This is a genomic window from Pseudomonas sp. F8002, from assembly GCF_013385495.1.
Lineage (GTDB): Bacteria > Pseudomonadota > Gammaproteobacteria > Pseudomonadales > Pseudomonadaceae > Aquipseudomonas.
Window position 1 is genome coordinate 77,733 of record NZ_JACAPW010000024.1, and the last position, 56,324, is coordinate 134,056.

Consider the following 56,324-nt stretch of genomic DNA (forward strand, 5'->3'; position numbering starts at 1 on the left):
AAAAGGCAGCCGCCTTTCGGTAATGCCGGTCACCGCCGAGCAATGGGCCGCCGTACTCGGCCTGCGCTGAAACAGCAGAACCCTGCGGTCACGCCCATGGCGCATGCATCTGCGCGCCAACCGGGTTAGGCTGGCGCTTCATTTGACCCGCATCAAGGGCCTCCGAGCAGGATCGGTCAAACTAGGACGCTAACGCCGCAGGATGCACCCATGTCGACGAACCACCGTACCTCCCATCTTTTCGCCATTCCATTGATTGTCTTGCTGCTGGCCGCCGGCGGCTTCGGCTATTGGCAATCCACCCAGGACCGCCTGCCCGAAGGCTTGAGCATGGGCAATGGCCGGCTGGAATCGACTGAAGTGCAGATCGCCGCCAAGATCCCCGGGCGCCTCGCCGAAGTGCGGGTGGACGAAGGCGACAAGGTGCTCAAGGGCCAACTGCTGGCGCGCATGGACACCCGCACCCTGGAAGCCCAGCGCGCCCAGGCCGAAGCTGAAGTGCTGCGGGCCAGGGAGAATTTCGCTGCTGCCGAAGCCAATGTGCAACTGCGCCGGAGCGAACAGCTGCTGGCCAGCCAGGAACTCAAGCGCACCCAGGAGCTGTACAAGCGCGGCTTCGCCAGCGGCCAGCTGATCGACCAGCAGCAGGCCCGGCAAAACACCGGCAACGCTGCCGTGGTCGCCGCCCAGGCCCAGGTCAATTCGGTAAAGGCCGCCATCGGCGCCGCCCAGGCCCAGGTCGCCCAGCTCACCAGTGAAATCGAAGACAGCAGCCTGCGGGCGCCTATCGACGGCATCATCCAGCTGCGCCTGGCCGAACCCGGCGAAGTGCTCGGCGCGGGTGGCCGCGTGTTACTGCTGATCGACCCCAACGACCAATACATGAACCTGTATCTGCCCGCTTCGGTAACCGGCGCCCTGACCGTCGGCAGTGAGGCGCGGATCGTCCTCGACGCCCTGCCGAAGCAACCGCTGCCGGCGAAAATCAGCTTCGTCGCCGCCAAGTCGCAGTTCACCCCCAAGGAAGTGGAAACCCGCGACGAACGCCAGAAGCTGGTGTTCCGGGTCAAGCTGCGCCTGACCCAACCAAGCGCCGTGCCCCAAGCCAAACCGGGCATGCCCGGCGCCGGCTATGTGCGCACCGCTGACCTGGACTGGCCGGCCAACCTGCAATGAACGGCCTGGCGCTGCACGCCACGGGGATCAACCATCGCTACGGCAAGCAACAGGCGCTGATCGACATCGCCTTCAGCCTGCCCGCCGGCACACGCTGCGGGTTGATCGGCCCGGACGGCGCCGGCAAGTCGAGCCTGCTGGGCTTGATCGCCGGGGTCAAAAAGCTTCAACAGGGCGAGCTGGAAGTACTCGGCGGCTCCATCGAAGACCGCCGCCACCGCAACAGCCTGTACCCGCGTATCGCCTTCATGCCTCAAGGCCTGGGCGGCAACCTTTACCCCGAGCTGTCCATCAGCGAAAACATCCGGTTCTTTGCCACGCTGTTCGGCCTGTCAAAAGCCGATTGCGACCAGCGCATGCACAACCTGCTGCTGGCCACCGACCTCGCACGCTTCGCCGAGCGACCTGCCGGCAAGCTCTCCGGCGGCATGAAGCAGAAACTCGGCCTGTGCTGTGCACTGATCCACGACCCGGACCTGTTGATCCTCGACGAACCCACCACCGGCGTCGACCCGCTGTCCCGTCGACGCTTCTGGGAACTGGTGGAAACCGTACGCAGCGAACGCCCGCAGCTCACACTGCTGGTGGCCACCGCCTACATGGAAGAAGCCGAGCAGTTTGAACACTGCCTGATGCTCGACCGCGGCAAGCTGATCGCCGACGGCCTGAGCAGCGAACTCGCCGCCGCGACGCCCAGCGGCAAACTGGACGAAGCCTTCACCCATTTCCAGGGCGACAGTGCCCATAACAACGAGCCGCTGGTGATTCCGCCCCGGCAAAGCGACAACACCGACATCGCCATCGAAGCCCACGACCTGACCCTGCGCTTCGGCGACTTCACGGCAGTCAACAAGGTCAGCTTCGCCATTGGCCGGGGCGAGATCTTTGGTTTCCTCGGCTCCAACGGCTGCGGCAAGACCACCACCATGAAAGTCCTCACCGGGTTGATGCCCGCCACCGAGGGCACCGCCACACTGCTGGGCAACCCGGTAAACGCCAAGGACCTGGCCACCCGCAAGCGCGTGGGTTTCATGTCGCAAAGCTTCTCGCTGTACGGCGAACTCAGCGTGCGCCAGAACCTGGTGCTGCATGCGCAGTTGTTCGACCTGCCCAAGGCCGAGAGCGGCCAGCGCATCGACGAGTTGATCAAGCGTTTTGACCTGGGCGACGTTGCCGAGCAGCCGTCCGGCGAGTTGCCGCTGGGCCTGCGCCAGCGCTTGTCCCTGGCGGTGGCGGTGCTGCACCGCCCGGAAGTGCTGATCCTCGATGAGCCGACCTCGGGCGTCGACCCGGCCGCGCGGGATGACTTCTGGCGGCTGCTGATCGAACTGTCCCGGGAACAGGGCGTGACGATCTTCCTGTCCACCCACTTCATGAACGAAGCCCAGCGCTGCGACCGCATCTCGCTGATGCACGCGGGCAAGGTGCTGGCCTGCGACACGCCGGACGCGCTGCAACAGCAGTTCCACGGCGAAACCCTGGAAGCGGCGTTCGTCACCTGCCTCGAACAGGCCCAAGGCGCGCCCGAAGCGGCCACCGCGCCCTCCGAAACCGTCAGCGAACCCATGGCCCCACCCGTCAGCAAACACGGGTTCAGCGTCGCCCGCCTGTTGGCCGTGGCCAGCCGCGAAGGCAAGGAACTGCTGCGGGACAAAGTGCGCATGGCCTTCGCCCTGTTGGGGGCGATTTTCATGATGGTGATCTTCGGCTACGGCATTTCCCTGGACGTGGAGAAACTCGCCTTCGCCGTATACGACCAGGATCAGACGCCGCAAAGCCGGGCCTACTTGGAAGCCTTTCGCAGTTCGCGCTATTTCGCCGAACAGTCGCCGATCACTGACTCCAACGAACTGCACAAACGCCTGCAGCGCTCGGAGATCAAACTGGCGCTGGAGATTCCGCCAGGGTTCGGCCGCGATCTCTACGCCGGCCGCCAACCCGCCGTGGCCGCCTGGCTCGATGGCGGCATGCCGTTCCGTGCGGAAACCAGCCGCAATTATGTCGAGGCCGTGCACCAGGCCAACCTCCAACAACTGGCCGAACTGAACAGCACACCACTGAATCAGCAAGCCGCCGCCAAACTGGAAACCCGCTTTCGCTACAACCAGGACGTGGTCAGCGTGAACGCTATCGGTCCCGGCGTGATGGCGCTGATCCTCGCGTTTATCCCGGCGATGCTCACGGCCCTGGGGATCGTGCGCGAGAAGGAACTGGGCTCCATCACCAACTTCTACGCCACACCCCTGACCCGCCTGGAATTCCTGTTGGGCAAACAGGCGCCGTACCTGGCCGTGAGCCTGATCAACCTGGGCCTGCTGGTGGCGATGAACCGCTGGCTGTTCGGCGTGCCGTTCAAGGGCAGCGGCGTGACCCTGGCTTTCGGCGGCCTGCTGTATGTGCTGGCCACCACCAGCATGGGCCTGCTGATTTCCGCGTTCACCCGCACCCAGATCGCAGCGATCCTCGGCACCATGATCATCACCAGCCTGCCGACCATCCAGTTCTCCGGGCTGATCGTGCCGCGCTCGTCCCTGGAAGGCGCCGCCGCGTTGATGGGCATGTTGTTCCCGGCGGGCTACTTCCTCGACATTGCGGTGGGCACCTTTACCAAGGCCCTGGACCTGCGTCAGCTATGGCCACAGTGCCTGGCGCTGTTCGGGTTTTTCCTGGGGTTCACCGGGCTGAGCCTGATCATGCTCAAGAAGCAGGAGGCCTGAGATGCACAAGTTCGCCCATATCCTGCGCCTCGGCATCAAGGAACTGACCAGCCTGCGCCACGACAGCGTGTTGCTGCTGTTCCTGTTCTACGCCTTTACCGTCGCCATCTATATGCCCGCCGCCGGCTCGGTGATCGGCGTGCACAACGCCAGCGTGGCCTTTGTGGATGAAGACCACAGCGCGCTTTCCCGGCAACTGGCCGAAGCACTGCAACCGCCGGAATTCCAGGCGGCGGTGCCGTTGCCGTACGACCAACTGGACAAGGTGATGGACAGCGGCCAGTACACCTTCGTGATCAACGTACCGGCGAATTTCCAGGCCGACCTGTTGGCCGGGCGCCAGCCGGGGGTGCAGGTCAACGTCGATGCCACGGCCATGAGCCAGGCATTCATGGGTGCCGGGTATATCGGGCGGATTTTCCAGCGGGAATTGCTGACCTATGGCGGCCAGGCCGATGCAGCTCAAAAGGCGCCGGCGCTGCTGACCACCCGGGCGCTGTTCAATACCAACCTGGAAGGCGGCTGGTTTCTGGCGGTGATCCAGATCGTCAACAACATCACCATCCTCGCCATTGTGCTGACCGGCACCGCGCTGCTGCGTGAGCGCGAACACGGCACCCTCGACCATTTGCTGGTGCTGCCGCTGACTGCGCTGGAAATCATGCTGGCGAAAATCTGGAGCAACATGCTGGTGGTGGTGCTGTGCACCTGGCTGTCGCTGGAAGTGGTGGTGAAAGGCTTGCTCGGCGTGCCGCTGGCCGGGTCGCTGACTTTGTTTTTGCTGGTGACGGCGCTGTATCTGTTTGCCAGTACTGCACTCGGCATCTTCCTCGCCACCCTCGCCCGCTCGACGCCGCAGTTTGGCCTGCTGGCGATCCCGGTGATTATCCCGATGCTGCTGTTGTCCGGCGGCAGCACGCCGCTGGACAGCATGCCGCAGTGGTTGCAATGGGTGATGCAGGGCTCGCCGTCGACGCACTTTGTGAGCCTGAGTGCGGCGATTCTGTTCCGGGATGCGGGTGTGAATGTGGTGTGGCCGGACTTGCTGGCGCTGGCGGGGATTGGGTTGCTGTTCTTTGCGGTGGCGTTGGCGCGGTTCAGGAAGAGCCTGGCTTCCTGAGGTGTCTGTCAGGGCCTCTTCGCGAGCAAGCCCGCTCCCACACTTGACCGAGTTCTAACATGAGAATGCGGTTAAATGTGGGAGCGGGCTTGCTCGCGAAGGGCGCGAAGCGACCGGCTTACTGGATGATCAGGTTGTTGAACAACAGATCCTCAACCTGCGGCTTGCCGGTTTCGTCGTTCATCACTTGCTGGGTCTGCTTCAGGGCTTCCTGGCGCAGTTTTTCCTTCCCATCAACGCTGCTCATGGTGTCGTTGGTCTGCTGGGTAAACAGCGCCACCAACTGGTTGCGGATCAGCGCGTCGTTGGCTTTCACGGCAGCGGCTGCCTCGGGACCGGTAACCCGCAGGGCGATATCCGCCTTGAACACCCGCAGCTTCGCGGTGCCATCCAGGCCGTAGTTACCGACAAACGGCGGGCTCAGGCTGATATAGCTGACCTTCGGCGCTTCGCCTTCTTTGGCTTCTTCGGCCAGGGCTGCCGTCGGCAGTGTCAGGGCCAGCATCAACAGGATCCACGCTTTCACAGTTCATTCCTCAATTCGGTTGCCCAGTAGCATAACGCTAGCAGCCCTGAGCACAAGCTTATGGCGACTTATCAGGCCGGGGCATGCTCGTTGACCCGTCGCCCTGCCCACCTACACTTATCGGCCAACACGCCAAAAGGAATAGTCCGATGAAAGCTGTGCTGTGCAAAGCCTTCGGCCCCGCCGAAAACCTGGTGCTGGAAGACGTCGAAAGCCCGGCGATCAAGAAGAACGAAATCCTGTTGGACGTGCATGCGGCCGGGGTCAATTTCCCGGACACCCTGATCATCGAGGGCAAGTACCAGTTCAAGCCGCCCTTCCCGTTTTCGCCGGGCGGTGAAGCGGCAGGCGTGATCAGCCAAGTCGGTGAGAACGTCAGCCACCTGAAGGTCGGTGACCGGGTGATGGCCCTGACCGGCTGGGGCAGCTTCGCCGAGCAGGTCGCGGTGCCGGGCTACAACGTGCTGCCGATCCCGCCGAGCATGGACTTCAACACCGCCGCCGCCTTCAGCATGACCTACGGCACGTCGATGCACGCCCTGAAGCAACGGGCCAACCTGCAACCCGGGGAAACCCTGCTGGTGCTCGGTGCCTCCGGCGGCGTCGGCCTGGCTGCGGTGGAAATCGGCAAGGCCATGGGCGCCCGGGTGATCGCCGCGGCCAGCAGCGCCGACAAGCTGGCGGTGGCCAAGGCTGCCGGTGCCGATGAGTTGATCAACTACAGCGAAGCCAGCCTCAAGGACGAGATCAAACGCCTTACCGGCGGCAATGGCGTGGATGTGATCTACGATCCGGTGGGCGGCGACCTGTTTGACCAGGCCATTCGCGGCATCGCCTGGAATGGCCGGCTGCTGGTGGTGGGCTTTGCCAGCGGGCGCATTCCCGAGCTGCCGGTGAACCTGGCGCTGCTCAAGGGTGCAGCGGTGGTCGGGGTGTTCTGGGGGTCGTTCGCCCAGCGCCAGCCGCAGGACAATGCCGCCAACTTCCAGCAACTGTTCGGCTGGTTCGCCGAGGGCAAGTTGAAGCCGCTGGTGTCCCAGGTGTACCCGCTGGAGCAGGCGGCGCAGGCGATCAACGACCTCGGCCAGCGCAAGGCTGTGGGCAAGGTCGTGGTGCAGCTACGCTGACTATTGTTTCATTTTGTCCGCGGAGTGCCTGGGCCCATGATCGGCCGAGGCACTCACTCACTGGCAGGAATGAATAATGGTCACACCGCTGCGCGCGCTGTTTCTGGGGTTGTTGATGATGGTGTCGGCTCACGCCTTTGCCCATAAAGAGGGCAAGGATGTACGCGGGCTGAACAACGTGACGGTGCTGATCGTGCGCCATGCGGAAAAACCCGATGAAGGTCCGTTGCTGAGCCCCAAGGGCGAACAGCGGGCGGCGGCCTACGCCAGCTATTTCGACCCACTGCTGTTGAACGGCATCTCCGTGGTGCCCCAGCGGCTGATCGCTACCAGCGACAGCAAGGAAAGCTCTCGCCCGCGCCTGACCCTGACACCCCTGGCCCAGCGCCTGCAGCTCCCGCTTGAAACCCCCTACTCAGACGATCAAGTCGGCAAGCTGGTGAAGTCCCTGCGCAAGTCCAACCAGGCGCAGACCGTGTTGATCGCCTGGCATCACGGGCATATCGACAAGTTGATCGAGGCCTTCGGCGGTGACGGCGCGGCGCTGACCGGCATGAAGAAATGGCCGGAAAATGTGTATGACTGGCTGATCGTGTTGCGCTTCGACGACCAGGGTCAACTGGTGGAATCCCGCAGCCAGAAGATCCAGGAACACCTGCTTCCAGGTGATATCGCAGCCGCCAACGGCAACTGAACCGAATCACTGCCTGTGGTGAGGGAGCTTGCTCCCTCACCCCAGCTTCTTGGCATCCCCTCCTGAAAACGTCCCTCACTTGCCTCTAAGCGACATGTTCGTAAAAGAACATGCAATTGCACTCAATTCCTATGCCCGCAGATAAGAGGCGGTGCTATTTTCGGTAACGAAACTGTAACATTCGCATCCGCAGTCAAAACAAGAAATCTGGAGCTCTTGAATGTTTGCTTTCTTCCGTCCTGCCGCACATCAGGCGCCCCTGCCTGAAGAAAAAATAGACAGCACGTACCGACGCCTGCGCTGGCAGATCTTCGCCGGTATTTTCTTCGGTTACGCCGGGTACTACCTGCTGCGCAAGAACTTCTCCCTGGCCATGCCGTACCTGATCGACGAGGGTTACACCCGTGGCCAGCTGGGCCTGGCAATGTCGGCGATCGCAATTGCCTACGGCCTGTCCAAGTTCCTCATGGGCCTGGTGTCCGACCGCTCCAACCCGCGCTACTTCCTGCCCTTCGGCCTGTTGGTGTCCGCCGGGGTGATGTTCATTTTCGGTTTCGCACCTTGGGCTACCTCCAGCGTGACCATGATGTTCATTCTGCTGTTCATCAACGGCTGGGCCCAGGGCATGGGCTGGCCGCCAAGTGGGCGGACCATGGTGCACTGGTGGTCGCAGAAGGAACGTGGCGGTGTGGTTTCCGTATGGAACGTGGCGCATAACGTCGGCGGCGGCTTGATCGGCCCGCTGTTCCTGCTGGGCATGGCCTGGTTCAACGACTGGCACGCGGCGTTCTACGTCCCGGCCACCGTGGCCCTGCTGGTGGCGGCGTTTGCCTTCATCACCATGCGCGACACCCCGCAATCGGTGGGCCTGCCGCCCATCGAGCAATACAAGAACGATTACCCGGAAGGCTACGACGCCAGCCACGAGGACGAATTCAGCGCCAAGGAAATCTTCGTCAAGTACGTACTGCGCAACAAAATGCTCTGGTACATCGCCTTCGCCAACGTCTTCGTCTACCTGCTGCGCTACGGCGTGCTGGACTGGGCGCCGACGTACCTCAAGGAAGCCAAGCACTTCGACGTGGATAAAACCTCGTGGGCGTACTTCTTCTACGAGTGGGCGGGCATTCCGGGCACGCTGCTGTGCGGCTGGATGTCAGACAAGATCTTCCGTGGCAACCGTGGCCTGACCGGCATTGTGTTCATGGGCCTGGTCACCGTGGCGACCCTGGTTTACTGGCTTAACCCGCCGGGCAACCCGATGATCGACATGATCGCGCTGTTCTCCATCGGCTTCCTGATCTACGGTCCGGTGATGCTGATCGGCCTGCAGGCGCTGGAACTGGCACCGAAAAAAGCCGCCGGTACCGCAGCGGGCTTTACGGGCTTGTTCGGTTACCTGGGTGGTTCAGTGGCAGCGAGTGCGGCCATGGGCTACACCGTTGACCATTTCGGCTGGGACGGTGGTTTCGTATTGCTGATCGGCGCGTGCCTGCTGGCCATCGCGTTCCTGATCCCCACCTTGTGGCACACCAATAGCGTCAGTGCCGCACGTTAATCGTCGGAACAGCCTTTGGAACACCGCTTGAGCCGCGCCTCCAGATTCTTGTCTGGCATGGCGTGGCTACGCAGGGCGTTGACGGTCTGCTCGACATAATCGCGCGTAGTGCCGTAACGCCCGCAAGCGCTTTGCAATACGTGATTCAGCACGATGTCGGGCAAATTGCCGGCATAACTGGGCAGGTGCCGCTCCAGAACAAATCCCAATGCCTGCACCTGGCTGCCATCTTCCAGACGACAGCTGAGCCAGTGCGGCCGGTACGAGGGATACGGCATCTCGCGCTGCCACAGGGCATACAGCGAGGCCTCCAGTTGATCTTCCGGCAAGCGGTAGGCAAACCCGCTGCACGAGCCGCCGCGATCCAGGCCAAACACCAACCCCGGTATTTCCGGCGTGCCCCGGTGCTCATGGGACCACAGGTACAAGCCCCGGTGATAACCGTGGACCCGCGCCCGCATCCGCTGTGTCGACGAACATTCAGGCCGCCAGATCAGCGAACCGTAAGCGAATAGCCAGACCGGCCCACCCTTGTGCAGCGCCATGGTGGCTTGCATCGAGCTCATCAACTGTTCGTGAGTGAGTTGCGGCCCCAGATCGAGCCGCGGAGGGTAAGCCAATTGCAAAAGATCAGATTCAATGGCGGTCATGGCAGATCGCTTAGGTCTCCTTTGTTGTTACGAGAAGCTGTTACCAGTTGTAAGCAACTTTACCGTAATAGAACGCGCCGCTGTAACCGTACGGCGAAAAAGTGCTATAGGCCAAATTGCCACCACTGCTGGCGTAGGCATTGAGTTTTTCCGGGTATTTGTCGGTGACGTTGTCGCCGCCAACGGTGAAGGTCCAGTTTTTCAGCTTGTAGTCGGCTGACAGGTCCAACAGCCAGGCGGCCTTGAAGCTCTGGTCGTTGGTCGGGTCGGCCTGGTAGCTGGTGAATGAACCATAGCGCACCAAATTACTGTGCAGCGCCCAGTTGCCGAAACTCAGGTCGTTGCCCAGGCTCAGCTTGTGCTGTGGCGTGGTATCGCCCAGCAGGCCGATGCGCTCGCGACGGTCCACCCGAACCAGGCTCGCGCCCAGGCTATCCAGTACGGACGGGTTGGCTTTTACGTCGGTGACCTTGGTGTGGTTGTAGTTGTAGCCCACGGTGCTGTTCCAGCGCACACCGTTGTCCAGTTGGTAGCGATAGTTGGCCACCAGGTCGACGCCATTGGTGGTGGTGTCGGTGGCGTTGGTGAAGTAGCGCACGGTGGTGTAGTTGATGTTGCCCACGCCATTGGCCTGCAGATACGCGAGCGCAGCCGGGTTCTTGCTCAGGTCCAGGTTGGAGGACAGGCTGATGCGGTCGCTGATGTCGATACGGTAGACATCGGCGGTCACGGTCAGGTTGTCGGTCGGCTCCAGCACCAGGCCGAGACTGTAGTTGCGGGATTTCTCGGCTTTCAGGTCTTCAGCGCCGAGCAGGCGCGCCACCTGGCTGTTGGCCGGGAAGGTGCCGGCTTCCTGGATGGTGTTGCCGATCAGTTGCGACGAGGTGTAGGCGAAGTTTTGCTGGGCCAGGGACGGCGCACGGAAACCGTTGGAAACACTGCCGCGCAAGGCCACTTGCGGGGTGAAGTCGTAGCGCGCCGAGAGCGAGCCGCTGACGTTGGAACCAAAATCACTGTAGTCCTCGTGGCGCACGGCGGCGGAGGCACTGAGTTTTTCGGTGAAGTTGGTTTCCAGGTCCAGGTACTGCGCCCAGTTGTGGCGCGTGCTGGTGCCGGCGTCGGAATCACGGAAGCCGCCCAGGCCCGAGCTGCCGGTCTGGTAGTAGGACGCCGGGTCGCCCGCCTTGATCTGGTAACCCTGGTCCAGGTATTCGCCGCCAAACGCCACCGACACCGGATACGGCAACCAGCCCAGGCTGAATTCCCGCGACAGGTCCAGGCTGAGTTGCTTCTGGTCATTGACCAACGTGCCATTGTCGAACTTGCGCGGCGTGGCCAGGCCCAGCGAGGTGTTGATGGTTTCGGTACCGATCTGGTACTGGTTCTTGCCGTAGTTGACCGACACATCGTAGTGCCAGTCATAGGCCAACAAGCCGCGCAGGCCGACCGCCAGGGACGTGTCTTCCACGTCACCGCGAATCAACGGCAGGTAACCGTTGGGGTTGAGCGCAGGAATGTTGTTGCTCGCGTTACTGGCCCGGTAGAACGCCGCCGTCTCGCCGCGGGTCTTGCTGTAGCCGCCAAACGCATAGAACTCGGCCGCATCGCTGAAGGAATATTCCGAGTTGAGAAACAGCTTGCCCTGGTCGGTAGCCGGCTCGCCCTGGCGGAACACCCGCTGGCCGTAGGTCGTCGAACCAACGCTGCCCGGACGCAGGTCCTTGCCGGCGCGGTTGGTGTAATCGTTGTCGGCGCCTTCGGCAGAGATGTTGATAAACCCGTTATCGCCCAGTGCCACACCGGTGTTGCCGCTGAGGTTGCGCTGGATACCGTCGCCCTTCTTGTACTCACCAAACTTGCTGGTGATCGAGCCGCCGTGGTCGTCATGCTTGAGGATCACGTTGATCACCCCGGCAATCGCATCGGAGCCGTAGCGGGCCGATGCGCCGTCACGCAGCACCTCGATATGGTCGACCGCCGACAACGGGATCGCATTCAAATCCGCCGGCGCCGAGCCACGCCCAACCGCACCGCCGAGATTGACGAAGGCACTGGTGTGGCGGCGCTTGCCGTTGACCAGCACCAACACCTGGTCCGGTGACAGGCCACGCAGCTGCGCCGGGCGCACCAGTTCGGCACCGTCTACCAGGCTCGGGCGTGGAAAGTTGATGGAAGGAATCAATCGGGCCAACACCGCGCCCAACTCATCAGAGCCGGTGCTGCGCAAGGTGTCGCCGGAAATCACATCGATAGGTGACAACGAGGCACTGGCGGTGCGCTCTTGGGCGCGGGTGCCGGTGACAATGACGGTATCGAGTTTGGGTACATCGGCAGTGGCCGTTTCGGCGGATGCCACTGGACTGAATCCCACAGCGGTCAGCAAATTAGCCGACAAAATCGCCGTGTACAGCAGGTGCTGCTTGTTGCTCCCCATACCGCTCCCCTTGGAATCAAAAGCCAGAACGTCAATGCTCTGAGCTCGTACGATCGATCCGTGTGGCGGACGGTGGCGGTCATTTATTGGTTATTGGCAGAAAGTCGGTAGTCCGTTGGCATATAGCTTAATGATATTTATGTAACAAATTAAATACCTTTAAAGAATAAGCGAATGCATAAGCCCAGGCCGCTCCGCTCATCAGGATTGGCTGCCTCAATCCCTGTAGTTTCAGCGCAGGTTCAGCCTGGGGGCACGCTGAGCCTTCAAAATAGGCGCCTGTCACGACCCACCTGGCCGCCAACCGAATCGACTACCGAGGTCACTCCATGAAATACCGACTGCCCAGCCTGTTGTTCCTGGCACAGGCCACCACCGCCCTGGCGGCGGAAGTGCCGACCCAGGACGAAAAAGGCTTCTGGTATGCCCAGACGAGCGTCTACACCCGGCATTTTGCGCCGGACAAGGACCACAACAACAACCAGGACCTGATCGGCCTGGAGCGCAATGAAGCGTCAGGCCTGGTGTATGGCGGGGCGACGTTTCGCAACTCGTTCAGCCAGCGTTCGTACTACGCCTATGCCGGCAAACGCTACGACATGCCCGATTACCCGGTGTACTTGAAGCTGACAGGGGGTGTGATCCAGGGCTATCGCGGCAAGTACCGCGACAAGATTCCCCTGAATGGACTGGGGGTGGCGCCGGTGATCATCCCCTCGGTGGGCACCCACTACGGGCCGGTCGCCGCCGAGCTGGTGTTGCTCGGGTTCAATGCGGCGATGGTGACCACGGGCGTTCGTTTCTGATCAAGCCACTGAAGGGCTTCTGTGGCGAGGGAGCTTGCTCCCGCTGGGTCGCGAAGCGGCCCCTGAAGTTCATGCGGTCTTACAGATAGAACCCAGCGACTGTTTCGGGGCCGCTGCGCAGCCCAGCGGGAGCAAGCTCCCTCGCCACACGTTACGGGCGGGGTGCGTAGGCAAATACGTCAGCACGCATCTGGTGCGCATCCATGCCGGCCTCGACCAGCGCATCCAGGGTGCCGTAGATCATCGCCGGTGAACCGCTGGCGTAGACATGCACGGCCTTGAGGTCGCTGATGTCTTCGCACACCGCTTCATGCAACAGCCCGCAGCGCCCTTCCCAGCCACACAGGTCGCTGACCACTTTGTGCAGGAACAGGTTGGGCAGTTGCAGCCATTGGTCCCAGTGCTCGATGTCGTAGAAGTCTTCCGGTCGACGTACACCCCAATACAGATGCACCGGGTGCTTGAAGCCACTGGCGCGACAGTGTTCGATCAGGCTATGCATCTGGGCCATGCCGGTGCCGGCGGCGATCAGCACCAGCGGCCCGTCGGGCAGTTCCGCCAGGTGGGTGTCGCCAAACGGCATTTCGATGCGGGCCATCTGGTTGCGCTGCAACTGCTCCAGCAGGCTGCGGGCGCTGTCTTCCCGGGCCAGCACGTGCAATTCCAGCTCGCGCCCGGCGTGGGGCGCCGAGGCCAGGGAGAATGCCGACTTCTCGCCGTTTTCCCGCTCGATCATCAGGTATTGCCCGGCGTGGTAGCGCACCGCCTTGCCGGCCGGAGCCCGCAGGCGCACGCGCCATACGTCACCGCCCACTTCAACGCATTCACTCAGTTGGCAAGACAGTTTGCGCACCGGCAATTCTCCCGGCGCCAGCACGCCATCCCACAACACAATGCAATCTTCCAGCGGTTCGGCAATGCAGGTATAGAACTCGCCATGGTCACGCACCTCACCGGCTTGCTGCACCCGGCCTTCCACCAGCAGCGCCGCGCACACGTGGCACACGCCATTGCGGCAGGCCTGGGGGCAATCGTAGCCCAGGCGGCGCGCACCCTCGAGGATCCGCTCGCCGGGCGTCAGTTCAAGTACCGCACCGGAAGGCTGCAGGGTTACACGCATCAATCTATTCCTAATTCTTTCCAGAGCGCATCGACACGGGCAGTGACCGCTTCGTCCTTGACGATCACGCGGCCCCATTCGCGGGTGGTTTCACCCGGCCATTTATGGGTGGCGTCCAGGCCCATTTTCGAGCCGAGGCCCGATACCGGGGAAGCAAAGTCGAGGTAGTCGATCGGCGTATTGTCGATCATCACCGTGTCGCGCTTGGGGTCCATGCGCGTGGTGATGGCCCAGATCACGTCGTTCCAGTCCCGGGCGTTGATGTCGTCGTCGGTGACAATAACGAACTTGGTGTACATGAACTGTCGCAAAAACGACCACACACCCAGCATTACCCGCTTGGCGTGGCCGGGGTACGACTTCTTCATCGTCACGATGGCCATGCGGTACGAGCAGCCTTCGGGCGGCAGGTAGAAGTCAGTGATTTCCGGAAACTGCTTTTGCAGGATCGGCACAAACACTTCGTTCAACGCCACGCCGAGGATCGCCGGCTCATCCGGCGGGCGGCCGGTGTAGGTGCTGTGGTAGATCGGCTTGATCCGGTGGGTGATGCGCTCGACGGTGAACACCGGGAAGCTGTCGACTTCGTTGTAGTAGCCGGTGTGGTCGCCGTAGGGGCCTTCATCGGCCATCTCGCCCGGGTGAATCACGCCTTCGAGGATGATTTCGGCGGTGGCCGGCACTTGCAGGTCGTTACCGCGGCATTTCACCAGCTCAGTGCGATTGCCGCGCAACAGGCCGGCGAAAGCGTACTCGGACAGGCTGTCGGGCACCGGCGTGACGGCGCCGAGGATGGTCGCCGGGTCGGCGCCCAGGGCCACGGAAACAGGGAATGGCTGGCCGGGATGCTTTTCGCACCACTCACGGAAATCCAGGGCGCCGCCACGGTGGCTCAACCAGCGCATGATGACCTTGTTGCGGCCAATCACTTGCTGACGGTAGATGCCGAGGTTCTGGCGGTCTTTGTTCGGGCCTTTGGTGACGGTCAGGCCCCAGGTGATCAGCGGGCCGACGTCGCCAGGCCAGCAGGTCTGCACGGGGAGCATGCCGAGGTCGACATCCTCGCCTTCGATCACCACTTCCTGGCAAACCGCGTCTTTCACGACCTTGGGGGCCATGGCGATGATCTTGCGGAAGATGGGCAGCTTCGACCAGGCGTCCTTGAGCCCCTTGGGTGGCTCGGGTTCCTTGAGGAAGGCCAGCAGCTTGCCGATCTCGCGCAGTTCGCTGACCGACTCGGCGCCCATGCCAAACGCCACGCGGTCGGGAGTGCCGAACAGGTTGCCGAGCACCGGGATATCAAAGCCCACCGGGTTTTCGAACAGCAGCGCCGGGCCCTTGTTGCGCAAGGTGCGGTCGCAAATCTCAGTCATCTCCAGGACCGGGGAAATCGGCACCTGGATACGTTTCAACTCTCCGCGCTGCTCAAGTTGCTGCACGAAATCCCGAAGATCCTTGAATTTCATTAACCATGCCACCCGTAAAATAGGCGTACATCCTACCTGCTCTTACGGTCGCTGGCAGCTTATTGAGCAGCATTGCCGACGACACAGACTCAAAGAGCCGATGCCTGGGTTTCATCGCGCAAGGCTTTGAACAAGGGTTCAAGAAACGCCTCGACATACCGCGAACCAACCGCCGAGAGGTGATTGTCGTCGGTGTACAGCGACTGACCGTCCAGTTCCACCCGGCACCAGTCATTCGCACTGCATAACTTGGGCGCCGGATCCATTACCTTTACCCCGGGATCAGCCGCCGCCATGCGCTCGAATACGCTGCTGATATAGGCCTGGCGCTGGAGGTGCTCATCCAGGGGCATGCCTTCTTTATCGGTGGGCCGGCCGAGCATCGCCAGGCGACTCAGGCGGTAAGGCGGACTGAATTCCTGCAGGGGGACTTCCTTGACCAGCCACACCCGATGACCGCTGGCGCGCAATTGCTGCACAAGGGCGCCCAGACTTTCAGCGAAGCGCCGCTCGGCGAAGGCGCGGTCATAGGTTCCGGTCGCCGGGTCCAGCAACGAAGCCTCGGTATCACCATCGCGCTGCCCATAGACATACAGGCTCCAGCGCGCCACCAGCACCACGTCGCTAAAGGTTTCCTTGCCGAGCAGCTGCGTGACCTGCTGGTTAAAGGCCAGGCAGCCCGGAACGCTTTCCTTGCGATTAAACGGCAGGCAACCGGCATAACCTGCCTGGGTGACGCTGACACCGTACTTGCTCGCGCCGTCTTGCAACGCCGGAACCAGCGCCGTGGCATGGCTATCGCCCCAGACCAGCGCGCGTGTCGGCGCGGACTGAGGCCCGAAATGACAAAATCCATGGTGGCGATTTTTCCCACCATCCACCAGGCAGGCCATGAGGTCCGGGCTCCACTCGCGCGCCTGGGCAAATTGCAGCGCCTCGGGCGACAGGCGCCAAGGCAAGCCCTTCGTCAAGACCAGGCCTTTGCCGAGCAGTCCCACCCCAAGCAGCGCGATACCCGCCGCCACCAGGATTTGCTTGCGCCCTGCCAACAGCCGACGCTCACGGAACGGCGCCTCGACAAACCGCCAGGACGCATAACCCAGCACCAGGCTCAACACAAACAGTGCACCAAGCTCCCACGGGCCCAGCCCGTCGACACTGGCGTACTTGCCAAACACGTACACCGGCCAGTGCCACAGGTACCAGGAGTAGGAGATCAGGCCAATCCCCACCAGCAAGCGGCTACCCAGCAGCTTGCTCGTCAGGGTAGTTTGCTGGCCGTTGGCCCAAATCAGGCAGACCACGCCCACCACCGGCAACAGCGCTGCGGCGCCGGGAAACGGCGTGCTCGGGTCATACGCGAAGACCGCCAGCAGGATCAGGCCGAGGCCGGCAAGGCTGACGGCCTGCGCCAACGCCGGGCTGGAGCGGTACTCGCGTACCGGCATTACCGCCAGCATTGCGCCCGCCAACAGCTCCCAGGCACGCATCTGCAGCAGGAAAAAGGCTCTTTCCGGAGCGTGGGCCACCGCCCATGTACTCATGCCGAATGACACCAGCAACAACACGAACAGCGCCGTGCGCCAATATTTGAACCGGCTCGACAGCAGTGTCAGCAGGAGTGGGAAGAGGATGTAGAACTGTTCTTCAACCGACAATGACCAGGTATGCAGCAACGGTTTGATATCGGAGGCCACATCAAAGTAACCGTCCTGGCGCATGAAAAACAGGTTGGAGATAAACACCACCTGGTTATGTATCGAGCGCCCCAACTCGCTGTAATCCTTGGGCGCCAGCAGAAACCAGCCCACCACCAGCGCGCCGAGCATCATCACGAACAGTGCCGGCAGGATACGCCGCGCTCGCCTGGCCCAGAAGCTGACAAAACTGAAACGGCCGGCCTCACGCTCGCGCCAGATGATCGAGGTGATCAAGTAGCCGGAGATCACGAAAAACACGTCGACGCCGACAAAGCCGCCGGTAAAGCCCGGTACACCAAAATGAAACAGCACAACAGCGAGCACAGCTATGGCACGCAGGCCGTCAATGTCCCTGCGATAAGCGAGAATGGTCATAAAATCTTGTAATTTGCCTGATCGGATGGACAGCGAGTGTAGTCACACACGCGAATTTGTTTCTAAACAGACACACACTAAAGCCAAAACTCCTTTTCCAGAAACAAAAAAAATGGCGCCCCATGGGGCGCCATCCTTTTTGACCGAAGCGTCGTGTTACTTGCGCTTCATCGACAGGAAGAACTCGTCGTTGGTCTTGGTGGTTTTCAGCTTGTCGATCAGGAACTCGATGGCCGCAACTTCGTCCATCGGGTGCAGCAGCTTGCGCAGGATCCACATGCGCTGCAGTTCGTCATCGGCGGTCAGCAACTCTTCGCGGCGCGTGCCGGAACGGTTGATGTTGATGGCAGGGAACACACGCTTTTCAGCGATACGGCGGTCCAAAGGCAGTTCCATGTTGCCGGTACCCTTGAACTCTTCGTAGATCACTTCATCCATCTTCGAACCGGTTTCAACCAGTGCGGTGGCGATGATGGTCAGCGAGCCGCCTTCTTCGATGTTCCGCGCAGCGCCGAAGAAACGTTTCGGTTTCTCCAGGGCGTGGGCATCGACACCACCGGTGAGCACCTTGCCGGAGCTTGGGATCACGGTGTTGTAGGCACGGGCCAGACGGGTGATGGAGTCGAGCAGGATCACCACATCTTTCTTGTGTTCGACCAGGCGCTTGGCCTTCTCGATCACCATTTCGGCAACCTGCACGTGGCGGGTTGGCGGCTCATCGAACGTCGAGGCAACCACTTCGCCGCGCACGGTGCGCTGCATTTCGGTTACTTCTTCCGGACGCTCATCGATCAGCAACACGATCAGGTGAACTTCAGGGTTATTACGGGCGATGTTCGCTGCGATGTTCTGCAGCATGATGGTCTTGCCGGCTTTCGGCGGGGCCACGATCAGGCCGCGCTGGCCTTTGCCGATCGGGGCACACAGGTCGATGACACGACCGGTCAAGTCTTCGGTGGAACCGTTGCCGGCTTCCATCTTCATGCGCACGGTCGGGAACAGCGGCGTCAGGTTCTCGAAGAGAATCTTGTTTTTCGCGTTCTCGGGACGATCGTAGTTGATCGTGTCGACCTTGAGCAGGGCGAAATAACGCTCGCCTTCCTTTGGAGGGCGGATCTTGCCAACGATGGTGTCACCGGTGCGCAAGTTGAAGCGACGGATCTGGCTCGGCGAGACGTAGATATCGTCTGGGCCGGCGAGATAGGAAGCGTCTGCAGAGCGGAGGAAGCCGAAGCCGTCCTGGAGAATCTCCAGCACGCCATCACCGGAGATTTCCTCGCCGCTTTTCGCGTGCTTTTTCAGCAGGGAGAAAATCACGTCCTGCTTGCGCGAACGGGCCATATTTTCTATGCCCATCTGTTCGGCCAATTCGAGCAGTTCGGTAATCGGCTTTTGCTTGAGTTCAGTCAGATTCATATAGGAATGACGTAATCATTTATGGAGGGGGGGAAATTAAGCTTTTGGCTTAATGAGGCCGCGCCGCAGAGAAGGCGACAGGATCGCGTACTAATCGAAAAGGAGAGCGTCGGCGACGGCTTGCAGGGGGCAGTGGAGAAACCAGTGCGGGGCCGAATGTACCACCTGAGTTTCAGAGCGTCTAGCCCTGTTTCACGAAAAAGCCCCGCAAATTGCGGGGCTTTTTGAGGACGCTTAGATATTGGCGTCGAGGAAAGCTTGCAGCTGGGACTTCGACAGCGCGCCGACCTTGGTGGCCTCGACGTTGCCGTTCTTGAACAGCATCAGGGTCGGGATACCACGCACGCCGTGCTTGGCCGGAGTTTCCTGGTTGTCATCGATGTTCAGCTTGGCAATGGTCAACTTGCCTTCGTAAGTGGTGGCAATGTCGTCCAGGACCGGAGCGATCATTTTGCAAGGACCGCACCACTCAGCCCAGTAGTCAACCAGCACCGGGCCCTGGGCCTTCAGTACTTCGGCCTCGAAGGTCGCGTCGGTGACGTGCTTGATAAGATCGTTGCTCATGGATGTCTCCGGGTTGTAAGCAAAAAAAACGTTGCCCATCATAGCCGCCCTTCCCGCGTTCAGGAAGCTGCAGCTGATTGACTCTTCCTATGATGGCGCATGAGTTTGGGTATAGCCCAACTCATGGGGTTACGGGAGTGATGAAGGCAATCCCTGTACGCAACGCCGCGTTACGCACATGTTCCTGCATGCTTTTCTGCGCCGCCCCGCTGGCGCGTCGGGCCAGGGCACGGAGGACCTTGCGGTGCTCCTGCCAGGTCTCCATGGCCCGCTCCGGCCGGATGAACGGTAGTTTCTGGCTCTCCAGGAACACCTCGGCACTGGCGCTGAGGATGCTCACCATCGCCTGATTGCCGCTGGCCAGCAGGATGCGCCGGTGGAATTCGAAGTCCAGCCGGGCGGCTGCCTCGAAATCACCGGCCTTCAGCTCCTTGCGCATCGCCTCGACGTTATCTTCCAGGATGTCCAACTCCCCGGTGGTCAGCGTCACCGCCGCCAGCCCCGCCGCAAAACCTTCCAGGGCGTAGCGCAGTTGAAAGATATCCAGCGGCGTCGCCTGTGCCGTAAACGGCCAGGCCAACCCCGGCAGCTCTTCGGCCGCTTGCACGAACACGCCTTTGCCCGGCTGCACACTTACCACGCCCAAGGCACTGAGGGACGACAAGGCTTCACGCAAAGAGGCCCGGCTCACGCCCAATTGCAGCGCCAGGTCGCGCTGGGAGGGCAACGCATCACCCGGCCCGAAGCCCTCGTCAGCGATCAATTTGCGGATGGCCTGTAGCGCCACTTCCGGTACGGCTTGGGCGATGAAATTCATAAGAAACTCAGGTTTCCAGTCAACTGAGCGGCTAGTTGTAAAGCTATTCGCAGCGCCCGGCAAGCCACGCCCCAAAGGGGCTCGCGCGGTTTTGACGGCGCTCGAAAAGGGTGCAGAAAACCCAGTAACTGTTCAGACCAGTAAGACCGCCAAGACTCAACAGCCACCGGCTCTGGCGCGAAATACGGCGGTGCTGGCATGGGCTGTGCACTGACAAAAATCGGAAAATCCTTTCGTCCTTTTCGGAGAGTCGCCATGACCAAGCGTTACAGCGCCCTGCTCACTGCCCTGTTTGCCAGCCTGATGCTGAGCCAGGCGCCCGCCCAGGCCAACGGTCTGGACGATATCGTCGCCCGTGGCACCCTCAAGGTGGCCGTGCCCCAGGATTTCCCGCCGTTCGGCTCGGTCGGCCCGGACATGAAGCCCCGCGGCCTGGACATCGACACCGCAAAGCTTTTGGCCGACCAGCTCAAGGTCAAGCTTGAACTGACCCCGGTCAACAGCACCAACCGCATCCCGTTCCTCACCACCGGCAAGGTCGACCTGGTGATTTCCAGCCTGGGCAAGAACGCCGAGCGCGAGAAGGTCATCGACTTCTCCAAGGCCTACGCGCCCTTCTACCTCGCCGTATTCGGCCCACCCGATGCGCCGATCAGCACCGTTGACGACCTCAAGGGCAAAACCATCAGCGTGACCCGTGGCGCCATCGAAGACATCGAGCTGACCGCCGTGGCGCCTAAAGAGGCGACGATCAAGCGCTTTGAAGACAACAACTCGACCATCGCCGCCTACCTCGCCGGCCAGGTGGACCTGATCGCCAGCGGCAACGTGGTGATGGTGGCCATCAGCGAACGCAACCCCAAGCGCGTGCCGGCACTGAAAGTGAAGCTCAAGGACTCGCCGGTGTACGTGGGCGTGAACAAGAACGAGCCGGCGCTGCTGGACAAGGTGAACCAGATCCTGGTCGCGGCCAAGGCCGACGGCAGCCTGGAAAAGAATGCATTGCAGTGGCTCAAAGAGCCGCTGCCGGCTGATCTCTGAGCGCGGTAACGAGGGTTAGCCTATGGCCTATCAATTCGACTTTGTGCCGGTCCTGGCCAATACCGATCTGTTGCTGCGCGGCGCGCTGTTCACACTTGAACTGACCGCCATCGGCGCCGTGCTGGGTGTGGCGCTGGGAATCGTCGGCGCCGTGGTGCGGGCGTGGAAGATCCAGCCGTTCAGTTGGATCTTCGGCGTGTACGTCGAGTTGATCCGCAACACGCCGTTCCTGGTGCAGTTGTTTTTCATCTTCTTCGGCCTGCCGTCCCTCGGCCTGAAAATCACCGAATGGCAGGCGGCAGTGCTGGCGATGGTGATCAACCTGGGGGCGTACTCCACCGAGATCATCCGCGCCGGGATCCAGGCGATCCCCCGCGGGCAACTGGAAGCGGCGGCCGCGCTGGCGATGACACGTTTCGAGGCGTTCCGCCATGTGGTGTTGCTGCCCGCGCTGGGCAAGGTCTGGCCGGCCCTGAGCAGCCAGATCATCATCGTGATGCTCGGCTCGGCGGTCTGCTCGCAGATCGCCACCGAGGAACTGAGCTTTGCCGCCAACTTTATCCAGTCGCGCAACTTCCGCGCCTTTGAAACCTATGCGCTGACGACCCTGGTCTACCTGTGCATGGCGCTGATGATCCGCCAATTGCTGAACTGGATCGGCCGGCGCTATGTCATGAGGAACGCCCGATGAGTGATTTTTCGTTCTGGGACATCGTGCGCAACCTGCTCACCGGTTTGCAGTGGACCTTGCTGCTGTCGCTGGTGGCGTTCATCGGCGGCGGCGTGATCGGTTTGCTGGTGATGACTATGCGCATCAGCACCAAGGCGTTCCCGCGCAATGTCGCCCGCACCTATATCGAACTGTTCCAGGGCACGCCGCTGTTGATGCAACTGTTCCTGGTGTTCTTCGGCATCGCCTTGCTCGGCGTGGACATTTCGCCCTGGCTGGCGGCGGCGATTGCCTTGACCCTGTTCACCAGCGCCTACCTGGCCGAAATCTGGCGTGGCTGCGTCGACTCCATCGCCCACGGCCAATGGGAGGCGTCCGCGAGCCTGGCCCTGAACCCGCTGGAGCAATTGCGCTACGTGATCCTGCCCCAGGCCCTGCGCATTGCCGTGGCGCCAACCGTGGGTTTCTCGGTGCAAGTGGTCAAGGGCACCGCCGTGACCTCGATCATCGGCTTCACCGAGCTGACCAAGACCGGCGGCATGCTCGCCAACGCTACCTTCGAACCCTTCATGGTCTATGGCCTGGTGGCGCTGGGTTACTTCCTGCTCTGCTACCCCTTGTCCCTCAGTGCGCGCTACCTGGAAAGGAGACTGCATGCCTCTGCTTAGAATTTCCGCCCTGCATAAATATTACGGCGATCACCACGTACTCAAGGGCATTGACCTGAGTGTCGAAGAAGGCCAGGTGGTGGCGATCATCGGTCGCAGCGGCTCGGGCAAATCCACCCTGCTGCGCACCCTCAATGGCCTGGAGTCGATCAACGACGGCGTGATCGAGGTCGACGGCGAATACCTCGACGCCGCCCGCGCCGACCTGCGCACCCTGCGGCAGAAAGTCGGCATGGTGTTCCAGCAGTTCAACCTGTTCCCACACCTGACGGTGGGCGAAAACGTCATGCTTGCGCCGCAAGTGGTGCAGAAAGTGCCGAAAGCCAAGGCCGCACAATTGGCGCGACAAATGCTCGAGCGCGTTGGGCTGGGGGAGAAGTTCGACGCGTTCCCCGATCGTTTGTCCGGCGGCCAGCAGCAGCGGGTAGCAATCGCCCGGGCACTGGCGATGTCGCCCAAAGTGCTGCTGTGCGATGAAATCACCTCGGCCCTGGACCCGGAGCTGGTCAACGAAGTGCTCAGCGTAGTGCGCCAACTGGCCAAGGATGGCATGACACTGATCATGGTCACCCATGAGATGCGTTTTGCCCGGGAAGTGGGTGACAAGCTGGTGTTCATGCACCAGGGCAAGGTGCATGAAGTGGGCGACCCGAAAATCCTGTTTGCCAATCCGCAGACCGCGGAGCTGGCCAACTTCATCGGTTCGGTGGAGCGCACGGACTGAGGCATCAGGCCCCGGGCGCCCACTCAAAACCGCCCAGCCCCTCAAATGTCGTTTCATCCCTGACGGCCAGCAAAGCCGCAGGCAGGAAGGTCTCGACGTTGACCAGGGCGGTGAAGCGGCGCCCATGCACCGGCATACCCGCTACGTGTGCAACAAGCCTATGGCCCGGCAGCAATCGTCCGGTCGCCGGCTCTTCAGACAGGTGCGGCGTTACCAGCTCAACGGATTTTCCATCGACTTGAGCGGACTGCAGGCTCAGGGTGAAATGCCCCTGGTGCCCAAACCGAAAGCCCTCCAGGCCTGCGGGTACGCCCGTAAAGCGCAGCGCCATGGATACAGGCACCTCACAGGCCATGCTCAGGCGAAGCGTGCGCTTGCCCAGCGCGATCTGTGGGTGGCCCCGCTCGGCTTGGCGAACCAGACCGTAATCAACCCGGGGCTGGCTCAAGAACACCTGGCAGTTATCTGCCCGCGCCTCATTGGCCAACACCACGACAAACAGCAGCAGGTAAAGGATAAGCCCATGACGCAGACGTCCACCGTCAAAAGGCCCCATCGGCTCAGAGGGTACGGCAGACCGCCGAACCTGTTTCATAGAATTTGTCGTCATTGGATTCTGGCTCAAGGTTCAGTTGCAACGAGCAGGTGCTTGAATCTGGCAAGGAGATGTTCAGCGCTCGCGACTCATCCAGGCTGTTAAGGAAGACCATGCCCTCGCCCACGACGCTGGTCAGGAAAGCATTGTTGCTGTCGAAAACCGAGGCTCCCTGGGGCAAGGGTTGGCCGTGCGCGTCACGGACCTCAAGCAATACACGGCGCACTTTCACTACTTCGAAATCGATCGTGTTGAAGGAACCGCGTCCGGCCGCAAGGACCTTGGTGCCGTTTTTCAGATCGATGCGCTTGGGCAGGGATTGGGTTTGCACCTCGACATTGCTGCTGCGGTAGGCAGGCAGGCTGGCGATCACCGCCTGCCCGCGGTAGTCAGTCCAGACCGGCCCCTGCGGCGTCGAAACCTTGGCTGCCCCGACATTACCCACCGAGACAATGCCAAAGGTGTCCTGGACGGCATAGGGCGAGAACGTCATGCCCCTATCGTGGACCACCACGCCGCCCTGCAATTGGCCGGTATACCCGGTGCTCAATGAATCATGTCGCACACCCAGCCCTATCTGGGTGTAACGCGGCATGGCATTCACGCGGGCGTGAACAGCCTGTGTACGGCTCGCCTGCTCACGCGCAACCCCCACTTCATAGTTCACATAGTCGTTGACCCGATCGCTGAAGGCGGTCCCAAGATCGAACCTGTCGCCCCGCCGACTGGCATACGAGGTGACGCGGCGATCCCCACCGAACGGCACGGTGACCTGCAACCGAAGCGAAAGCCCCTTATCCGACACATCGCTGCGCTCGTCTCGAACGGTGTTCTTGCCCTTGCGCGGTCGAGAGCCGCCCACCCGGGAATCCGCAATCAAAGCCACCTGGGTGTCATTGAACTGCTGGTTCCATGAGGCAAAGACGTGCTCGGCGGAGCGATCATCAAATTGCGAGCTGCGGGAATAACTGACGGAAAAGCCTCCCAGGGACGGGTCTACCCAACTCAAACCTACCGTGTATTGGTCCTTGAAGCGGGCATCCCGCTGGTCACGCCGCGTCGACTGCCCCACTTCCAGTACTTCGCGATAACCCCGCGTCTGGGTAGTGGCACTCGACGTCATTTCAATGCCGGCGAACAGCGGACTTCCCACGGTGACGGAGCTGCGAGCCCCGGTAACTTCGTCCCGGCCATCGCGAGACAGGTTCTGGCGCACGCCAACCGAAAGGTGCTGGAAAAAAACACTGCTCCACACGCCACCCGCCGCCTGGTATTCGTCGGTACTCAACAGGCCGAATCCCAGTGACGAGTTGCGCCCCAATCCCCAGGTTCCACTGCCCATCGCCACGACCGGAGGCTCCCCGGCACCCGGATTTGCCCCGCGCACCTTGCCCAGGGAGAAGTAATAACCGGGCTCTATCGGTACCGCCCCCGCAAAGGACGCGGCAGGGACGGTGAACCCATGCCTGCCACCGCGAGTGCCAATGACACTGACCTCAAGATCGCTGGTGCCATTGAGTATGGGTAATCCGGTCAACGTGAACGGGCCTTCCGGTACCAGTGTGGTATGGATCAACACCCCGGCCTGGCGCACCTCGACCCGGGATGGGCTCTGGGCCAGACCTTCGACCACCACGCTGCTGCCACCCGGACTGCGCGATTGGCCATCCGGCGAGAGCTGGAAACCCGACAGCTGTAACCCACCGAACACCGGGTTGTTGCTGGAAATCTGCCCGACCTGGAAGGTCGACTTCAGGGGCGCGAAATCGCGTTGGGCGTAGGCATTCACATGCTCGCTGCTGCGCTTGCCGTTATCGGAGACAAAGAATTGGCGGCTTCGGACGATCCAGTTGCCGATATTGAATCCCGCCTCGGTGTAGGCCGAAACCGAGCGGGAAGAGTCGCTGTTGAAGCGCTCTTCGAATCCCTGCACATCGTAATTGAACAAGGCTGCCGTGCCGCCCTGGGAGAAACTGCCGACATCCCATTCGGCCTCGCGCATTGACTGAGTAGGCACCACCAGCGATACCTCATCGCTGCCGGGGCGCAACTTGACGATGGTCGCGGGGTAAGCACCGAGAAAGTCATGACACGCCTGATCGGGCGCGATGCCCGGCCGAATAATCGCGGCGGGCAACCGCAACCCGGCCTTGTCCAGCAGGACCGGGGTAAAACACAACTGCCCCTGGTAGTCGAAGCGTGCCTCCACCAGGCCCAATGAGGTGCCGTTGACCTGCAGCCCCACCACGTGCACGCCCTCGCGGAATCGCGCAGCACTGCGAAAATAATGGGCAACCTTCGGGTCGATCCCGTTCGCCGACAAGACCGCCAGATCAAAACCCGATCCGAGTTCCAGCGCGCAGGCGGGAAGGCTCCACAGCGTTGCCAGGCCGATACAAGTCCGGGAAACCGAGGTTCGAATGGGTCGTACAGAGAGGCTCCAATCGTTTGCATGGGTAGCATTTCTCATAGACCGCTCAACCCGCCTCGACAACAACAGAGGCTTCGTAGGCGGTTGCCGAATACCCGTAGACCGTCGCGGGTTGAATCTCGACACCGCTGACCTGGGCCACCGCCTCTTCGATGCGGGTCGATAACACTTCGCCAGGCAGGATATAGGTGCGCGGCAATATCGCCGGGTGCCTCGACGGCAGCAGGTGCACCTCCAGCCCCATTCGGACCACGTAGGCACTGTCGTTATGAACCGTCAGCCGATTTCCCCGCAGCTTCCACTTCAGCAACTTCCATGGCTCCTGATGCCGCGGCAAGCCCTGGGGATGCAGGATCAGCGGTAAGTCCTGTCGAATGGTCACTCCAATGGTCGAGCGCCCTTCGGCGCGCGCCTGCGGAATACCTTCAAAGGTGACGCGCTTCAATCGCTGAGTCTTGAGCGGCTGCTTCAAGGTACTGATAAACCGCACAAGTTGTGTTTCGCCCGGTTCGACACGGGCGATAGGAGGCGTAACGATCAAGAGTGTCTCCGGATCTTCCGGGACGTTTTGAATGACTGTGTGAAGTAAAGCAGGGCCAGCGTCCGTATTTTTTACGTTGATCGTCGCTTCACCGTTCTCTTCATAAAGAATAACAACGGATGTTTCCGGCTCCATTCCATCCGCTCTTACACTGCCAGAGACTAAAAAATAAAGATTCGCACACCAGAACAGAGCATTAACTGTATTTAAAAGACGACTCATCGAACTCTACCCGCAACCAGATAACGCACCGTTGACAATCACGAAATACCTATACGCATATAAAGAGCCAGCACGAAGCCACGGTGCGCGACCGCCTACTAAATGCTGGCCATGTTTATAGAGTTAGATTCGAGTGACTACCAAAGTAGCAGCTCCATTCAATTGAATATCCCTGCTGAGATCCAGTGCATCGCCGCGATTGATCACAGCCTTGACTACGAGAGTGCCGGTAACGGAAGAGACCGCGGCTGGAGTTGTGTTGTTATTACGGCTCCAGGAGTGCTGGTAAGGAGATTTTTCGACCTTGCCGTCACTGGTGCTCCAGGCACCGCCGGAGCTTGTCCTTCTAAGCGGGTACAGCGTAGCGCCGACAGTGGTCAAGGTGGCGAGCCTGATCGAATAGCCACCGGTATTCCTGGTTCCGACCGCGCCAAGACCAAAGTTGTGGTTGTCGGTGAAGCCGGTTCCCAGGATCCCCCTTACGACACTGTTTGTTTGTGAGTCAGTAACGGACAGTGCCATCTGGGCAGCCGCCGCACCACAGTTGACGTTTAACGGCAGCGACTTTTCCGGCAGAGGATAGAAAGAGGTCAGCGGAATGCTCGATGCATTGATCGTACCGTAATCAACGGTGCCGCCTGTGGCGCCGAGGTTTACCGTGCATGCAGCTGGTTTAATGGTTCCGGTGACTCTCAGGTTCCCGGCACCACTTGTATTTGCTTGAGTACCCATGCTTACCGCCAGGCCAACGACCACTATTGCCAAACCAAATGTTCTGTTCATGTTCATCCTGTCACTGAAGTTCTCAGGTGCATGTGGTTCGCCGGGCTATTCCATGCCCAACTGCTATCAACCTTGATAGGCAAACTACAAATAGTTAACACCACGGCCTAATTGCCGAGTGACAGTCTCTCTCGTAAACACCCGAAGAAAGAATGAGACGACGCCTGAACTAGTGTCAGAGCGGTAAAAAAACAATGTCCCCTTAGGTCATACTTGAAGTAGTCCTGACTTAATTATCGACTGGAACAAATAACCCAGACATGTAGGCATATTCAGGAAGCCTATTAACGCTGGAGATTTCCGTTATTCCACTTGCCCTACGGAACAATCGCCAGGTGCATCAAGAATCACCCTACATATCTCGCAGATTTTCCTCCAAGACACCGATGAGCGAATTCCGGAAGCACTACGCGTTGGCGTCAGCGGTTGATCGTGGCACGATGGCGAGGTTATCGACCGAGACCCCTTAACCATGCCGCAATCCCAAGCCAAGAATCTGTCCCTGATCGCCGCCATCGACCTGGGCTCCAACAGCTTTCACATGGTCGTGGCCAAGGCCCAGAACGGCGAAATCCGCATCCTTGAGCGGCTCGGCGAGAAAGTGCAGCTGGCTGCCGGGATCGACGACGAGCGTCAGCTCAATGAAGAATCCATGCAGCGCGGGCTCGATTGCCTGAAGCGCTTTGCCCAACTGATCAACGGCATGCCCCCGGGCGCCGTGCGGATCGTCGGCACCAACGCCCTGCGCGAAGCCCGCAACCGGGGCGAGTTCATCCGCCGCGCCGAGGAGATCCTCGGGCACCCGGTAGAGGTCATCTCCGGCCGCGAGGAAGCGCGCCTGATCTACCTCGGCGTGTCCCACACCCTGGCCGACACTCCGGGCAAGCGCCTGGTGGCCGACATCGGCGGTGGCAGTACCGAATTCATCATTGGCCAGCGCTTCGAGCCGCTGCTGCGCGAAAGCCTGCAAATGGGCTGCGTCAGCTACACCCAGCGCTATTTCAAGGACGGCAAGATCACCCCGGCCCGCTACGCCCAGGCTTATACGGCGGCGCGGCTGGAGATCATGAGCATCGAGCACGCCCTGCACCGCCTGACCTGGGATGAGGCCATCGGTTCGTCCGGCACCATCCGCGCCATCGGCCTGGCCCTCAAGGCCGGCGGCCATGGCACTGGCGAGGTCAACGCCGAAGGCCTGGCCTGGCTCAAGCGCAAGCTGTTCAAGCTGGGGGATGCCGAGAAGATCGACTTCGAAGGCATCAAGCCTGATCGCCGCACCATTTTCCCGGCGGGCCTGGCGATTCTCGAAGCGATTTTCGACGCCCTTGAACTGCAACGCATGGACCACTGCGATGGCGCCCTGCGTGAAGGGGTGCTCTACGACCTGCTGGGCCGTCATCATCATGAAGACGTCCGTGAGCGCACCCTCAGCTCGTTGATGGAGCGTTACCACGTCGACCTGGAACAGGCGGCGCGGGTTGAACGCAAGGCGCTGCATGCTTTCGACCAGGTCGCAGCGGATTGGGACCTGGAAGACGGCGTGTGGCGTGAACTGCTGGGCTGGGCGGCCAAGGTCCATGAAGTGGGGCTGGACATCGCCCACTACCATTACCACAAGCACGGCGCCTACCTGATCGAGCACTCGGACCTGGCGGGTTTCTCCCGTGAAGACCAGCAGATGCTCGCGCTGCTGGTACGCGGCCACCGCCGCAACATCCCCCGGGACAAGTTTGCCGAGTTCGGTGCCGAGGGCATCAAGCTGATTCGCCTGTGCGCGCTGCTGCGGTTTGCGATCCTGTTCCACCACATCCGTGGTACCCAGGAAATGCCGCAAGTGGTCCTGCGGGCCAATGCCGACAGCCTGGACGTGGTATTTCCGAAGAACTGGCTGGATGAAAACCAGCTGACCCAGGCGGATTTCGCCCAGGAAGCCGAGTGGCTGACGCGGGTTGGGTTCACGCTGAACGTGCGCTGATATGAGTGAGTGACGCGGAGCGTCACAGGATGTATTCCCACGCAGAGCGTGGGAACAATCCAACGCCACAAAACAAATGTGGGAGCGGGCTTGCTCGCGAAGGCGGAGTGTCAGTCAACAGATTCATCGACTGATCCACCGCTTTCGCGAGCAAGCCCGCTCCCACATTTTTGACCGCGTCGGTTTTTAGTTCACCGTCAGAATCGGGCTGCCCAGCTTCTCCAGCAATGTCGCCTGGGCGCTGCGCGGGTTCTGGTTGCCGGTCGGGGTGTTGCGCACGTAGCGCCCGTCCGACTGCAGGCTCCAGCTGTGGGTGTTATCGGTGAGATAACTTTCCAGCTCCTTCTTGACCCGCATGATCAGTTTCTTGCCTTCCACCGGGAAGCAGGTCTCCACGCGTTTGTCGAGGTTGCGCTCCATCCAGTCGGCACTGGAGAGGAACATCTGCTCCTCGCCGCCATTGAGGAAGTAGAACACCCGCGTGTGCTCCAGGAAGCGCCCGATGATCGAACGCACGTGGATGTTATGGGATACCCCGGCGATGCCCGGCCGCAGGCAGCACATGCCTCGCACCACCAAATCGATACGCACACCCGACTGGCTGGCCTTGTACAACGCGCGGATGATCTTCGGATCGGTCAGCGAGTTGAACTTGGCGATGATGTGCGCCGGCTTGCCTTCGAGGGCGAACTGGGTCTCGCGGGCAATCATGTCGAGCATGCCCTTCTTCAGGGTGAACGGCGCGTGCAGCAGTTTCTTCATGCGCAGGGTCTTGCCCATGCCGATCAACTGGCTGAACAGCTTGCCGACGTCTTCACACAACGCGTCGTCGGAGGTCAGGAGGCTGTAGTCGGTGTAGAGCTTGGCGTTGCCGGCGTGGTAGTTGCCGGTGCCCAAGTGGGCGTAGCGCACGATCTCACCGGCTTCGCGGCGCAGGATCAGCATCATCTTGGCGTGGGTCTTGAAGCCGACCACGCCGTAGATCACCACCGCACCGGCCGCTTGCAGGCGGCTGGCCAGTTGCAGGTTGGACTCTTCGTCGAACCGCGCCCGCAGTTCAATCACCGCCGTCACTTCCTTGCCGTTACGCGCGGCATCCACCAGCGCATCGACGATTTCCGAGTTGGCGCCGGAGCGGTACAGGGTTTGGCGCACAGCCAGCACATGCGGGTCCTTGGCGGCCTGACGCAGCAGGTCGACCACCGGGGTGAAGGACTCGAATGGGTGCAGCAGCAGAATGTCCTGCTTGCTCACCACACTGAAGATGTTCTCGCTGTTTTGCAGCAGTTTCGGGATCTGCGGGGTGAACGGCGTGTATTGCAGCTCCGGGTGGCTGTCCAGGCCAGTAATGCTGAACAGACGCGTCAGGTTCACCGGGCCATTGACCTGGTACAGCTCGGTCTCGCTCAGGTTGAACTGCTTGAGCAGGTAGTCGGACAGGTGTTTCGGGCAGGTGTCCGCCACTTCCAGGCGCACCGCATCACCGTAGCGACGGGAGAACAGCTCGCCGCGCAGGGCGCGGGCCAAGTCTTCGACGTCTTCGGAGTCCAGCGCCAGGTCGGCGTTACGGGTCAGGCGGAACTGGTAGCAGCCCTTGACCTTCATGCCCTGGAACAGGTCATCGGCGTGGGCGTGGATCATCGACGAAAGGAATACATAGTTATCGCCAGCGCCCCCCACCTCTTCCGGTACCTTGATGATCCGTGGCAACAGGCGCGGTGCCGGAATGATCGCAAGGCCCGAGTCGCGACCGAAGGCATCGATACCTTCCAGCTCGACGATGAAGTTCAGGCTCTTGTTCACCAGCAGCGGGAACGGGTGCGTCGGGTCGAGGCCGATGGGGGTGATGATCGGCGAGATTTCGTCGCGGAAGTAGCGGCGCACCCAGGTCTTGATCTTGGTGGTCCAGTGCCGGCGCCGGATGAAGCGCACGTGATGCTTTTCCAGTTCCGGCAGCAGGATGTCATTGAGGATCGCGTATTGGCGGTCCACGTGGCCGTGTACCAGCTCGCTGATGCGGGCCAGGGCCTGATGCGGTTGCAGGCCGTCGGCACCGGCTTGTTCACGGGCGAACGTGATCTGCTTCTTCAGGCCGGCGACACGGATCTCGAAGAACTCGTCCAGGTTGCTGGAGAAGATCAGCAGGAATTTCAGCCGCTCCAGCAACGGATAGGACTCATCCAGTGCCTGTTCCAGCACGCGGATGTTGAATTGCAGTTGTGACAGCTCGCGATGGATGTACAGGCTGCTGTCATCCAGGTTGGTAACCGCAACCACCGGTACCGGCGCGGCAGCGGGCGCTTCGGCCACCACGGCAGGCGGGGCCGGCTCCAGCTCCGGCGGGGTCTCGGTAGCTTGTTCGACCACCGGGTGAGCGTCTTTTACGGCAACTTCTGTGAGTCCTTCGGTATTCATCGAGTGTTCCTGTGAGGGCTAGTGTTGCTCTCTAAGCAATTGGGCAGCGCGGGCGGCGAAGTAAGTCAGGATGCCATCGGCACCCGCGCGTTTAAAGGCAGTCAGGGATTCAAGGATCACCCCTTCACTCAACCAACCATTCTGGATCGCGGCCATGTGCATGGCGTATTCACCGCTGACCTGATAGACAAAGGTCGGCACCTTGAATTCCTCTTTGACCCGATAAAGGATGTCGAGGTACGGCATCCCGGGCTTGACCATCACCATGTCGGCGCCTTCGGCCAGGTCCGCGGCCACTTCGTGCAGGGCTTCGTGGCTGTTGGCCGGGTCCATCTGGTACGAGGCCTTGTTGGCCTTGCCCAGGTTCAGCGCCGAGCCCACCGCATCGCGGAACGGGCCGTAATAGGCGCTGGCGTACTTGGCCGAGTAGGCCATGATGCGCACGTTGACGTGTCCGGCCAGTTCCAGGGCTTCGCGAATCGCCTGGATGCGACCGTCCATCATGTCCGAGGGGGCCACCACCTGGGCGCCCGCTGCGGCGTGGGACAAGGCCTGTTTTACCAGCGCATCAACGGTGATGTCGTTCTGAACATAGCCTTCTTCGTCGAGAATGCCATCCTGCCCGTGGGTGGTGAACGGGTCCAGCGCCACATCGGTAATCACCCCCAGCTCCGGAAAGCGTTCGCGCAAGGCGCGGGTGGCGCGCTGGGCGATGCCGTCGGGGTTCCAGGCTTCGGCGGCGTCCAGGGACTTGAGCCCGGACGGCGTGACCGGGAACAGCGCCAGCGCCGGAATCCCCAGTTCAACCCAGCTCGCGGCCTCTTCGAGCAGCAAATCAATGGTCAAGCGCTCCACGCCCGGCATCGACGCCACCGCTTCCCGACGATTTTCACCGTCCAGCACAAACACCGGCAGGATCAGATCATTCACCGTCAGCACGTTTTCACGCACCAGGCGCCGGGAAAAATCATCACGACGGTTGCGACGCAGACGAGTGGCGGGAAACAGGCGGTTGGCGGGGGTAAAGCTCACGGCAGACTCCTGAGCCCGGCTTGACGGGCGAGCGTGACAGTTATAAGCGGCCATTATGACGAAGGAATTACAGTTGTGGTTAGCTCATGCGCCGTAAGGCAACCGGCGTGCGACCTGTAGTCGCATTCGTCGTTTATGTAGGAATTGTTCACTTCGTGACACATCTCGATACTTTCATGAATGTTCACGAAGGCGTAGGCTGCGCGTTCATTTCGCCAGCACCCAGACCATGCTTCAACAATTTCTGCATGACTTCGGCTACTTTGCGCTGTTCCTAGGCACCTTCTTCGAAGGCGAAACCATCCTGGTTCTCGCAGGCTTCCTGGCGTTCCGTGGATACATGGATATCAACCTGGTGGTGGTCGTTGCCTTTTTCGGCAGCTACGCCGGCGACCAGTTGTGGTACTTCCTGGGACGCAAGCACGGCCGCAAACTGTTGGCGCGCAAGCCGCGCTGGCAACTGCTGGGCGACAAGGCCCTGGAGCATATTCGCAAGCACCCGGACATCTGGGTGCTGAGCTTCCGGTTTGTCTACGGTTTGCGCACGGTGATGCCGGTGGCCATTGGTTTGTCGGGCTACCCGCCGGGCCGCTACCTGTTGCTCAACGGGATTGGCGCCGCCGTGTGGGCCGCTGCGCTGGGCGCTGCGGCTTACCATTTCGGCGCGGTACTGGAAGGCATGCTGGGCAGCGTCAAGAAATACGAGCTGTGGGTGCTGGGCGCACTGCTGGTGCTGGGCCTGGGCTTGTGGATTCGCCGGCGCGTCAAGAACGCCCGCCTGACCCGCGAAGCCTGTGCCGCCGAGAAGGTTCGCCTGGCGGCCGGCGAACCTGAAAAAGCCGAAAAGCCTACGACGCCAGTCGAGTAAGCCGGTCTCTGCAACAGTAGAGGCCGATGCCGCTGAGCAAGCTGTAACTGACCAGGCCCAGCCAGCCCAACGCGCTGGCCGGCCACAGCCCCACCAGCGGCGCCAGCCACACCAAAGGCACATTCAGTGCCAGGCGCAGCAGTTCAGCCTTCAACGCCCACGGGCGGTTCTCCAGCGCCACCCCCAGGGTAAACAACCCCAATGCCATCGCGCTCCAGCCCAACACCAGGGCAGCGGTCGGCAAGCCCTCGCCGAAATTCATCAGGTAGCTGCCAAAACCCACGTACGCGGCAAACTGCAGCGCGATGTAAATCTGTTGGCGCCCATCCAGCGGCACCTCGAACTTGCGGAACTGGCTCAAGTCCGGCTTGGCCATCGGGTACTTTGCCGCCACATCCGCCGGGCGCCAACCGGTGCGCATGAACCAGATCCGCAGCTTGTCCCACCCACTTTCGGTGCGCCGTGCATCACTCCACAGCTGCGCATAAAACTGCAGGTTGGCCCACAGCGGGTTCCAACTGGCCAAGGGCGTGGTCACGCCAAAGATTACCGGCTCGTTATCGTCTTCTTCCTGGAAGGAGCCAAACAGGCGGTCCCAAATAATGAACACCCCGCCGTAGTTGCGATCCATGTAGAGAGCGTTCTGTGCATGGTGGGCCCGATGATTGGACGGCGTGACGAAAAACCACTCGTACCAGCCGAGCTTCGGCACATGCCGCGTGTGCACCCAGAATTGATACAGCAGGTTGAGGGACGCCACGCTGATAAACACCACCAGCGGCACGCCCAACACGGCCAGCGGCAAGTAGAAGATCCAGCTCAGCAGGAAGCCGGTGCTGGTCTGGCGCAAGGCGGTGCTGAGGTTGTAGTCCTCGCTCTGGTGGTGCACGGAATGCGCGGCCCAGAGGATGTTGCGCTCATGGCCCATGCGATGCAGCCAGTAGTAGCAGAAGTCATAGAACACAAAGGCGAACACCCAGGTCCAGACGCTCTGGGCCGACAGCTCCATGATCGCCAGGTGCTTGAGGGCGAAGGCATAGGTGAGGATGCCCACCCCTTTGGTCAGCAGCCCTGTGGTGGTGGACAGCACGCCGGTGCTGAGGCTGTTGATGGCGTCGGCCACCCGGTAGTTGCGTTGGCCGCGCCGGTAGTCGGCCAGCAGCTCGACCACGATCAAGGCAATGAAAAACGGTACCGCGTAAGGGACGAAGTCCATGGGCAAGTCCGGTCAATTATTGTTACATCTAGAGTAGGTGTAGCGGCTGGATATCCCATTGGCAATGAGTGACAAATGAGTAGACATTTAACGCCATGAATCAGGAGAAATGCCCATGAGCAAAAAGATTGCAGTGATCCTTTCCGGCTGTGGCGTGTACGACGGTGCCGAGGTTCATGAAAGCGTGATCACCCTGCTGCGCCTGGACCAGCGCGGCGCCGAGGTGCAGTGTTTTGCGCCGAACATTGCCCAGTTGCATGTGATCAACCACCTGACGGGCGAGGAGATGCCCGAGTCGCGCAATGTGCTGGTGGAGTCGGCGCGCATTGCCCGTGGCGAGGTGAAGGACATTCGTGAGGCCAACGCCGAGGATTTCGACGCACTGATCGTGCCCGGGGGGTTTGGCGCGGCGAAGAACCTGTCGAACTTTGCCGTGGAAGGCGCCGGGTGCAGCGTCAACCCGCAGGTGCTGGAACTGGCCGAGGCGTTTGCCGAAGCGGGCAAGCCCGTCGGGCTGATCTGCATCTCGCCGGCGCTGGCAGCGAAGATCTATGGCCCAGGCGTGACCTGCACCATCGGCAATGACGCCGACACCGCAGCCGCCATGGACAAGATGGGCGCCACCCACCAGGAATGCGCGGTCGACGACATCGTCGAAGACAAGGCGCGCAAGCTGGTGAGTACCCCGGCCTACATGCTGGGCAAACGCATCAGCGAAGTGGCGTCAGGCATCAACAAGCTGGTGGACCGGGTGCTGGAACTCACCCACGAGAACGATTAGGCCTTCATCAGCCGGGTCAGAATCCGATCCAGCGAATTGGCAAACGCCTGCTTATCCTTGTCCCCATGGGGCGGCGGGCCACCGCCCATCTGCCCCTGCTCCCGCAGATCGGTGAACAGGTTACGCACCGCCAGCCGCTCGCTCATGTTCTGCGGGCTGAACTCCTTGCCTCGTGGGTCGAGCGCAGCCACGCCATTCTTCACCAAGCGGTCGGCCAATGGCACATCGCTGCAGATCACCAGGTCACCGGGCACGGCGTGCTCCACCAGGTAGTCATCGGCCGCGTCCGGGCCGCTGGGCACCACGATCAACTTCACGCACGAAAAGCTCGGCTTGATCTGGCTCTGCCCGGCCACCAGCACCACTTCGAACTGGCGCTTGAGGGCGAACTTCACCACCTGATCCTTGGCTGCCCGGGGGCAGGCGTCTGCATCGATCCACACGCGCATGGTTAAGCCACCACCCGGCGCTTTTCAGCCAGCCGGCTGCGACCGTACAGCACCACAATCGCCAGGATCGCCACAGCCTGGGCGCTCAGGGAATAGGCATCGGCGTGAATGCCCAGCCAGTCGAAGTCAAAGAACGCCACCGGCCGGGTGCCGAAGATCCCGGCTTCCTGCAACGCCTTGACGCCATGCCCGGCGAATACCACCGACAACGCGCACAGCAACGCCGCGTTGATGCCGAAGAACAGCGCCAGCGGCAGTTTCGCCGAGCCCCGCAGAATCACCCAGGCCAGGCCCACCAACAGCACCAGCGCCGTGGCGCCACCGGCCAATACCGCGTTGTGCCCGGCAGGGCCGGCCTGCAACCACAGGGTTTCGTAGAACAGGATCACTTCGAACAGCTCGCGGTACACCGAGAAGAACGCCAGCATCGCAAAACCGAAGCGCCCGCCACCGCCTACCAGGCTGCTCTTGATGTAGTCCTGCCAGGCGGCCGCGTGACGGCGGTCGTGCATCCACACCCCGAGCCACAGCACCATCACGCTGGCAAACAGCGCCGTGCAGCCTTCCAGCAACTCGCGCTGGGCGCCGCTGACGTCGATCACATAAGCCGCCAACGCCCACGTCGCCAAGCCGGCCAACAGCGCCAGGCCCCAGCCGACGTTGACGCTGCGCACCGCCGATTGCTGGCCGGTGTTACGCAGGAACGCGAGAATCGCCGCCAACACCAGGATCGCTTCCAGGCCTTCGCGCAGCAGGATCAGCAAACCGGAGATGTAGCTCAGGGACCAGCTCAAGCCATCGCTGCCCAGCAGGCCGGCGGACTCGGTGAGCTTGCCCTTGGCCACATCCAGGCGCTGCTGCACTTGCTCGATCGGCAAGCCGTCCTGCAATGACTGCCGGTAGGCCATCAGGGCCTTTTCGGTGTCCTTGCGCACGTTGGCATCAACGTTATCGAGGGAGCTTTCAACCAGCTCGAAACCTTCCAGGTAGGCGGCTACCGACAGGTCGTAGGCCTGCTCGTGCTCGCCATTGCGGAACGCGGCGAGGCTTTTGTCGAGGGTGGCCGCGGTGTAATCAAGCAACTGCGCCGGGCCACGCTTGACCTGCGGCGGTTGGGCGCGCTGGGCGCGGAAGGTGGCAACTGCGCCGGGACCTTCGGCAGCCAGCACTTCGTTGGGGGTCTGGCGCGCGAGGTCGGCGAGATTGAAGGACTTTTCACTTTTCGCGGCAGCCGGGTCGGCGGTGAAGCCGGCGATATAGGTCGCCAGGTCCCAGCGCTGGCGGTCGTCCAGTTGATCGGCAAACGACGGCATGTCGGTGCCTTCCACGCCCAGATCCAGGGTGTTGTAGATCGCGTAGAGGCTCAAGCGATCGAGGCGTGCAGCGTCCCGCAGGTTGGCGGGCGGCGGCGTCATGCCCACGCTTGCGGGGCCATCGCCGGCGCCTGTGGCGCCGTGGCACACCGAGCAGTTCTGCGCGTACAGCGGCGCACCGCGCGTCGGGTCGGGGGTAATGGCCGGAGCCTGGCTGACTTCATAGGCCACTGCCAGCTTGGCGCCCAATTGTCGGGCCTGGTGCGCAACCACCGCGCCGTCCTGATGGGCCGTTACGGCGGCCAGCAGTTCATCCACGCCTTTGATCAGTTCGGCGCGCTCGGGCTTTTCCGGCAGATCGGCCACCAGCCCCTGCAACACCCCGAGAAACTCTACCTGTTCACGGTATTCGGAATCATCGATAACCTTGCCCGCCTCCACCGTCGGCGGGTAGTCCGCACCGATGTGATCCAGTAAATGCAGGGCCTGCGGGGCGCCCTCGGCAGTCGCAGCCAGCAGGTTGAAGCTGCACGACATCAACGCCGGCAGCACCAGCCAGGCAAGAAAACGGAAGGGGGCAATCATGAATGAATCTCAAAGGGAAATACGAAGTAACACATTGTCAAACCTTAAGGGGTTTGACTCAAGGCGTTAGTGATTCGGGGATAGGGATAACGACACTGAGGTAGTGGCATCCGAGCTAAAAAACGGATCCAAAAGGCCATTGTTTTGCCAGTAATGCAGCTTATAATGCCGCGCCTTCGTTATTTCGAAATGGCATTTCAGCTCCTCTTTTTATGAGGAATTGGCCGGATCGCAATGCGTTCCTGCCATTGGTGATTCGGCCCGACCAGCACATTCGGCCGATTACGTTCAGGGAAGAAGTTCTTCGATGGCATCTCGCGCCTTTACCTCGCTCGCGCTCGCGGCAGTGACCTTGCTGTCCGGTTGTTCGATGTTTCGCAGCTACGACACCGAGCTGCAAGCCACCAATCAGCAGTTGGCCACCGGCAACGTCGACGCCGCGCTGACCCTGCTTGAGAAGAACAACACCGGCGACGACAAGGACCTTCTCTACTACTTCGAAAAGGGTGAGTTGCTGCGCGCCAAGGGCGACCTGACCGGCAGCCAGGTCGCCTGGCGCAGCGCCGACCTGCAAGTCTACAAGTGGGAAGAGTCGGTCAAGTTCGACACCGACAAGTACCTCGCGCAGTTCGGCGCCTTCCTGGTCAATGACAAGGTCCGCCGCTACGAAGGCTACGACTACGAAAAGGTCATGCTGACCACCCAGATGGCCCTCAACCTGCTGGCGCTGAATGACTTCGACGGTGCCCGCACCGAGATCAAGAAGACCCACGAACGCGAAGCGGTGATTGCCGACCTGCGGGACAAGGAATACCTCAAGAGCGAAAACGAGGCCGAGCGCCAGGGCATCGCGACCCAGTTCAAGGACCTGCGCGGCTACCCGGTGGAAAGCCTCAACGCCCCTGAAGTGGTAAGCCTGAAGAACAGCTACCAGAGCGCGTTCAGCCACTACCTGGCCGGCTTCGTCTACGAAGCCCTGGGCGAAAAAGACCTGGCCGCACCGGGTTATCGCAAGGCCGCCGAACTGCGCCCCAACACACCGCTGCTGGAACAGGCCCTGCTCGACCTGGACAAATCCAAGGTCGGTGCGGACGAGACTGACGTGCTGATCGTGGTGCAAAGCGGCCTGGCGCCGGCCCGCGACTCGATTCGCCTGCCGTTGCCGATCCCCATCGACGGCCACCTGGTGATCACGCCACTGTCGTTCCCGGTGATCAAGCCCGACACCTCGACCGCGCCCTTCGCCCAGATCGGTGTCGACGGCCGGCAACAGAACCTCACTGCCCTCAACAGCACCACCGCCATGTCCCGCCGCGCCCTGCGGGATGACATGCCGGGGATCATCCTGCGCACCACCGTGCGCGCCGTCACTCGCGGCATCACCCAGAACAACCTGAACAAGACCAACCCGATGGCGGGCCTGGTACTCGGTATTGCCTCGGCCGTCACCGAAGGCGCCGACACCCGCACCTGGCGCACCCTGCCGGACATGACCCAGGTGACACGCCTGCGCCTCAAGCACGGCGAGCACCAGGTCAGCCTGCCCAACGCCCTGGGCGGCACGCTGGTGACGGTCAAGGCCGATCAGCGCTACCAGGTGATCACCCTGCGCGTGGTCGGCAACCAGGTCTTCGCCGGCGGTCTTGCAGCCCACGTGGTGCAGAACAATCCGCCCCAGGCCGTCGCCACTCTCAAACAACCTTAAGGAGCACGCTATGCGTCATTTCATCCTCGGCGCCCTGGCGCTGATCCTGCTGGCCGGTTGCGCCACCCCGCCACCGCCGGAACCCGGAAGCGCCGCGAGCAAGATCGTGGTGATGGGCAAATTCAAGGGCATCGCCGTCGGCGCCATCCGGGTCGCCCGGGAAAACGGCTTCCTGACCGCCAAGGTGCAGTTGAGCAACATCACCAGCAGCAACCAGATGATGTATTACCGCTTCGCCTGGCTGGGTGCCGACGGTTTCCCGGTGGGTGATGAAGAGACCTGGAAGGTGCTGAACCTCTACGCAAACCAGGCGACCTTCCTGCCGGCCATCGCCAACCTGCCCCAGGCTGCCGACTTCCGCCTTGAAGTGAAGACGCCTTGATCCACCCACTCATTCAGTTTCAGAGAGACATCCCCATGTTTGCACGCTTCTCGTTCCTCGCCGTGGTGGCCGTCCTGGCCAGCGGCTGCGCCAACACCTCGCCAGTCCTGGGCGGTAAAAACATCAGCTACGGCGACAGCAAGGCCGTGGAACTGGTGACCAACGAGTTCGGCTCCACCGACCTGCAGATGATCGCCGAAAGCATGACCCGCTCCCTGGCCCAGTCCGGCATCCTGCAAGGCCGCCCGGTGGTGCAGGTGTATGACGTGAAGAACAAGACCAGCGAGTACATCGATACCCGCGAGATCACCACGTCGATCAAGACCCAGCTGATGAAGACCGGCACCGCCCGCTTCGCCAGCGACAACACTGACATGCAAAGCCAGGTCGACCAGCTGAAGCTGCAGAACCAGAGCGGCCTGTACAAGAAGTCGACCGTCAGCAAGACCGGCAACATGGTCGCCGCCAAGTACCGCCTGGAAGGCTCCATCAGCTCCATCGTCAAGCGCAGCTCGGACTACAAGGACGTGTTCTACAAGTTCAGCCTGCAACTGGTCGACGTCGAAAGCGGCCTGGCCGAATGGATGGACGAAAAAGAAATCCGCAAGACCACGGAGCGCTAAGCAATGCGTGCATGGATCGGCATGATCGGCCTGCTGTGCGCCTTTGGCGCCTCGGCCGCACCGAAGATCGCGGTAACCGACCTGGCCTACGAGGCTCGCGTGGAGGAGTACATCCACCAGGTCGCGGCCAGTAATAATTTCCAGGCCAGCGCCTACAACGCCAGCGGCGGCTCGAGCTACAGCGAGTACGAAAGCCGTACCAGCTACATCGAGCAGACCGAGCTGCGCAAGTTCAGCGGCGACATCAAGGGGGAAATCCTCAAGTCGCGGCAGTTCCAGCTGGTGCAGGGCACGCCTTACACCGCGGACGCCAAGGGCGATGTGTATGACGTGATCAAGCGGATCAAGGCCGGTAATTTCAAGGGTGCGGACTACGTGCTGTTCGGCACCTTGTCGGACATCGACTTCACCCAGGACATCAACGCGCTCGACCACACCAACAGCTACTCGGCGGTGCTGGGCCTGACGCTGGTGGCGGATTTCAGCCTGATCAACACCCGCACCTTTGAGATCACCTCGGCGTTTACCGCCATGGGCGAAGGCCAGGACACCAAGCTGGTGAACAACCGTGACGTGCGCGTGAGCCTGAACCGGCCTCGCGTGGTGCGGGAAGTGTCGAAGGCGTTGGGCGAGGATGTGGCGCGGCAGTTGGCCGAACAACTCGGCGGTGGTTATCAGGAAGCACCTGGACAGCCTGCATTGCGCAATAACCTGCCACGGGATGAAGCGCCGAAGATCCTGCGCTGAACGAAAATCCCGCTACCGACATAAAACCAATGTGGGAGCGGGCTTGCTCGCGAATGCGGTGGATCAGTCAATACATCTGGTGACTGACACTGCGCATTCGCGAGCAAGCCCGCTCCCACATTTTTGATCCGGTTTCGTCAGTTAAGCCGTTGCGCGATGCAAGCTGGCCAGGAACCCCGCCGCCCCAACGAACAAGCCAGCAAACGTACGGTTCATGCGTTTCTGCTGCTTCGGTGTGCGCAACAGGCGCAACACTTTCGACGCCAGCCCGGTGTAGCCGGCCATCACGATCATGTCCACGCAGATCATTGTCGCGCCCAGGATCAGGTATTGGTTCAGCAGCGGCGCCTGCGGGTTCACGAACTGCGGCAGCACCGCCAGCATGAACACCAGGGCCTTGGGGTTGCTGGCGTTGACCAGGAACCCGCGGAACATCATCGCCATCGGCTTGCCGATCGGGCGAATCGCCGCGTCATCGCTCAGGTCGGTTGGCAGCGCACGCCATTGCTTGATGGCCAGGTACACCAGGTACGCTACGCCAAACCATTTGATCGCATAGAACGCGGTGGAGGATGCGGCGAGAATCGCCCCCAGGCCACCGGCGACCACGGCAATCTGCATCGCCAGGCCCAACTGCAGGCCCAGGGCGTTCCAGTAACCGCGCAGGAAACCGTATTGCAGGCCGCTGGACATCGACGCAATGGCACCGGCGCCAGGGGAAAGACTGATGATCCAACTGGCCAGGAAAAAGGCCAGCCATGTGTCGAGCGCCATTACACACCTCAGAGCTTAGTTTGCTGAATGTTTCTAAACTAACGCTGCCGGCCGAGAAATGGCTAGAAAAATTTTGGGGTGCGCCTTTGTGGCGAGGGGGCTTGCTGTGGCGAGGGAGCTTGCTCCCGCTGGAGTGCGTAGCGCTCCCGGCTTTTTTTGGGGCTGCTACGCAGCCCAGCGGGAGCAAGCTCCCTCGCCACAGGTTAAGGCAGCACGTCGCTGCCGCGCCAACGGCGCACCGAGCGCTGGAAGAACAGGCTGTTGGGCACTTGCACCATGACACTGCCGGTACCGGCCTCTTCCACTTCGATCAGCGTGGTGTAGAGCAGGTTGATCGCCACCACCCGGCCTTTGACGCCGGGCTTGTCGACGGTGTCCACCAACTCGACCACATCGCCCAGGCGGAACGGCCCGACGGTGAAGATCAGGATGGCGCACAGCAGGTTGGACAACACCGACCACATGGCGAAGAACGCCACCGCGGCCACCGCCACAAAACCCGACAACGCTGTCCACAACACCGTGGCAGAGACGCCCAGGCGCTCCAGCACGAAGATCAGCGCGCTGCCCATGATTAGCCAGCGCAGGCCGCCGCGCAGCGGCATCAGCAACTGCGGCGGGAACGGATAACGTTCCCCCAGGCGGTTCAGGCATTTGGCGACGAAACGCTGGGCGAGATAGCCGGCCAGCAGGATCAGCAGAATCTGTACGGCCACCCAGATCGGCGCGATCCATTGGGCCGGCAGTTGCAGCGCTTCCATCAGGACAGCGCCTCCAGCTCCGCTTGCAAGGATTCCAGCAGTTCGAGGGCTTCCATCCAGGTCTCCTCCAACTGCGCTTCACGTACCTTGAGCTTGGCCTGTTCGGCCAGCAGGTCGCGCAATTCATCCTTGCGGGCCGGCTCGTAGACGGCGCTGTCACCCAGGCTGGTTTCGATCTTCGCCAGCTTCTCGTGGATCTTGCCCAATTCGGCTTCCAGCTTGTCCGCTTCACGCTTGTGCGGGGCCAGTTGCTGACGCAATGCAGCCGCGGCCTGGCGCTGAGCCTTCTTGTCGGTCTTGTCCGGGTTGACCGGCGTGTTGCTGACCGGCGCGTTGCGCAGGCGGTAGTCCGACAGCCAACGGGCATAGTCTTCCAGGTCGCCGTCGAATTCCTCGACCTTGCCATCAGCCACCAGCAGGAAGTTATCCGTGGTGCTCTTGAGCAGGTGGCGATCGTGAGACACCACCAGTACCGCGCCGCTGAATTCCTGTAGGGCCATGGTCAACGCCAGGCGCATTTCCAGGTCGAGGTGGTTGGTCGGTTCGTCGAGCAGCAACAGGTTTGGCCGGTCCCAGGCGATCAGGGCCAGGGCCAGGCGGGCCTTTTCGCCACCGGAGAAATTCAGCACCGGCTCGTCGATGCGTGCACCACGGAAGTCGAAACCACCGAGGAAGTCCCGCAGGGTCTGTTCGCGTTCGGTCGGCGCCAGGCGTTGCAGGTGCAGCAGCGGGCTGGCCTTGGCGTCGAGGGAGTCCAGCTGGTGCTGGGCGAAGTAGCCCACCACCAGGTTCTCACCGCGCACCAGGCGACCGGCCAGGGGCTGCAATTCGCCCGAGAGGTTTTTGATCAAGGTCGACTTGCCCGCGCCGTTGGGGCCGAGCAGGCCGATCCGCGCGCCAGGGGTGAGCTGCAACTTGACCTTCTCGAGGATGGTCTTGTCGCCATAGCCCAGGCGGGCATCGGAAAGGTCCAGCAGCGGGCTGGAGATTTTCACCGATTCGCGGAACACAAAGTCGAACGGTGAATCGACGTGGGCCGCCGACAGTTCTTCCATGCGCTCCAGGGCCTTGATCCGGCTCTGGGCCTGACGGGCCTTGGTGGCCTGGGCCTTGAACCGGGCGATGTAGCTTTCCATGTGCGCGCGCTGCGCCTGCTGCTTCTCGTAGGCCTGCTGTTGCTGGGCCAGGCGTTCGGCACGGGCGCGTTCGAAGGCGCTGTAGCCGCCGCGGTACAGGGTGATTTTCTTCTGGTCGACGTGGGCAATGTTGTCCACCACGGCGTCGAGGAAATCCCGGTCGTGGGAAATCAGCAACAAGGTGCCCGGGTAGCTTTTCAGGAAGTCTTCCAGCCACAGGATCGCATCGAGGTCCAGGTGGTTGGTCGGTTCATCGAGCAGCAACAGGTCCGAGGGGCACATCAGTGCCTGGGCCAGGTTCAGGCGCATGCGCCAGCCACCGGAGAAGTCGGCGACCGGGCGGTCCATCTGTTCGTTGGTAAAGCCAAGGCCGGCAAGCATCTTGCGCGCACGCGCGTCGGCGGTGTAGCCGTCGGCGCTGTCCAGTTCCGAGTGCAGGCGGGCCTGTGCGGCGCCGTCCTGGGCTTTCTCGGCCTCGGCGAGGTCGTGTTGCACCTGGCGCAGGCGCAGGTCGCCATCGAGCACGTAGTCGATCGCAATGCGTTCGAGGGTGTCGATCTCCTGGCGCATATGGGCGATGCGCCAGTCGGCCGGCAGCAGACAATCCCCGGAGTCGGGAGTCAGCTCACCCAGCAGCAAGGCGAACAACGTGGATTTGCCGGCGCCGTTGGCACCGATCAGGCCGGCTTTGTGACCGGCGTGCAGGGTCAGCTCGGCGTCTTCGAGAAGACGTTGCGGGCCACGCTGTAATGTTAGGCTTTGAAGTCGGATCATAATGGCGGCGGAGTCTACCAGCTTCGTTGGCCGCTGGCTTGGGTGTGAATATGTGCGCTGACCTGTGGAGCTTTGCCCTCTCGACCTACGCCCGCTCGGGCGTCGAGGACGCGTGCCTGCGCTTGCAGGCGCAAGGGGCTGATGTGTGCCTGGTGTTGTGCGGGTTGTGGCTGGAGCAGCGGGGTGTGGCGCCGGAAACGTCGCGCTTGCAGGCACTGCGGCAAATCGCCGGGCCGTGGCAGGCGGAGGTGGTTGAGCCGCTGCGGCAAGTACGCACGCAATGGCGGGCCATGGCGCAGCAGGATGCTGAGCTGGGAGCGTTACGGGAGCGGGTCAAGGCTTTGGAATTGGATGCAGAACGGCTGCTGCTATCACGCCTGGAAGGTGTGGCGCAGCGTTGGCCGATGGCCGAGGTGAATCATCAAGCATGGGTTGAAGGACTGGCGGCCGAAGCCGCCAACCTTGACCACGACGCGCTGCATCAGCTGCGCGCCGCGGTTACCGGCACTTAGGAAGCGCTGGTTGGGGTGACGCTTGGCGCTGCCGGTGCAGGCGTGCTGCTGGCCGGAGCGGTTGGCGCTGTGGTGCTGGCAGCAGGTGCAGCCGGGGTCGCAGGCTTCGCAGCTGGAGTAGCTGGTTTGGCTGGTGCTGGCTTGGGGGCGGCAGGTTTAGCGGCTGGTTTGGCAGCAGCAGGTTTGGCGGCCGGCTTGGCAGCTGGTTTCGCAGCAGCAGGTTTAGCGGCCGGCTTCGCGGCTGGTTTTGCAGCAGCAGGTTTAGCGGCTGGCTTCGCAGCTGGTTTTGCAGCAGCAGTTTTAGCGGCTGGCTTGGCAGCTGGTTTTGCAGCAGCAGGTTTAGCGGCTGGCTTCGCAGCTGGTTTTGCAGCAGCAGTTTTAGCAGATGGCTTCGCGGCAGGTTTTGCAGCAGCGGGTTTAGCGGCTGGCTTCGCAGCTGGTTTCGCAGCAGCGGTTTTAGCAGTTGGCTTCGCGGCTGGTTTCGCAGCAGCGGTTTTAGCAGCTGGCTTGGCAGCTGGTTTTGCAGCAGCGGTTTTAGCAGCTGGCTTGGCGGCTGGTTTTGCAGCAGCGGTTTTAGCGGCTGGCTTGGCAGCTGGTTTTGCAGCAGCGGTTTTAGCGGCTGGTTTGGCAGCTGGTTTTGCAGCAGCGGTTTTAGCAGCTGGCTTGGCAGCTGGTTTTGCAGCAGCAGTTTTAGCCGCTGGTTTGGCAGCCGATTTAGCCGGTGCTTTTGCCGCAGGCTTGGCCGCAGCTTTTGCAGGTGCCTTGGCAGCGACTGCCTTGCTGGCTGGTTTTTTCGCCGCGCTGGCTGCAACGGCCTTAGCCGGAGCACGGGTGCTCAGCACTTTGCCTACAGCTTCCTTCACACGACCAACACCCTGGGCCAATTTCAGGCTCTCGGAAGCATCACGCTTGAGTTGGGAAATGTAGGTGCGGGTTTCGGATTGACGATCCTTGAGGGCGTCGAGCAAGTCCTCAAGTTCTTTGACGGCGTCCTTGGCCTTGGCTTGTGCCTTGGCTTTGCCAGCGGTCGCTGCGCCTTGCAGTTTGGTGCGGGATTTGTGCAGTTTTTCCTGAGCTTTGCCGCGTTGTTTTTCAAGCTTGGCGAGCAACTTCTCAGCATCAGCCAAGGCTTGTGAACAGGCGCTTTCCAAATGTTCGAGCAGGCTGCCCGAAAGTTGTTGGAGCAAATGCAACGGGGTATTTACAGGCTTCTGTTTGGCCGACATGGTTTACCTCCTGGCTGACGTGGGTGCGGCTCATACTAGCCCTCTGCTCTTACCGCCGCTAGGGCATGTTGACAGTATCGATTGGCTTGCGTTGCACCGCACGAAAATTCTTATTGATATAACGAAAATCCACGCCACTTTTTAAGCATTCACACTGGCATAATCCATCGCACTTTCGGCTGGAGAACGCCCATGTCGCGTTACCTTTTTTTAGTGTTGAGCGTGGTGCTTTGCGTGGCCAACGCAAGCGAGAAATCCCCCTCCAAAGATGACCACGACCTGGCCTACAGCCTGGGCGCGAGCCTGGGTGAGCGCCTGCGCCAGGAGATGCCTGGGTTGCAGGTAGAGGCGCTGATCGACGGACTCAAACAGGCCTATCAAGGTAAGCCACTGGCCCTGGACGACACACGCATCGAACAGATCCTTGCCCAGCACGAAGCACAAAACGCGCCGGACAATCGAGCACCACAAAGTGAAAAGGCACTCGCTGCCGAGCAACAATTTTTAGCCAGTGAAAAATCCAAAAGTGGTGTGCGTGAATTGGCAGACGGCATCCTGCTGACCGAACTGACCCCTGGCAGCGGGAAGAAACCGGCGGCCGATGATCGCGTGCAAGTGAATTATGTTGGGCGGTTACCCGACGGGACCGTCTTCGACAAGAGCACACAACCTCAGTGGTTTCGCCTGGACAGTGTGATCAATGGCTGGCGCAGTGCGTTGCAACAGATGCCGGTGGGCGCGAAATGGCGCCTGGTGATTCCATCCGACCAAGCCTATGGCGCTGATGGCGCAGGCGAGCTGATCCCGCCTTATACGCCGCTGGTATTCGAGATCGAGTTGCTCAACGCGGGCGCCTGAGCCCAAACGAAAAACGGTGCGCAATGCGCACCGTTTTCTTGTGTCGGGGGGAGTCAGGCCTTAGCCGTCAACTCTTCCTTGTGAGCGTTGTGCAGTACTTCGATCAGGCAATCTTCCAGCTCGAAACGCTCGTGAAGCAAACCACCCAGCTCTTTGAATTTTTCTGCAACGCACTGGCCGGCATCACACAGGTCGTTGAACGCCAGCAGCTTCTCGGTGATGACATCGATGCGCGGGTAAATCGTCTCCGCCAAATCGAGGCCACGTTGATCGTCGAAAGCCTCGGCCTCTTTGGTCAACTGCTCGTAGACACCGAAGTGCCCCGCCGATACGTAGTCCACCAATACGCCGCAGAATTCCTGCAATGGCTTGCGGTTCTCGCTGAGTGCTTCGGGCTTGGCACCGAGAGCATCAAAGGCCCGAACCAGTTCGTGACGCGCTTTCAACCAACCATCGATCAGTTTGTGCACCCCACCCCAGCGTTCCTGAGCATTCTGACAACTTTCCAGCATGATGATCTCTCTTCCCTATAGGGGCGCCGCACGCTGCCCGCGCAACACTTCAAAGTTAAAGCGGCAACCGGGCAAAGGTGCATCGAACAGTCTGTTTCAATAACGCGTGCGGGCCAGATTATGCCCGCACGACTATGTCATCAAGGTACGCAGGAGAGAAAGTTCATACAAGTGTTTAATCCCTTCCTACAACCTGCGGTTACCTTTCAGTGCCGTGCAAGGCCAAAACGCTGGCTCAGCAGCAACCGCGAGAACTGCGCGATGCCAAGGATCAGCATCGCCACGAAAAACAGCAGGCTCCACTCGGGAATACTCAAGTCGAACAGCGTCCAGTTGATTTCCACGCAGTCGACGGTGCCCTTGAAGATCAAGGCCAACGTCTCTCTCAGCGACAGGTTCTCGATCATGGATTGAAGGCCGGGCCAACAGGCAGGGAGCTGTTCCGGCGGCGTGTTTTGCAGCAGCACCTGCCGTACGGCGGTAATGGCGCCCAGCACTGCACACCCCATGCTCGCCGCCCAATACAGGTAGATCCCGGACCGCTTCGGCCCATGAATCGCCGCCACGAGATTGATCAGCGTGAAGGCAGCCACAAGAATTCGTTGCACCTGGCACAGGAAACAAGGCCGCAAAAGCGCGGCGTATTCCAGGTAAAAGGACGCGCCCAGCGTCAGCGCACCAGCCAGGAACGCCAGGAGGAACAGGGAGCGTGAGGGGGCCAAAGACATTGTTTATCCGCAACGCAAGAGATAGGTAGTTACGGTAGAGGAAAGACCTTACCCCTTTCAATACGCGCCAGAGCAGACGATTCCGCGAGAGCGTAGGGATATCCCGTCAGAAGGCGAGCGATTAAACGCGCGTCTACGTAGGAGTTTACTACAAGCCGTATTGACTACAGCTATTGCCGTTATTGAAGGGTTGGCCACCAGACAATTCTGAGGCAACCCTTACTCTGTTTCCTACTTCAAACCCGTGCCGGCACCGGCAGCGGTGACGCCAGCAAACGCTTGTCCAGCAAGCCCAGGCCTTCCTGGAACAACTGGTTGCTGCGCTCGGTGTCGCCCAACTGCGCCAGCAGGCGTGCCAGCTCGGCGCAGGCCTCAGGGTTGCGCTGCACCTGCAGGCTGCTTTCAAGGTAGTCCCGCGCCTTGCCCCACAAGCTGTTTTGCAGGCACAGGCGCCCCAGGGTCAGCAGCAGGCTGGCATCGCCTGGATGGTCCTTGAGCCAGCCTTCGGCGAACTTCAACTGCTTCGCCGGATCGCTGCCACGCAGCAGCCCGTAGAGCCGGATCAGATGACTGTCGTACTCGCGCTTGAGGGCACCGCGCAGCACTTCTTCGGCCTTGGCGTCCGCGCCCAACTGGCGCAGTTGTTCGGCGTACGCCAGCACCAGTTGCGGCTCCTGGCGCTGGGCCGAAGTCAGTTGTTGCCAGGCCAGCTCCAGGGATTGCTGCCCGGCCTCGCCCTGCTCTTCGCGCTGGGCAGCCAGGGTCAGGTTCTCGCCCCAGGCGCGTCGCTCCAGGTCGGCCAACTCGGCAGGCGGCAACACCTTGTCCTTGCGCAACTCCGGCAACATCCGGATTACCGAAGACCAATCGCCACGCTGTTGATACAGCCGCTGCAGTTGGCGCAATACCTGGACGTTATGCGGATGACGCTCATGCATGGCCTGCAGGGTGATCAGGGCGCCATCGGTGTCACCGCGGTCCATCTGCAACTGCGCATGACTCAAGGCTACCGCCAGTTCGGCCTGGGGCTGGCGCTCAAGCGCGCGTTCCAGCAGGCCATCCGCTTCCTCATAACGGCCCTGTTCGTTGGCCGCACGGGCGGCGCCGAGGTAGTAGAGCAATGGCTGGCGTTCGGCCTCGGCCGCACGGTGCAAGTGACGCTCGGCACTGGCCCAGCGCCCTTCGGCGAGGTCCATCTGGCCCTGCTCGATGGCAACCTGGACCCGACGGCTGCGGTTGCGCCGCGACCACGGATTGACCACGCCACCCGAGGTCAGCACCAGGCCCAGCAGTACCCTGGCCAAATAGATCACCAGGCCGATGGCAAACAACGCCACCAGCGTCGACCACAGCCCGGACTCGTAATGCAGCACATGGGGATAGGTAATCAGCACGTAGCCGGTATGTTTCGAAATGCCCACGGCCAGTGCCAGGGCGATCGCAATCGCCAGCACCAGGATCACATAGAAGCGCTTCATCGGCTTTACTCCTGGGTCGCCGGCTTGCCAGCGGAAGCCTTGGCTTCCTCGGCAGACAGGTGGCGACGGTCAAGGTAAGCCTGCACGGCAGCCAGGCTCGCGGCCAGGTCCGGCGTGACCACCGAGACGGCCTTGGGCTCAAGCTCGGCAATACGGGCCAGCATGGCTTTGCTTTGCGGGTTGTCTTGATTGAAGTTGTCCTGCAACACGCTGCGGGCCTCGCCCAGGGATCGGCTGTACACCGCCGGCTCGCCGTTGAGCGCCGCCCATTGCGCCTGCTCCAGCGCAAGGCTCAGGGCCAGGCGCACCTGGTTCAGGCCTTGCCCTGCCAGGAGCGGGCGAATGTTGTCATCAGGATTGAAGTCGATGCGGAAATACCGCGAGATCTGCGCCCACCACTGACTCCAACGGCTGTCCGTGTCGGTGGTCGGACGCCCATCATTGGCCGCTTCAGGGAGTTGGTATTCCGGCGCGATGGCCGCCAACTGCACGACCTGATCGCGCAATGCCGCCAGTTGCAGGTACAGCCCGGTACGGTCCGGCTGTTCGATATTGCGCAACGCGGCGAGGCTCTTGGCCAACTGCTCACGGGCGGCGTAGGAGCCAGGGTCACTTTGTTCGCGGAGGATTTCGTCAGCACCCTGGACCAATGCCTGGGCACTGTTGATGTCCTGCAAGGCGGAAAGACGCAGGCTGGCCAGGCGGATCAAGTGCTCGGCCTCGGCCAGGCGCCAGTCCTGGCGGCTGGCCCCCAGCACGGTTTCCAGGCGCTGGCTCAGGCGTTGTTGATCACCCTGCAATTGCGCCACCAGCCGGCGACGCTCTTCCAGCTCATCGGCGCCGGGCAGTTGCCCCAGACGGGCCGACAGCTGCTGCTGGCTCTGCTTGAGGCTCTGGGATTGGTCGTCCAGGGTTTGCACTTGGCCCAGCTGTTGCTGGCTGCTCGCCTGCAGTGCGCGGACCTGCCAGATCCCCCAGCCACCGGCGGCAACGCCGGCGGCGCCGAGCAACAAGGCCACGATGGCCAGGCCGTTGCCACGGCGCGGGGCGGTGGTGACCGGTGTCTCAACAGGCGCATCAAGCGCGGGCTGAGCTTCATCTTTAGGCAAGGCTGTTTCGCTCACGTATCCATCCTTTGCGTATTAGAGAGTGGGAACGGAAACACTCCGTAACGCCACTAACAAAGCCGCGGCACTGGCGCCACGACAATCCACAACTTCTTTCGCGCCAGCGGCACGCGCCATCTCGGCGACTCGCGGGCTGGGCACGAACAACGGCAGCTGTGCCACCTGGGGCCAATCTGTACCGGCCAGCGCTTGCAGGTGTAAAAAACCCTGCCCACTGCTGACCACCACGCCGTTCAAGCGTTCCACGTTTATGCGCTGGGTCAGCGTTGCACGGTCGTAGTCCGGCAGGAAACGGCGATACAACTCCAGATAGTCGACACTAGCACCTTGCTCGCGTAAACGCTCAGCCAGCAGCTCTCGCCCGCCCTCGCCCCGCAGGATCAGCACCCGGGCGCAGGGCTTCGAGATAGCCTCGCGCAAGGCGACCAGTTCAAGCAAGGCTTCACTGTCGTCGCCGTCGTGGGGATAACTGACATCAAGGCCATGCTCGGCCAACACCTGCGCCGTAGCAGCGCCGACACTGAACCACGGTAACGCCGGCGGTTGCGGCCAGTGTTGAGCCAACAACTGCAAGCCCAGGCGCGCGGCCGGCTTGCTCACCACGATCACCGCGCAATAGCGGTCCAGCTCGCGAAAAACAGTCTGTTGTTCAGGCGTGACAGGCAGCGCTTCAATCTCCAGCAACGGCAGGCTGCTGCTAAAAACACCTTCTTCGGATAACGTTGCCGCCAGGGCCGCCGACTCCTCGGCAGGCCGCGTCAGCAGCACACGCCATTGCATCACTGCGGCCCGGCCTCGCCGTACACCGCTTGCAGAATGGCACCGGCGCCTTTTTCCAGCAGTTCCTCGGCGACCTTGATACCCAGGCTGGTGGCCTCGCTTTGCGGCCCGCGAATCTCTGCGGTGAGCAACAACCCACCACTCGGGTCGCCCACCAGGCCACGCAGCCAGAGGTTCTCGCCCTCAAGCACGGCGTAACAGGCGATCGGTACCTGGCAGCCACCGTTGAGGTGCTTGTTCAGGGCACGTTCGGCGGTGACGCGAATTTCGGTGTCCTGGTGATCCAGCGGCTTGAGCAGCGCATGAATTTCGCTGTCGGCGGTGCGGCATTCAATGCCCACAGCGCCCTGCCCGCCGGCCGGCAAGCTGTCTTCGACGCTGATGGCCGAGGTGATGCGGTCTTCAAAGCCCAAGCGGATCAAGCCGGCTGCCGCGAGAATGATCGCGTCATATTCACCGGCGTCGAGCTTGGCCAGGCGAGTATTGACGTTGCCCCGCAGGAAGCGGATTTGCAGGTCCGGGCGGCGGGTCAGCAACTGCGCCTGGCGACGCAGGCTGGAGGTGCCGACGACGCTGCCCAGCGGCAGTTCATCCAGGGAGGCGTAGGTATTGGAAACGAAGGCATCGCGGGGGTCTTCGCGCTCGCAGATGCAAAAAAGGCCCAGGCCTTCGGGGAAGTCCATGGGCACATCTTTCATAGAATGCACGGCGATGTCGGCTTCGTTCTCCAGCAGAGCGGTTTCCAGTTCCTTGACGAACAGGCCCTTGCCGCCGATTTTCGACAATGGCGAATCAAGCAGCTTGTCGCCGCGACTGACCATGGGCACCAGGGACACCTTCAGGCCAGGATGAGCCTGCTCAAGGCGTGCTTTGACGTATTCGGCCTGCCATAAGGCCAGGGCGCTTTTACGGGTGGCGATGCGGATTTCGCGAGAGGACATGGATCAATCCGTACTGAATAGATACGGCAGATAATAACAGCTCAGGCAAATGCGCTTTGATTTGAATCAGCAAGTGCGGGGCCTCCCTGGCCGCGTCGCACCGGGATATGGGCAGTGAAGCTCGCGTCAGCCCTCGGGCTAAAGCTGCTGCATCATCTTGCGCACACCGGCGACATGGCGCCGGCTGACGATCAAGGCGTCGCCATTGAGGCCCTTCAGGAACAGCTGAAAGTGCCCAAGCGGCGTGCGCTGCAGACGCTCGATTCGCTCGCGGGCCACCAGCGCATTGCGGTGGATGCGCACAAAGCGGTCGCCAAATTCATCTTCCAGCGCCTTGAGTGGCTCATCGAGCAGCACTTCACCGGCCTCGTGACGCAAGGTCACGTACTTGTGATCGGCGATGAAGTAGACCACCTGGTCCAGGGGAATCAACTCGATGCCCTTGCGGGTACGGGCGCTGATATGGCTGCGTGGCCCATTGCCGCCCTGGGCTGCGGGCTGGGTCAAGGCTGCCAGTTGGACACGATTGGGACGCTCGGCCTTTTTCAAGGCGCGAAGCAACGCATCGGCATTGATCGGCTTGACCAGGAAACTGGCGCCGCTGGCATCCAGGGCCTCGGAAGAGAACTCATCCTGGGAGGCGCACAGCACCACCGAAGGCGGCGACTCTCGCTCGCTCAGGCGGGCAGCCACCTGCAAGCCATCAAGGCCCGGCATGCGGATGTCGAGCAACACGACGTCCGGCTTGAGGCTGTCAATAAGGGCCAAGGCTTCCTCACCACTGGTGGCGCTCGGCTCAAGGACATTGTAACCCTCGAGTTCACTGACCAAACGGCTCAGTCGCTCGCGGGCTTGGGGTTCGTCATCAACGATCAGGACATTCATATTGCGCTGGATTCCTGCGTGAGTCTCGCACAAGGATAGCGTAGACAGGTGCGGTGACTTCCGTCACGGCGATCCACGCTAAGACTAGCGCGAGCGGCAAAAAGTGCCCCGAGAGTGGCACCAATATTTACCCGGACCTGTTCAATCGCGCCCAAAGCCTGCTGCCTTCGGGCATCGTCGTAGGGTTTGCTGATACACAATACGAACACCCCCTCTCTAATGGATAGCCTGGAGTTCGACCTCATCGCCCGGCATTGGTGCAGTGCACCTTCCGTCAGCGCGAAGCTCTATCAGTGCAACTGTAGACGCTGGCGAAGACGATATTGCTCAATCGTCAAATATCGTTTCAATAAACACGCTTTGTTTGACCAAGGACCGCAAGTTTCCCCCCCCGATCGGTCCTGGCTCCAGTCTCGTCCTGCGCGAGTCCGGGGGCAAGGCACTTAGCCATCTTGGAAACAAATAAAAATGCCCCGCCCCGGCATCGTCGCCTCCGGGGGCAACCCTGTTATTATCGGCGCCACACTTTCATGCCCTCTTTCCAGCAGATCACGAGCGAATCCATGAGCACCGACAAGACCAACCAGTCCTGGGGCGGCCGCTTCAGTGAACCCGTCGACGCCTTCGTCGCGCGCTTCACCGCCTCCGTCACTTTCGACCAGCGCCTCTACCGCCACGACATCATGGGCTCGATCGCCCACGCCACGATGCTGGCCAAGGTCGGCGTGCTGACCGACGCCGAGCGCGACAGCATCATCGACGGCCTGACCACCATCCGTGGCGAGATCGAAGCCGGCACCTTCGACTGGCGCGTCGACCTGGAAGACGTGCACATGAACATCGAGGCCCGCCTCACCGACCGCATCGGTGTGACCGGCAAGAAACTGCACACCGGTCGCAGCCGTAACGACCAGGTGGCTACCGATATACGCCTGTGGCTGCGGGACGAGATCGACCTGATCCTGGCAGAAATCACCCGCCTGCAAAAAGGCCTGCTGGAGCAGGCAGAGCGTGAGTCCGGCACCATCATGCCCGGCTTCACCCACCTGCAGACCGCACAGCCTGTGACCTTCGGCCACCATCTGCTGGCCTGGTTCGAAATGCTCAGCCGCGACTACGAGCGCCTGGTGGACTGCCGCAAGCGCGCCAACCGCATGCCTCTGGGCAGCGCTGCACTGGCTGGCACCACCTACCCGATCGACCGCGAATACACCGCGCAGCTGCTGGGTTTCGACGCCGTGGGCGGCAACTCCCTGGACGGCGTGTCGGACCGTGACTTCGCCATCGAATTCTGCGCCGCGGCCAGCATTGCGATGATGCACTTGTCGCGCTTCTCCGAAGAGCTGGTGCTGTGGACCAGCGCGCAATTCCAGTTCATTGACCTGCCGGACCGCTTCTGCACCGGCAGCTCGATCATGCCGCAAAAGAAAAACCCCGACGTGCCGGAGCTGGTACGCGGCAAGAGCGGCCGTGTATTCGGTGCGCTGATGGGCCTGTTGACCCTGATGAAAGGCCAGCCGCTGGCCTACAACAAGGACAACCAGGAAGACAAGGAACCGCTGTTCGACGCCGCCGATACCCTGCGCGACTCGTTGCGTGCCTTTGCCGACATGATCCCGGCGATCAAGCCCAAGCACGCCATCATGCGTGAAGCGGCCCTGCGCGGTTTCTCCACCGCCACAGACCTGGCGGATTACCTGGTACGCCGTGGCCTGCCGTTCCGCGACTGCCACGAGATCGTCGGGCATGCCGTGAAGTACGGCGTGGACACCGGCAAGGACCTGGCGGAAATGAGCCTGG

At 61.5% G+C, this 56,324-nt stretch carries 51 protein-coding genes (2 of these 51 cut by a window edge); 22 read left to right on the forward strand and 29 right to left on the reverse strand.

What is annotated here, in order from left to right; translation table 11 throughout:
- The 4 genes from HX811_RS18270 to HX811_RS18285 form a co-directional block, all read left to right on the forward strand.
- Positions 1 to 70, forward strand: partial view of an EVE domain-containing protein gene (locus HX811_RS18270; RefSeq protein WP_003213961.1) — the end only. It extends 380 nt beyond the left edge of the window; the window shows 70 of its 450 coding nt (coding positions 381–450); the start codon falls outside the window, past its left edge; its stop codon occupies positions 68 to 70.
- A 140-nt stretch (positions 71 to 210) separates the two neighbouring features.
- The gene (locus tag HX811_RS18275; RefSeq protein WP_003213963.1) at positions 211 to 1,176 is read left to right on the forward strand and encodes an HlyD family secretion protein; all 966 of its coding nucleotides are present in this window, start codon (positions 211 to 213) and stop codon (positions 1,174 to 1,176) included.
- Positions 1,173 to 3,893, forward strand: a complete 2,721-nt coding sequence (gene rbbA, locus HX811_RS18280) for a ribosome-associated ATPase/putative transporter RbbA (protein ID WP_177046794.1) — start codon at positions 1,173 to 1,175, stop codon at positions 3,891 to 3,893. Before HX811_RS18275 ends, rbbA begins: the two co-directional genes overlap by 4 nt.
- Position 3,894: 1 nt before the next feature.
- Positions 3,895 to 5,013 (forward strand): ABC transporter permease, encoded by a 1,119-nt coding sequence (locus HX811_RS18285; protein WP_177046796.1) that lies wholly within the window; start codon positions 3,895 to 3,897, stop codon positions 5,011 to 5,013.
- A gap of 118 nt (positions 5,014 to 5,131) precedes the next feature.
- Here the strand turns inward: HX811_RS18285 and HX811_RS18290 are convergent, their stop codons facing one another.
- Positions 5,132 to 5,539, reverse strand: a complete 408-nt coding sequence (locus HX811_RS18290) for a flagellar basal body-associated protein FliL (RefSeq protein WP_003213967.1) — start codon at positions 5,537 to 5,539, stop codon at positions 5,132 to 5,134.
- Positions 5,540 to 5,688: 149 nt separating this feature from the next.
- Here HX811_RS18290 and HX811_RS18295 point away from each other — a divergent pair, with 149 nt between their 5' ends.
- The 3 genes from HX811_RS18295 (at position 5,689) to glpT (ending at position 8,918) form a co-directional block, all read left to right on the forward strand.
- Positions 5,689 to 6,666 carry an NADPH:quinone oxidoreductase family protein gene (locus HX811_RS18295; protein WP_003213968.1) on the forward strand — a complete coding sequence of 326 codons (978 nt, stop codon included), beginning with the start codon at positions 5,689 to 5,691 and terminating at the stop codon, positions 6,664 to 6,666.
- Between the two features lie 76 nt (positions 6,667 to 6,742).
- The gene (locus HX811_RS18300) at positions 6,743 to 7,360 is read left to right on the forward strand and encodes a flagellar basal body-associated protein FliL (protein ID WP_008438881.1); all 618 of its coding nucleotides are present in this window, start codon (positions 6,743 to 6,745) and stop codon (positions 7,358 to 7,360) included.
- 220 nt (positions 7,361 to 7,580) lie between these two features.
- Positions 7,581 to 8,918, forward strand: coding sequence for a glycerol-3-phosphate transporter (gene glpT / locus HX811_RS18305; RefSeq protein WP_003213972.1), 1,338 nt, complete (start codon positions 7,581 to 7,583; stop codon positions 8,916 to 8,918).
- Here glpT and HX811_RS18310 read toward each other — a convergent pair.
- Entirely contained in the window at positions 8,915 to 9,568 is a 654-nt protein-coding gene (locus HX811_RS18310) for a gamma-glutamylcyclotransferase (RefSeq protein ID WP_003213974.1), read from the reverse strand. The two genes, glpT and HX811_RS18310, sit on opposite strands and share 4 nt — an antisense overlap.
- A 40-nt stretch (positions 9,569 to 9,608) precedes the next feature.
- The gene (locus tag HX811_RS18315) at positions 9,609 to 12,002 is read right to left on the reverse strand and encodes a TonB-dependent siderophore receptor (RefSeq protein WP_008438880.1); all 2,394 of its coding nucleotides are present in this window, start codon (positions 12,000 to 12,002) and stop codon (positions 9,609 to 9,611) included.
- Between the two features lie 329 nt (positions 12,003 to 12,331).
- On the opposite strand from HX811_RS18315, the gene HX811_RS18320 reads away from it, so the two are divergent.
- Positions 12,332 to 12,808, forward strand: a complete 477-nt coding sequence (locus HX811_RS18320; RefSeq protein WP_003213979.1) for a hypothetical protein — start codon at positions 12,332 to 12,334, stop codon at positions 12,806 to 12,808.
- Positions 12,809 to 12,959: 151 nt separating this feature from the next.
- Here the strand turns inward: HX811_RS18320 and HX811_RS18325 are convergent, their stop codons facing one another.
- The 6 genes from HX811_RS18325 to HX811_RS18350 all read right to left on the reverse strand — a co-directional run bounded on the left by HX811_RS18325 (position 12,960) and on the right by HX811_RS18350 (position 20,266).
- Positions 12,960 to 13,928, reverse strand: coding sequence for a CDP-6-deoxy-delta-3,4-glucoseen reductase (locus HX811_RS18325; RefSeq protein ID WP_003213981.1), 969 nt, complete (start codon positions 13,926 to 13,928; stop codon positions 12,960 to 12,962).
- Positions 13,928 to 15,394 carry a 4-hydroxy-3-polyprenylbenzoate decarboxylase gene (gene ubiD / locus HX811_RS18330; RefSeq protein WP_008438879.1) on the reverse strand — a complete coding sequence of 489 codons (1,467 nt, stop codon included), beginning with the start codon at positions 15,392 to 15,394 and terminating at the stop codon, positions 13,928 to 13,930. The genes HX811_RS18325 and ubiD overlap by 1 nt, the downstream gene beginning before the upstream one ends.
- A gap of 89 nt (positions 15,395 to 15,483) precedes the next feature.
- On the reverse strand, positions 15,484 to 17,469 hold the full coding sequence (locus tag HX811_RS18335) for an acyltransferase family protein (RefSeq protein WP_177046798.1): 1,986 nt from the start codon (positions 17,467 to 17,469) through the stop codon (positions 15,484 to 15,486).
- A gap of 156 nt (positions 17,470 to 17,625) precedes the next feature.
- Positions 17,626 to 18,885, reverse strand: a complete 1,260-nt coding sequence (gene rho, locus HX811_RS18340; RefSeq protein WP_008438874.1) for a transcription termination factor Rho — start codon at positions 18,883 to 18,885, stop codon at positions 17,626 to 17,628.
- 234 nt (positions 18,886 to 19,119) lie between these two features.
- Positions 19,120 to 19,449 carry a thioredoxin TrxA gene (gene trxA, locus HX811_RS18345; protein ID WP_003213989.1) on the reverse strand — a complete coding sequence of 110 codons (330 nt, stop codon included), beginning with the start codon at positions 19,447 to 19,449 and terminating at the stop codon, positions 19,120 to 19,122.
- A 121-nt stretch (positions 19,450 to 19,570) separates the two neighbouring features.
- Complete coding sequence (locus HX811_RS18350; RefSeq protein ID WP_177046800.1) at positions 19,571 to 20,266, reverse strand: FadR/GntR family transcriptional regulator; 696 nt, start codon at positions 20,264 to 20,266, stop codon at positions 19,571 to 19,573.
- 255 nt (positions 20,267 to 20,521) lie between these two features.
- Here HX811_RS18350 and HX811_RS18355 point away from each other — a divergent pair, with 255 nt between their 5' ends.
- From HX811_RS18355 to HX811_RS18370, 4 genes are read left to right on the forward strand one after another with little or no spacing between them, the layout of a single operon-like run.
- Entirely contained in the window at positions 20,522 to 21,307 is a 786-nt protein-coding gene (locus HX811_RS18355; RefSeq protein ID WP_177046802.1) for a transporter substrate-binding domain-containing protein, read from the forward strand.
- A 22-nt stretch (positions 21,308 to 21,329) separates the two neighbouring features.
- Positions 21,330 to 21,998 (forward strand): amino acid ABC transporter permease, encoded by a 669-nt coding sequence (locus HX811_RS18360; RefSeq protein WP_003213995.1) that lies wholly within the window; start codon positions 21,330 to 21,332, stop codon positions 21,996 to 21,998.
- Entirely contained in the window at positions 21,995 to 22,645 is a 651-nt protein-coding gene (locus HX811_RS18365; protein WP_003213996.1) for an amino acid ABC transporter permease, read from the forward strand. The genes HX811_RS18360 and HX811_RS18365 overlap by 4 nt, the downstream gene beginning before the upstream one ends.
- Entirely contained in the window at positions 22,632 to 23,369 is a 738-nt protein-coding gene (locus HX811_RS18370; RefSeq protein WP_003213999.1) for an amino acid ABC transporter ATP-binding protein, read from the forward strand. Before HX811_RS18365 ends, HX811_RS18370 begins: the two co-directional genes overlap by 14 nt.
- A 4-nt stretch (positions 23,370 to 23,373) precedes the next feature.
- On the opposite strand, the gene HX811_RS18375 is transcribed toward HX811_RS18370, so the two are convergent.
- From HX811_RS18375 to HX811_RS18390, 4 genes are all read right to left on the reverse strand, one after another.
- Positions 23,374 to 23,964 carry a hypothetical protein gene (locus HX811_RS18375; RefSeq protein ID WP_177046804.1) on the reverse strand — a complete coding sequence of 197 codons (591 nt, stop codon included), beginning with the start codon at positions 23,962 to 23,964 and terminating at the stop codon, positions 23,374 to 23,376.
- On the reverse strand, positions 23,930 to 26,434 hold the full coding sequence (locus HX811_RS18380) for a fimbria/pilus outer membrane usher protein (RefSeq protein WP_256344442.1): 2,505 nt from the start codon (positions 26,432 to 26,434) through the stop codon (positions 23,930 to 23,932). The genes HX811_RS18375 and HX811_RS18380 overlap by 35 nt, the downstream gene beginning before the upstream one ends.
- A gap of 7 nt (positions 26,435 to 26,441) precedes the next feature.
- Complete coding sequence (locus HX811_RS18385; RefSeq protein WP_207241471.1) at positions 26,442 to 27,158, reverse strand: fimbria/pilus chaperone family protein; 717 nt, start codon at positions 27,156 to 27,158, stop codon at positions 26,442 to 26,444.
- A gap of 123 nt (positions 27,159 to 27,281) precedes the next feature.
- Positions 27,282 to 27,941, reverse strand: coding sequence for a DUF1120 domain-containing protein (locus HX811_RS18390; protein WP_008438866.1), 660 nt, complete (start codon positions 27,939 to 27,941; stop codon positions 27,282 to 27,284).
- Positions 27,942 to 28,413: 472 nt separating this feature from the next.
- Between HX811_RS18390 and ppx the strand changes: the two genes are divergently transcribed.
- Positions 28,414 to 29,916, forward strand: a complete 1,503-nt coding sequence (gene ppx / locus HX811_RS18395) for an exopolyphosphatase (protein ID WP_003214007.1) — start codon at positions 28,414 to 28,416, stop codon at positions 29,914 to 29,916.
- A 186-nt stretch (positions 29,917 to 30,102) separates the two neighbouring features.
- On the opposite strand, the gene ppk1 is transcribed toward ppx, so the two are convergent.
- Together ppk1 and hemB are read right to left on the reverse strand one after the other, a co-directional pair.
- Entirely contained in the window at positions 30,103 to 32,331 is a 2,229-nt protein-coding gene (gene ppk1, locus HX811_RS18400; protein WP_003214009.1) for a polyphosphate kinase 1, read from the reverse strand.
- A gap of 18 nt (positions 32,332 to 32,349) precedes the next feature.
- Positions 32,350 to 33,363: a porphobilinogen synthase gene (hemB, locus tag HX811_RS18405; protein ID WP_003214011.1), complete on the reverse strand. Its 1,014-nt coding sequence runs from the start codon at positions 33,361 to 33,363 to the stop codon at positions 32,350 to 32,352.
- A gap of 229 nt (positions 33,364 to 33,592) precedes the next feature.
- Between hemB and HX811_RS18410 the strand changes: the two genes are divergently transcribed.
- Positions 33,593 to 34,231, forward strand: a complete 639-nt coding sequence (locus HX811_RS18410; RefSeq protein WP_003214015.1) for a DedA family protein — start codon at positions 33,593 to 33,595, stop codon at positions 34,229 to 34,231.
- On the opposite strand, the gene HX811_RS18415 is transcribed toward HX811_RS18410, so the two are convergent.
- Positions 34,212 to 35,447, reverse strand: a complete 1,236-nt coding sequence (locus tag HX811_RS18415) for a sterol desaturase family protein (RefSeq protein WP_177046808.1) — start codon at positions 35,445 to 35,447, stop codon at positions 34,212 to 34,214. The two genes, HX811_RS18410 and HX811_RS18415, sit on opposite strands and share 20 nt — an antisense overlap.
- A gap of 115 nt (positions 35,448 to 35,562) precedes the next feature.
- Here HX811_RS18415 and elbB point away from each other — a divergent pair, with 115 nt between their 5' ends.
- The gene (gene elbB / locus HX811_RS18420; RefSeq protein WP_003214018.1) at positions 35,563 to 36,228 is read left to right on the forward strand and encodes an isoprenoid biosynthesis glyoxalase ElbB; all 666 of its coding nucleotides are present in this window, start codon (positions 35,563 to 35,565) and stop codon (positions 36,226 to 36,228) included.
- Here elbB and HX811_RS18425 read toward each other — a convergent pair.
- Positions 36,225 to 36,677, reverse strand: a complete 453-nt coding sequence (locus tag HX811_RS18425; protein WP_003214020.1) for a YaiI/YqxD family protein — start codon at positions 36,675 to 36,677, stop codon at positions 36,225 to 36,227. The two genes, elbB and HX811_RS18425, sit on opposite strands and share 4 nt — an antisense overlap.
- Before the next feature lie 2 nt (positions 36,678 to 36,679).
- The gene (locus HX811_RS18430) at positions 36,680 to 38,575 is read right to left on the reverse strand and encodes an FTR1 family protein (RefSeq protein WP_177046810.1); all 1,896 of its coding nucleotides are present in this window, start codon (positions 38,573 to 38,575) and stop codon (positions 36,680 to 36,682) included.
- Between the two features lie 307 nt (positions 38,576 to 38,882).
- Here HX811_RS18430 and HX811_RS18435 point away from each other — a divergent pair, with 307 nt between their 5' ends.
- Genes HX811_RS18435 through HX811_RS18450 form a run of 4 tightly spaced genes read left to right on the forward strand, consistent with a single transcriptional unit; the run spans position 38,883 to position 42,032 of the window.
- Complete coding sequence (locus tag HX811_RS18435) at positions 38,883 to 40,280, forward strand: COG3014 family protein (protein ID WP_177046813.1); 1,398 nt, start codon at positions 38,883 to 38,885, stop codon at positions 40,278 to 40,280.
- 10 nt (positions 40,281 to 40,290) lie between these two features.
- A complete protein-coding gene (locus HX811_RS18440; protein WP_003214024.1) occupies positions 40,291 to 40,662 on the forward strand; it encodes a YcfL family protein in 372 nt (123 codons plus the stop codon).
- Positions 40,663 to 40,697: 35 nt separating this feature from the next.
- Positions 40,698 to 41,285, forward strand: a complete 588-nt coding sequence (lpoB, locus tag HX811_RS18445; RefSeq protein WP_003214026.1) for a penicillin-binding protein activator LpoB — start codon at positions 40,698 to 40,700, stop codon at positions 41,283 to 41,285.
- Between the two features lie 3 nt (positions 41,286 to 41,288).
- Positions 41,289 to 42,032, forward strand: a complete 744-nt coding sequence (locus HX811_RS18450; RefSeq protein WP_008439305.1) for a hypothetical protein — start codon at positions 41,289 to 41,291, stop codon at positions 42,030 to 42,032.
- Positions 42,033 to 42,173: 141 nt separating this feature from the next.
- Here HX811_RS18450 and HX811_RS18455 read toward each other — a convergent pair whose 3' ends face one another.
- The 3 genes from HX811_RS18455 to HX811_RS18465 all read right to left on the reverse strand — a co-directional run bounded on the left by HX811_RS18455 (position 42,174) and on the right by HX811_RS18465 (position 45,477).
- A complete protein-coding gene (locus HX811_RS18455; RefSeq protein WP_003208844.1) occupies positions 42,174 to 42,806 on the reverse strand; it encodes a LysE family transporter in 633 nt (210 codons plus the stop codon).
- 203 nt (positions 42,807 to 43,009) lie between these two features.
- Complete coding sequence (locus tag HX811_RS18460; RefSeq protein WP_102370147.1) at positions 43,010 to 43,567, reverse strand: mechanosensitive ion channel family protein; 558 nt, start codon at positions 43,565 to 43,567, stop codon at positions 43,010 to 43,012.
- Positions 43,567 to 45,477, reverse strand: coding sequence for an ATP-binding cassette domain-containing protein (locus HX811_RS18465; RefSeq protein WP_177046815.1), 1,911 nt, complete (start codon positions 45,475 to 45,477; stop codon positions 43,567 to 43,569). The genes HX811_RS18460 and HX811_RS18465 overlap by 1 nt, the downstream gene beginning before the upstream one ends.
- Before the next feature lie 50 nt (positions 45,478 to 45,527).
- On the opposite strand from HX811_RS18465, the gene HX811_RS18470 reads away from it, so the two are divergent.
- Complete coding sequence (locus HX811_RS18470) at positions 45,528 to 45,989, forward strand: TIGR02444 family protein (RefSeq protein WP_087694898.1); 462 nt, start codon at positions 45,528 to 45,530, stop codon at positions 45,987 to 45,989.
- Here HX811_RS18470 and HX811_RS18475 read toward each other — a convergent pair.
- Positions 45,986 to 47,215, reverse strand: coding sequence for an AlgP family protein (locus HX811_RS18475; RefSeq protein ID WP_177046817.1), 1,230 nt, complete (start codon positions 47,213 to 47,215; stop codon positions 45,986 to 45,988). The two genes, HX811_RS18470 and HX811_RS18475, sit on opposite strands and share 4 nt — an antisense overlap.
- 192 nt (positions 47,216 to 47,407) lie before the next feature.
- Between HX811_RS18475 and HX811_RS18480 the strand changes: the two genes are divergently transcribed.
- Positions 47,408 to 48,073 (forward strand): FKBP-type peptidyl-prolyl cis-trans isomerase, encoded by a 666-nt coding sequence (locus HX811_RS18480; protein ID WP_177046819.1) that lies wholly within the window; start codon positions 47,408 to 47,410, stop codon positions 48,071 to 48,073.
- A gap of 53 nt (positions 48,074 to 48,126) precedes the next feature.
- On the opposite strand, the gene rsd is transcribed toward HX811_RS18480, so the two are convergent.
- The 7 genes from rsd to HX811_RS18510 all read right to left on the reverse strand — a co-directional run bounded on the left by rsd (position 48,127) and on the right by HX811_RS18510 (position 54,524).
- Positions 48,127 to 48,585, reverse strand: a complete 459-nt coding sequence (rsd, locus tag HX811_RS18485; protein WP_102604072.1) for a sigma D regulator — start codon at positions 48,583 to 48,585, stop codon at positions 48,127 to 48,129.
- A 206-nt stretch (positions 48,586 to 48,791) separates the two neighbouring features.
- Positions 48,792 to 49,313: a disulfide bond formation protein B gene (locus HX811_RS18490; protein ID WP_003208831.1), complete on the reverse strand. Its 522-nt coding sequence runs from the start codon at positions 49,311 to 49,313 to the stop codon at positions 48,792 to 48,794.
- A gap of 236 nt (positions 49,314 to 49,549) precedes the next feature.
- Positions 49,550 to 50,791, reverse strand: coding sequence for a heme biosynthesis protein HemY (locus tag HX811_RS18495; RefSeq protein ID WP_177046821.1), 1,242 nt, complete (start codon positions 50,789 to 50,791; stop codon positions 49,550 to 49,552).
- A 5-nt stretch (positions 50,792 to 50,796) separates the two neighbouring features.
- On the reverse strand, positions 50,797 to 51,915 hold the full coding sequence (locus HX811_RS32020) for a uroporphyrinogen-III C-methyltransferase (RefSeq protein WP_003208826.1): 1,119 nt from the start codon (positions 51,913 to 51,915) through the stop codon (positions 50,797 to 50,799).
- Between the two features lie 18 nt (positions 51,916 to 51,933).
- Positions 51,934 to 52,701, reverse strand: a complete 768-nt coding sequence (locus tag HX811_RS32025; RefSeq protein WP_371132450.1) for a uroporphyrinogen-III synthase — start codon at positions 52,699 to 52,701, stop codon at positions 51,934 to 51,936.
- A complete protein-coding gene (hemC, locus tag HX811_RS18505; RefSeq protein WP_008439333.1) occupies positions 52,698 to 53,639 on the reverse strand; it encodes a hydroxymethylbilane synthase in 942 nt (313 codons plus the stop codon). The genes HX811_RS32025 and hemC overlap by 4 nt, the downstream gene beginning before the upstream one ends.
- Positions 53,640 to 53,777: 138 nt before the next feature.
- Positions 53,778 to 54,524, reverse strand: a complete 747-nt coding sequence (locus tag HX811_RS18510) for a LytTR family DNA-binding domain-containing protein (RefSeq protein WP_003208820.1) — start codon at positions 54,522 to 54,524, stop codon at positions 53,778 to 53,780.
- Between the two features lie 563 nt (positions 54,525 to 55,087).
- Between HX811_RS18510 and argH the strand changes: the two genes are divergently transcribed.
- Positions 55,088 to 56,324, forward strand: partial view of an argininosuccinate lyase gene (gene argH, locus HX811_RS18515; protein ID WP_003208818.1) — the 5' portion only. Its footprint extends 158 nt past the window's final position; only the first 1,237 of its 1,395 coding nucleotides appear in the window; its start codon is at positions 55,088 to 55,090; its stop codon lies beyond the right edge, outside the window.

What these genes read in the sequence shown, in the direction of transcription:
- HX811_RS18385 (WP_207241471.1), bottom strand. Translation starts at nt 27,158, where the DNA reads ATGAGTCGTCTTTTAAATACAGTTAATGCTCTGTTCTGGTGTGCGAAT.
- HX811_RS18335 (WP_177046798.1), bottom strand. Translation starts at nt 17,469, where the DNA reads ATGACCATTCTCGCTTATCGCAGGGACATTGACGGCCTGCGTGCCATA.
- HX811_RS18410 (WP_003214015.1), top strand. Translation starts at nt 33,593, where the DNA reads ATGCTTCAACAATTTCTGCATGACTTCGGCTACTTTGCGCTGTTCCTA.
- HX811_RS18350 (WP_177046800.1), bottom strand. Translation starts at nt 20,266, where the DNA reads ATGAATTTCATCGCCCAAGCCGTACCGGAAGTGGCGCTACAGGCCATC.
- HX811_RS18455 (WP_003208844.1), bottom strand. Translation starts at nt 42,806, where the DNA reads ATGGCGCTCGACACATGGCTGGCCTTTTTCCTGGCCAGTTGGATCATC.
- elbB (WP_003214018.1), top strand. Translation starts at nt 35,563, where the DNA reads ATGAGCAAAAAGATTGCAGTGATCCTTTCCGGCTGTGGCGTGTACGAC.
- lpoB (WP_003214026.1), top strand. Translation starts at nt 40,698, where the DNA reads ATGTTTGCACGCTTCTCGTTCCTCGCCGTGGTGGCCGTCCTGGCCAGC.
- HX811_RS18465 (WP_177046815.1), bottom strand. Translation starts at nt 45,477, where the DNA reads ATGATCCGACTTCAAAGCCTAACATTACAGCGTGGCCCGCAACGTCTT.
- HX811_RS18390 (WP_008438866.1), bottom strand. Translation starts at nt 27,941, where the DNA reads ATGAACAGAACATTTGGTTTGGCAATAGTGGTCGTTGGCCTGGCGGTA.
- ppk1 (WP_003214009.1), bottom strand. Translation starts at nt 32,331, where the DNA reads ATGAATACCGAAGGACTCACAGAAGTTGCCGTAAAAGACGCTCACCCG.
- ppx (WP_003214007.1), top strand. Translation starts at nt 28,414, where the DNA reads ATGCCGCAATCCCAAGCCAAGAATCTGTCCCTGATCGCCGCCATCGAC.
- HX811_RS18415 (WP_177046808.1), bottom strand. Translation starts at nt 35,447, where the DNA reads ATGGACTTCGTCCCTTACGCGGTACCGTTTTTCATTGCCTTGATCGTG.
- HX811_RS18495 (WP_177046821.1), bottom strand. Translation starts at nt 50,791, where the DNA reads ATGAAGCGCTTCTATGTGATCCTGGTGCTGGCGATTGCGATCGCCCTG.
- rsd (WP_102604072.1), bottom strand. Translation starts at nt 48,585, where the DNA reads ATGCTGGAAAGTTGTCAGAATGCTCAGGAACGCTGGGGTGGGGTGCAC.
- HX811_RS18470 (WP_087694898.1), top strand. Translation starts at nt 45,528, where the DNA reads ATGTGCGCTGACCTGTGGAGCTTTGCCCTCTCGACCTACGCCCGCTCG.
- HX811_RS18310 (WP_003213974.1), bottom strand. Translation starts at nt 9,568, where the DNA reads ATGACCGCCATTGAATCTGATCTTTTGCAATTGGCTTACCCTCCGCGG.
- HX811_RS18380 (WP_256344442.1), bottom strand. Translation starts at nt 26,434, where the DNA reads ATGAGAAATGCTACCCATGCAAACGATTGGAGCCTCTCTGTACGACCC.
- HX811_RS18480 (WP_177046819.1), top strand. Translation starts at nt 47,408, where the DNA reads ATGTCGCGTTACCTTTTTTTAGTGTTGAGCGTGGTGCTTTGCGTGGCC.
- HX811_RS18295 (WP_003213968.1), top strand. Translation starts at nt 5,689, where the DNA reads ATGAAAGCTGTGCTGTGCAAAGCCTTCGGCCCCGCCGAAAACCTGGTG.
- HX811_RS18490 (WP_003208831.1), bottom strand. Translation starts at nt 49,313, where the DNA reads ATGTCTTTGGCCCCCTCACGCTCCCTGTTCCTCCTGGCGTTCCTGGCT.
- HX811_RS18375 (WP_177046804.1), bottom strand. Translation starts at nt 23,964, where the DNA reads ATGAAACAGGTTCGGCGGTCTGCCGTACCCTCTGAGCCGATGGGGCCT.
- HX811_RS18460 (WP_102370147.1), bottom strand. Translation starts at nt 43,567, where the DNA reads ATGGAAGCGCTGCAACTGCCGGCCCAATGGATCGCGCCGATCTGGGTG.
- glpT (WP_003213972.1), top strand. Translation starts at nt 7,581, where the DNA reads ATGTTTGCTTTCTTCCGTCCTGCCGCACATCAGGCGCCCCTGCCTGAA.
- HX811_RS18320 (WP_003213979.1), top strand. Translation starts at nt 12,332, where the DNA reads ATGAAATACCGACTGCCCAGCCTGTTGTTCCTGGCACAGGCCACCACC.
- ubiD (WP_008438879.1), bottom strand. Translation starts at nt 15,394, where the DNA reads ATGAAATTCAAGGATCTTCGGGATTTCGTGCAGCAACTTGAGCAGCGC.
- HX811_RS18370 (WP_003213999.1), top strand. Translation starts at nt 22,632, where the DNA reads ATGCCTCTGCTTAGAATTTCCGCCCTGCATAAATATTACGGCGATCAC.
- HX811_RS18365 (WP_003213996.1), top strand. Translation starts at nt 21,995, where the DNA reads ATGAGTGATTTTTCGTTCTGGGACATCGTGCGCAACCTGCTCACCGGT.
- HX811_RS18510 (WP_003208820.1), bottom strand. Translation starts at nt 54,524, where the DNA reads ATGAATGTCCTGATCGTTGATGACGAACCCCAAGCCCGCGAGCGACTG.
- HX811_RS18300 (WP_008438881.1), top strand. Translation starts at nt 6,743, where the DNA reads ATGGTCACACCGCTGCGCGCGCTGTTTCTGGGGTTGTTGATGATGGTG.
- HX811_RS18430 (WP_177046810.1), bottom strand. Translation starts at nt 38,575, where the DNA reads ATGATTGCCCCCTTCCGTTTTCTTGCCTGGCTGGTGCTGCCGGCGTTG.
- rho (WP_008438874.1), bottom strand. Translation starts at nt 18,885, where the DNA reads ATGAATCTGACTGAACTCAAGCAAAAGCCGATTACCGAACTGCTCGAA.
- HX811_RS18360 (WP_003213995.1), top strand. Translation starts at nt 21,330, where the DNA reads ATGGCCTATCAATTCGACTTTGTGCCGGTCCTGGCCAATACCGATCTG.
- trxA (WP_003213989.1), bottom strand. Translation starts at nt 19,449, where the DNA reads ATGAGCAACGATCTTATCAAGCACGTCACCGACGCGACCTTCGAGGCC.
- HX811_RS18425 (WP_003214020.1), bottom strand. Translation starts at nt 36,677, where the DNA reads ATGCGCGTGTGGATCGATGCAGACGCCTGCCCCCGGGCAGCCAAGGAT.
- hemC (WP_008439333.1), bottom strand. Translation starts at nt 53,639, where the DNA reads ATGTCCTCTCGCGAAATCCGCATCGCCACCCGTAAAAGCGCCCTGGCC.
- HX811_RS18355 (WP_177046802.1), top strand. Translation starts at nt 20,522, where the DNA reads ATGACCAAGCGTTACAGCGCCCTGCTCACTGCCCTGTTTGCCAGCCTG.
- HX811_RS18475 (WP_177046817.1), bottom strand. Translation starts at nt 47,215, where the DNA reads ATGTCGGCCAAACAGAAGCCTGTAAATACCCCGTTGCATTTGCTCCAA.
- HX811_RS18440 (WP_003214024.1), top strand. Translation starts at nt 40,291, where the DNA reads ATGCGTCATTTCATCCTCGGCGCCCTGGCGCTGATCCTGCTGGCCGGT.
- HX811_RS18325 (WP_003213981.1), bottom strand. Translation starts at nt 13,928, where the DNA reads ATGCGTGTAACCCTGCAGCCTTCCGGTGCGGTACTTGAACTGACGCCC.
- HX811_RS18285 (WP_177046796.1), top strand. Translation starts at nt 3,895, where the DNA reads ATGCACAAGTTCGCCCATATCCTGCGCCTCGGCATCAAGGAACTGACC.
- rbbA (WP_177046794.1), top strand. Translation starts at nt 1,173, where the DNA reads ATGAACGGCCTGGCGCTGCACGCCACGGGGATCAACCATCGCTACGGC.
- HX811_RS18275 (WP_003213963.1), top strand. Translation starts at nt 211, where the DNA reads ATGTCGACGAACCACCGTACCTCCCATCTTTTCGCCATTCCATTGATT.
- HX811_RS18315 (WP_008438880.1), bottom strand. Translation starts at nt 12,002, where the DNA reads ATGGGGAGCAACAAGCAGCACCTGCTGTACACGGCGATTTTGTCGGCT.
- HX811_RS18450 (WP_008439305.1), top strand. Translation starts at nt 41,289, where the DNA reads ATGCGTGCATGGATCGGCATGATCGGCCTGCTGTGCGCCTTTGGCGCC.
- HX811_RS18435 (WP_177046813.1), top strand. Translation starts at nt 38,883, where the DNA reads ATGGCATCTCGCGCCTTTACCTCGCTCGCGCTCGCGGCAGTGACCTTG.